Below are 57,671 nucleotides of genomic sequence, written 5' to 3' on the forward strand. Positions count from 1 at the left end.
CTATTAGAGCATTAACTAACGACATGGATTCACTGTAACAGCTTAAAACTTAACCATATTTGTATATTCATTTATTAAAAAACTTGGTTTACATCTTTATGAAGACTAATACAGTAACACCACATTTTGCTGTATCGGTTACTGACTTCAAAATTTGGTAGATGTTAACTCCAATTATTTAAATCTTTAAAAGCATATGTTTTTTGATTGATTTGAGCATTTTATTGTTCGATTTCATGACTTAAATATTTATCTGTAGAACAGATTGAATAATACAATTGGCTTAAGAATAGACCTTATCTGGACAATACCCGTTCGCAATATGACTATTGAAGGACTTAAAATTTTTATTGCGTATGAGTTTCTTTATGTATCATTTTCCTTGTAAATTATAAGCCAAATTTATTATTTTAAATCAACAAACTAGGTATTTGATATAGATGATCGTCTTGCCATATTTTAGTCATTTTTTGTTGATCAATATTGCCGCCAGATAACATCACTAATACTTTTTGTTCACTGTTTTGTGATTTAAGCCACTCAACCACACCGCCCATGCTCATCGCACAAGTGGGCTCAACATGAATTTTCAATAGATGTTGCAGCCACTGGGTCCAGTAAGCGATTTTGATTTCATCCACTTCATAAAAACCGTCTAGATCCTGCAGGTGTGGAAAAGTTTTTTCGCCAACTTGTAATGTTGCAGCACCGTCAGCCAAAGTATTCGGCTGTTCCGGTAAAGTTTGAATAACACCAGTACGCAAAGATTGTGCGGCATCATTAGCCATTAAAGGCTCAGCTCCCATCACACTTGCATTTGGATATAAAGCTCTGGTGCTAATCAGTGAGCCAGATACTAACCCGCCACCGCCAACTGGTGCAAACACACTGTCTACCTCGCCTGTTTGCTCAAGAGCTTCAAGAGTAGCCGTTCCTTGGCCGGCTATAATATCGTTATGGTTAAAAGGTGGCATCCATAAAACGCCATCTTGTTTCGCAGCCTCTGCTACCTTTTCGTCAGCTTCTTTTCGGGTCGCACTTAAATCTAAGGTTGCGCCATAATACAAAGTGGCTGCAGCTTTCACTTTTGAAACGTTGTGCGCACTAAATATAGTTGCGCTGACACCCAAAATCTTAGCTGCATATGCCACCGCTTGTGCATGATTACCTGAGCTGCTGGCTACTACGTGAGTGCCAAGGCGGCCATCCTCCTTAGCTTTTAGCAACATATTTAGTGCACCGCGAATTTTAAACGCACCCGTTTTTTGAAAACATTCTGCCTTAAACAATATCTTATGCCCTAACCAACTGTTCAATAATTGAGATTCAAGCACTGGGGTTTTATTAATAAAAGGGCTAATACGTTTTTTAGCAGATTGCACGTCAGCAAAAGTCACACTGGACATATATTTTTATCACCATCATTAGGATATTTTAGCGATATATACTCTAGCCTGTAGTTACAATTTTCGCATCAACAATTGTGCTGATTAATGACTAAAAACCTTGAAGATACAAAGTGGATCTCTTAACTCACTACTTGGTAACGCGTCTGATGTTAGTATCAGTAAAATAGCGAAACAACTAGCTTCGATTATCGGCGATACTGAGGGTCTGCATGTTATATTTATTATTGTACGGAACATGTATGCACTTACTAACAAATTCATTACCATAATCGAAAAAAAAGGTATGACTTGCCGTAAAGTTGATTACCATTCCATTCCACACCGCGCTATAACCCAATGTACAATCTAAACCGCTGGTCATTTTGATTTGAATGCAGAACTTAAAAACTGGATATCTGGGCAAAACAATCCAATCGAAAAGGAGCTGAATAAAGATAGGTGTTAGGCATTCAAAAAACCTTAGCCGACCATATATTTGCTATAAGTTAATATTAACGCATAGCATAGAGAGCAAATGCGTAAGTTTTAATAGATTGAAATTTAGAAAATTGCCGCCGGAAAGATAATTTATGCTTGTTTTAAGCTCGCAGCTCATAAATAAAAACACCCCGAAATCCCAAAAAACGCCTCAAATTGGTTGATCTTATTCATTCTAAATTTCTTATTAGCCTTTGTTCTCTTCATTAAGATAAGATGAAGTTTATTTTAAGGGCAACTCCTTTAACCGAATTGTAGGATTTTACTTACACTTATAATTGCAGGTAACACATGTTAAAAACAGCTTTGGTTTTAGGTGCTACGGGTTTAGTTGGTAAAGCTTTGGTAGAGCAACTTTGCCGAGACCGTCGCTACCAAACAGTCACTTGCTTGGTGCGTAAGCCATTATCAAATGACTTTTTTACTGAAAATGCATCGAAAGTAAGACCTATAGTGGTTAACTTCGAAAATTTACAAGATTATCAAGGTTACTTTGGTGCCCAGCATATTTTTGTTTGTCTAGGCACAACAATTAAAAAAGCGGGTAACAAAAGCGCATTCCGAAGAGTAGACTTTGAATACGTGCATGTAGCTGCCCAACTTGCCAGAGCGCAGCGCGCAATTAGTTTTGTTTGGATTTCTTCTGTTGGTGCCAATGCTAAAAGTAGTAATTTTTACTTACGAGTAAAAGGTGAATTAGAGAATGCTATTATTAACATGTCGGGGTTGGATAATGCCTGTGCTGTAAGACCCTCTTTGTTGCTAGGTAAACGGGAGGAGATGAGGCCTACCGAGAAATTAGCTACCATGTTAACTCCATTGTTATCACCATTAATGCTAGGTGGATTCAGCAAATATAAACCTGTTCAAGTAGCTGATGTGGCAGCTCAGATGATCCGTTTACAAGTTTTCTGAAGTGGGCTTTAGGTTCAAACAATTCATAATCAAGCACGATGCCTGTGCCATGAAAGTAGGTACTGACAGTATTATGTTAGGTAGTTGGGTACACCCTAAAAATGCTCAATGTATATTAGATATAGGCACCGGTAGTGGTTTATTAGGCATTATGTTGGCTCAAAAAGCGCAAAATGTTTGTACAATAGATGGTTTAGATATTGACGCAGCCGCTATTTTACAAGCTAAAGATAACGCTAAAAATTGCCCCTGGACACATCGACTGGCCTTTCATCATACTAGCCTACAACATGTTGTTTGTGGCAAAAATTATGATTTGATTGTCTGTAATCCCCCATATTTTTCAATCAATATTACTGCGAATAAAACATATGCTGCCAAAAGTCGATTCAATGCTCGGCAAACCACTGAGTTGGATCATGCAACACTTATACGAGCAGTTACAAAGCACCTATCTTCTAGCGGCCGATTTTGTTGTGTGTTACCAGTAGATGCGGCGAAGATATTCATTGTGGATGCTAAATCAGTTGGTTTGTATTGTACTCGGGAGCTTCAAGTGCAATCAAAACACAATACACACGCAATACGTCTTTTATTGGAGTTTAGGCGTACAAATCAATCAAAAATCAGTGAATTACTGAGCATTTACGACCATTTAGGTAATTATTCCAAAGAATATATTGCTCTTTGCAAAGATTACTACTTGAAGTTTTAACTGTTTTTGTACTTTTTCTTCTAGTAAGTTATATTTAAAATGCGTCAGCTGATGTAAGGGAAAATGATGAAAACATTTGAATTACCCAAGTCAATATCTTTGTTGGCTAAGGAACTACAAATAATCCAAATGGTTTGGCAAGGTGTGCCCGTTCAGATCCCTAAATTTGCAGTTTATGCCATTATTGAAAAACCGATATTTGATAAGATTGTATTTCAAAGTGGTAGAAAAATAGGCCTTTTACATCTGGCAAGATACAAAATACCTGTCTTGGACCCTTTTCGTGGGGATATTGATTTTCATCCAAATTTTGCCCTCATTATGAGTCATAGTCGTGGAAACCGTTTCGGCTTGTATGGTTATCCAGCAGATCATATTGAGTCAAACATTCAGCTTTCTTGTTCTCATGCATCGGTAAGTAGGATTGTTAAAGATTACGTTTAGAATTGACTTGACTAAATTTTAAACTTTTTGCAGATTTGCCTGTGATCATTTATCAAAACACATGTTTTAGCTAATCACACGTCCCTAACTAAGCGTCCCTAACTAAGCGTCCCTAACTAATCCTTTTTCGATACTGCGAACTAATCGTTTAGTTAATCGACTATCCTCTTTTTCATTCTGCGGCGTTTTATTTTCGTGCTGAGTCAAAGCCCATTGAATATGCTCTTTAACTAAATCTGTTGATTGGCTAAAAGCAGCCTCTAAAGTACTGACAATTTTAATTGAATAAGGTGCGTTACCTAAACCCACCGCTAAATTGCGTTGCCAACGTTCAAAGCCAATACGCCTTATCGCCGAACCTTCGGTATTTTTTAAAAAAGTTTTCTCATCCCAAGCAAATAAATCGATCAATTCTTGGCTCATCAATTTTTGCCTTGGATGGAAATCGGCTTCATCAGTAATATTGGCATAGCGATTCCACGGGCAGATAAGTTGGCAATCATCACATCCATAAACACGGTTACCAATCAACGAACGGTATTGCTCAGGGATAGAACCCTTTTGCTCTATAGTCAGATACGAAATACAACGCCTTGCATCCACAACATAGGGCTCCACTATTGCTTGGGTGGGACAAATGGTCATGCAAGCGTTGCAACTACCGCAGTTTTCTTTCACCGCTTTATCAACAGGTAAAGGAATATCAACAAACAACTCGCCTAAAAAGAACCATGAACCTGCTTCTTTGTTGATGGTAAGTGAATGTTTACCTGTCCAGCCAATACCGGCTTTTTCGGCAATGGCATGTTCAAGTACTGGAGCTGAGTCAACAAAAGGTCGGAACTTTAATTCTGAACATTCAGTCTTAATTTTTTCACCAAGCTTCTTCAATCGACTACGCATCAACTTGTGATAATCTCGGCCTAGCGCATAACGGCTAATGTAAGCTTGTTGTTTGTTTTTTAAGGTCTGGGCAAATTTTGCATTGGGAGGCAAGTAATCCATCCTAACACTGATAACTCTCATCGTACCGGGCAACAATTCTGCAGGTCTGGCTCTTTTCATACCATGCTCTGCCATATAATGCATTTCACCCGCGTAGCCTTTATCAAGCCACGCTTGCAGATGAGATTCATGCTGTTTAAGATCAACATCACAAATTCCTACTTGTTGAAAACCTAGCACTTTACCCCAGGCCTTGATATTTTCAGCCAGAGATAATAATTCAGAGGCGTTAAGAGATGACATTGACAAACCTGTTAACCGAGCAAGCGAACGCGAGTTTAGCACATAAAATAGTGAGTTCAGAACAAGTCAGAGCAATGGAACCTAAGGCAGCTCTCATAGCTGCATGTAGTATGTTTGAACTGATGCAGCGAGCTGGCAAAGCAGCGTTTCAACTGTTAATCAAAGAATGGCCCGAAACCCAAAATATTTTAGTTGTTGCTGGTAATGGAAATAATGCGGGTGATGGTTATGTATTAGCGACATTGGCTAAGCAGCAAGGTATAAATGTTGAGGTCGTGTGTGACCAACCCGTTAGAAAATTGTTTGGTGATGCACAACAAGCGCAACTGGAATGGCAAAATCTGGGTGGTAAAACATATAAATTTGGGGAGCGAGATTATACGCAATTTGATGTGATAGTGGATGCATTGTTAGGTACTGGAGTAACTGGCGAAGTCAAACTAACGTTTAAAACCGTTATTCAACAAATTAACCAAGCACTTACTCCAGTTTTGAGTCTTGATTGTCCATCTGGAATGCACGCTGATACAGGGCGAGCGCTACCTATTTGTATCAATGCTGATGTGACCATCACTTTTATTGCAATCAAACCGGGATTAATCAGCGGTATGGGTAAAGAATATTGTGGCAAGGTCATTTTTACTGATTTGGCTGTAGGCTCGGAATTTTTTAGCATCGCCCGCATTGAGGCACAATTAGTCGACATGCCTATGTTGCAACCATTTTGTGCCAGACCTATTAATGGCAATAAAGGCTCTTTTGGCAAATTGCTGTGTATAGGGGGAAATCAGGGCATGGCTGGTGCAATTCGACTCACTGCCGAATCTGCTTTACGCAGTGGAGTAGGGTTAGTAAAAGTTTATTGTCATGAAACAAGTAGCTTGACTATCTCTACTGGTCGTCCAGAAATTATGCTAACTCATAAAGAACTTGAGTTAGCGTTAGACTGGTGTAGTTGTGTAGTTATAGGACCGGGATTAGGTCAAGATGATTGGGCGCAGCAGCAGTTTTATTGTTTATTGGCATACCTAAAACGTCATCCTAAACCACTAGTCATTGATGCTGACGCTCTAAACATTCTGTCAACCATGACAATTGATGTGGACGTGCAGAACACGTTGACCCAACTACCCGCATTAGTACTGACACCTCATCCCGGGGAGGCGAGTCGATTATTAAACTGCAATATTGCAAAAATTGAAGATGATAGATATTTGGCCAGTAAAAACATGGCTCAAAAGTATGTAGCGACCTGTGTATTAAAAGGTGCTGGTACTATTATCCAAACGGATGGTTCATTCTTACAGTCACAATGCTGGATATGCAAAGGTGGTAACCCTGGTATGGCAACAGCAGGCATGGGGGATTTATTGACCGGCATCATTGGCGCTTTCTTAGCACAAGGATTTACTGCTCAAAAAGCGGCTGTATATGGGGTATGCGCTCATGCTGAAGCAGGAGACAGAGTTGCCATACAATATGGTCAACGTGGTATGATTGCTTCAGATTTATTGCAACCTTTACGAGCTATTGTTAACGGATTATGAGTATTTCTTTAATTACCCAAAAAGCTGAATTGCCGCCAATTCATTATGAATTAGCGAATGAAGAGGCCACAGTTGCTTTGGCTGGAAAATTGGCACAACATTGTCATCAAGGTATGGTGATTTATCTTGAAGGAGATTTAGGTGCAGGTAAAACTACATTTAGCCGAGGTTTCATTCAACAATTAGGACATAAAGGTAATGTTAAAAGTCCTACTTATACCTTAGTTGAACCCTATGAAATAGCTGACTGGCGAGTGTTTCACTTTGATTTATATCGTTTATCTGATCCTGAAGAATTAGAGTACATGGGCATTCGTGATTATTTTGATCCTGATTGTATTTGTCTGATTGAATGGCCAGACAAAGGTGCTAACCTCTTGGCACCAGCGGATTTACACATTACTATTGAGTTCAATCATACAGGTCGTGTTCTATCAATGCAGGCCAAGTCTGCAAAAGGCTCGAATTTGCTTAAACAATTAAACTAGAAAAATAATAATGCAAACTTCTTGGTTAAAACAACTTAATTTACTGCTAATCAGTTTTTCGCTGATGAGTTTTAGTACTGTAAGTTTTGCTAAAAATACTATCGAGGGACTGCGTATTTGGCCTTCTCCCGATACAACACGCTTAGTTTTCGACTTATCTAATACGCCCGAGTACACTTACTTTACATTAAAAAATCCACAGCGATTAGTCATTGATATAGAAAATACGCCTAATAACTTTGATTTTTCAACCATTGTAAATGAAAGTAAGTTAGTCAAAAAAGTACGTTACAGCACGGCCAAGAACTCTCAATCAGTTCGTGTAGTCGTTGAATTAAACAAAAAGCTCGAAAAAAACATATTCGCGCTACCTCCTACCGCCCCTTATGGAAACAGGCTGGTGATTGATTTAAATGATCCAGACTCTTCTGCACCACAAATAGTGTTGAATTCAAAATCCACAACAGACAGAGATATAGTCATTGTCATCGATGCTGGTCACGGTGGAGAAGACCCAGGTTCAGTTGGACCCAGTGGAAGTTATGAAAAGAATATTACTTTAGGTATAGCTAAACGGTTAGAGTCTTTGATCAACAAAGAAAAAGGTATGAAAGCAGTGATGACACGTACCGGTGATTATTATATTTCACCAAATAAGCGCCCACAGCTTGCTAGAAAACATAAGGCGGATATGTTTGTGTCAATACACGCAGATGCATTCACTACACCCCATCCTAGAGGGGCTTCTGTGTGGGTGTTATCCATGAAAAGGGCGAATACCGAATTAGGACGCTGGATGGAAAGAACCGAACGGCATTCTGAATTATTGGGTGGTGCCGCTGAAATTATCCAAGATACAGCAAATGAACGTTATCTAGCACAAGCGTTACTTGATATGTCTATGGACCATTCTTTGACCACTAGTTACGACGCAAGTCGCGATATGATTAAACACCTAAGTAAAGTCACAAAGTTACATAAAAAGACTCCGCAGGCAGCCAGCCTTGCAGTTTTAACTTCGCCAGATATACCTTCGATTTTGGTAGAAACTGGGTTTATTTCTAACCCTCAAGAAGAGAAAAATTTGAATTGGTCTCAATATAGGCAGAGATTGGCGCAATCAGTATTTAATGGGTTAAGACAACATTTTACAAGCTCACCCCCTGATGGTTCTTTATGGGCTAAATGGAAACAAGAAAAACGCACTCATAAAGTACGAAGTGGTGAATCATTATCTTTACTGGCGCAACGTTACAATGTACAAATTAGTACATTGAAAAAAGCCAATAATCTCAATACCGATGTAGTGCGTATCGGGCAGGTTTTGATGATCACCAGCACCTAACTCTTTTTTTTTCATTTTATTTTTTCATTTTATATTTAGCATTTACATCAAGGTCATTGTTTTGCCGATTCAAATCCTCCCTGCAAGATTAGCCAACCAAATAGCCGCCGGAGAAGTGGTCGAACGTCCGGCTTCTGTAGTCAAGGAAATAGTAGAAAATAGCCTAGACTCAGGGGCTACGTCGATTGAAATTGATATAGAAAAGGGCGGTCATAAACGTATCTTAATCCGCGATAATGGTAGTGGCATTCCCAATGAAGAACTTGCATTAGCTTTGAGCCGCCATGCCACAAGTAAAATAACCAAGTTAGATGATTTAGAGGCTATATGTAGTTTGGGTTTTCGTGGTGAAGCTTTAGCCAGTATTAGCTCAGTTTCACGCTTAAGTTTAAGTTCTAAACCTAGAGAACAGAGCCAAGCCTGGCAAGCACATTGCGAAGGGCGTGATATGCAAGTACAAATAAATCCAGTTGCTCACCCTGATGGTACCAGTGTTGATGTAGTTGATTTATTTTTCAATACTCCCGCGAGGAGAAAGTTTTTACGTACTGAAAAAACTGAATTTACACATATTGATGAAGTAGTCAGACGTATAGCACTTAGTCGATTTGATGTAAGTTTTAGCCTAAAGCATAATGGTAAGCTGCTGCGAAGATACCCAGCAGTAAAAGCCCAAAGCACTGAACAAAAGCGCCTAGGTACGATTTGTGGTAAAGAATTCGCCGAGCAAAGCATTGCACTTAATAGCCAATATCAACAATTCGAATTAAAAGGTTGGTTAGCTCAACCAGAACAAGCCAAAAGCCAAGGTGACTTTCAGTATTTTTATGTCAATGGTCGCATGATGCGCGATAAGTTAATCAATCATGCAGTTCGTCAAGCGTTTGAAGGCCTCATTGGTGCCGATTTACATCCAGCCTACGTGTTGTTCTTGACCCTTGAACCGAACCAAGTCGATGTGAATGTGCACCCAGCCAAACATGAGGTGAGATTTCATCAAGCCCGTTTGGTGCATGATTTTATATACAGAGCACTAACAGATTCGCTCAATCAATATTTTGAAAAAGGTCAACAAGAGCCAAGTCTTGAGGTAAACGTATTGCCGCAAATGAAGCCTAATCATGACTACATACAGCCTTTGCAAAGACCAACATCCGAAATCAGTGTTGATGAGCGTTCACCTAGTTATTCTGGCGATGGCAACAAGTCATATGATTCTTCAAGCACTCTGGCAAATAAAGGCAAAGCTGAGCATTTAGTCAACTCTTCACAAGTGATCAAACAATCTTCTAAAAACTATCAACAATTGATGGCATCTTCGCAACCAGTAACATCAAGTGAACAATCGGTCGCAATGCCAGGGCAATGGTTGCAAGTTTCAGATAAAAAGATACTACTTAACGTTGGACAAAACTTTTATTTACTCGAAACTATGGCTCTTCATCTTAGTGTGATGTCTAAACTTTATTTGGATGCGATGCCAGTGAGCCAACCTTTGTTGATGCCTATTTCTATAAAAGCTAATGCAGATTTACTGGCACGAGCAAAATCACTCTATCAGCCTCTTTTAGAAAACAGTATAGAAATAGGCTGGACATCCAATAAAGTCATTTTACGTAAAGTACCTGCAGGATTAAGGCAATTTCGATGGGTAGGATGCTTAGAAGATATTTTGGGATGTTTAGAAAAAGAAACAAAGAAAGTACGAAAGCACTTGTTAACCTGCATAGTTTCAAATGAAGAGATGACGCTTGTTCAGACACAAGAATTGTGGCAACAGTTTGTACATTCGTCGGCGAACTTAGAACATGATATTGCTCAAATAGGCCAATCAGTAAATTTAGACGATTGGTTGAATACATATGAGTGAAAGCATAGGCAAAGCACCAAAATTGTTACCACCCGCATTATTTTTAATGGGACCTACAGCATCGGGGAAAACAGACCTTGCAATTAAGATTTGTGAAAATCTACCGTGTGAAATAATAAGTGTTGATTCTGCATTGATTTATCGGAGCATGGACATCGGTACGGCGAAACCCACCGCTGAAGAATTGAAAAAAACCCCTCACAAATTAATAGATATCTTAGATCCTGCACAAAGTTACTCCGTGGCTGAGTTTCGTAAAGATGCCCTATCCAGCATGCAAGATATAACAGCAAGAGGCAATATACCTTTGTTAGTTGGTGGCACTATGATGTATTACAAAGCTTTAATTGACGGGCTTTCACCATTACCAGAATCAGACCAAAATGTGAGAAAAATCATAGAGAAAAAAGCTGAAGAATTAGGATGGGATACATTACATCAACAACTAGCCCAAATAGATCCTGTTTCTGCTAAGCGTATTCATCCCAATGATCCTCAACGTTTAATGAGAGCCTTAGAAGTGCATCAACTCACTAATTGTTCAATGACGGACTTGATGGCAACTAGGTCTGACCCCATACCTTATAACATAAAGCAATTTTCTATCAACCCGGGGGATCGTAAAATACTACATCAACGCATTGCTCAACGTTTTGAGCTGATGATTGATTCAGGCTTTCAGGCTGAAGTAGAAAAATTAAGGGTTAGAGGTGATCTACATTTGAACTTACCCTCTATTAGATGTGTCGGTTATAGACAAATGTGGCAGTATTTAGATGGTGATTTCGATTTTAATACGATGCGTGAGAAGTCTGTAGCTGCAACGCGACAGTTAGCCAAAAGACAGTTGACTTGGTTAAGGGGTTGGGAAAATATTCATTTGTTAGATACATTTTCGTCAGACAATATGTCGAAAGTCATTGAACATAGTCAGTTTCAATCATAAGGCAGTCTATACAGCTATTTTTTTTTCTGTATAATTGCTTTAGGGTAAAATTTCATAATAAAAAGGATTGATCATGGCAAAAGGGCAATCATTACAAGACCCATTTTTAAATGCGCTTCGTAAAGAGCGTATTCCTGTATCCATTTATTTAGTTAACGGGATTAAATTACAGGGGCAAGTTGAATCATTTGATCAATTTGTGATTTTACTTAAAAATACCGTAAGCCAAATGGTTTACAAACATGCAATTTCTACCGTTGTTCCTTCACGCGCAATTCCAATGCCTACTGCGGGTCAAACGGAAGAAGACGAAAGCTGAATATTGTTTTAGGAGAGCGGATTGTTTGACCGTTATGAAGCAGGTGAACAAGCTGTTTTAGTGCATGTTGATTTTGCTGATGAAAATAGTAAAGAAGATTTATTAGAATTACAACTTCTTGTTTCTTCTGCTGGTGTAAAAGCTATAGATGTAGTAACAGGTTCTAGGCAAGCACCACAGGTTCGTTATTTTGTGGGTAGTGGTAAAGCCGAAGAAATTGCTAATGCCGTCAGAGCGCACCAAGCAGACGTGGTAATTTTTAATCACAGTTTATCCCCATCTCAAGAAAGAAATCTAGAAGCGTTATGCAAATGCAGAGTACTAGACCGTACAGGTTTGATACTGGATATTTTTGCTCAGCGTGCTCGAACTCATGAGGGCAAATTACAGGTAGAACTAGCACAACTTCGCCACATGAGCACTCGGTTGATCCGCGGCTGGACCCACCTAGACAAACAAAAAGGCGGAATTGGTCTACGCGGACCAGGTGAAAGTCAACTTGAAACTGACAGAAGGCTATTGAGGGCAAGAATCAAGGCAATTTTGCGTCGCTTGGATAAAGTACAGAAACAACGTGAGCAAGGTCGACGTTCGAGAGTTCGAGCAGAAATTCCAACTATATCACTTGTAGGTTATACCAACGCAGGTAAGTCAACGTTGTTTAACTCTATGACACAGTCTGGGGTTTATGTTGCAGATCAGCTTTTTGCCACACTTGACCCGACACTTAGAAAGATTCAATTACAGGATGTGGGTTCAGCGATTCTTGCTGATACGGTTGGTTTTATCCGTCACCTACCCCATGATCTAATTGCTGCTTTTAAAGCTACCTTGCAAGAGACACAACAAGCCAATCTTTTATTGCATGTTGTGGATTATTCTGATGACCAGTTTCAAGAAAATACTGGACAAGTAAATGAAGTGCTTGAAGAAATAAAAGCTGAGGATATTCAGCAGCTGATGGTGTGTAACAAAATTGATAGAATGGACGGCGTAAACCCGAAGATTGATCGTGATGAATCAGGCATGCCTATCCGTGTTTGGTTATCTGCACAGCAAGGTTTAGGCATCGATTTGTTGCTCAGTGCTATTACTGAGTGCTTATCAAAAAACATGGTACAGCATAGGTTATTGATACCCCCAAGTAAAAGTAACTTGCGTGGTGTGTTTTTTGAGATGAATTGCATTGCTGCACAAGACTATGCAGATAATGGCGATTGGCAGGTTGATGTGCGAATGGAGCAAAGAGATTGGAACAGACTAATTAAACGTACTGACGTTGATTTAGAGTCCTGTATAGTTGAACATTAATTACAGATAACAGATCAAAAATATTAAAAAACTCGTAATGGTCACATGACCTATTTATTGAATTAACTAGCTGGAGAGACATGATGGCTTGGAATGAGCCCGGTGGTAACAATAATGATCCTTGGAAAAACAAGGGCGGTCGAGACCAAGGCCCGCCTGATTTAGACGAGGTATTTAAAAACTTGATGAATAAGTTTGGCAAGTTTGGTGGAGGTGGCTCTAATGGTTCGTCAGGCGGTAAAGGCCTCGGTGGAATCGGTGCTGCTGTAATTGTTGGCATACTTGTCATTGGCTGGGTGTTTAGTGGTTTTTACACTATTCGTGAAGCTGAACGAGGAGTTGTGTTACGTTTCGGTGAATTTAGCAATTTTGTTGACCCAGGTTTGCAGTGGAAGCCGACCTTTATAGATGAAATTATACCAGTAGATGTTAAAACTATCCGCTCATTACCGTCTTCCGGTTCAATGTTAACGGAAGATGAAAACGTGGTCCGGGTTGAGATGGAAGTTCAATACCGTATCCTTGAACCATATAAATATAGTTTTGCAGTGACTAGCCCTGAAGAAAGTCTGAGTCAGGCGTTTGATAGTGCTATTCGTTACGTGGTAGGACATTCAAAAATGGATGCCGTACTAACAGCTGGTCGTGAAGCAACGAGACAAAGCGTTAGTGATGAATTGACGGGCATTATCGAATCATATGATATGGGCATATCTGTAGTCGATATGAACTTTAAAGACGCAAGACCTCCAGAGGAAGTAAAAGAAGCTTTTGATGATGCAATTGCAGCACAAGAAGATGAACAACGTTTCATAAATGAAGCAGAAGCTTATTCTCGTGAAATAGAACCCCGAGCTCGTGGGCAAGTGAACCGTTTGGCACAAGAAGCTCAAGCTTACAAAGAACGTGTCACATTGGAAGCGCAAGGTGCAGTCGCACGTTTTGAAGAGTTACTTCCTCAATACACAGCTGCGCCAGAAGTCACACGTAGTCGTATTTATCTTGAGTCGATGGAAGAAGTGTATGGCAATACCAGTAAAATATTGGTGGATACTGAAGGCACTGGCAACATGATGTATTTACCGCTAGACAAAATACTTGGAAATCAATCTGGACCAACCGTCCCGGCTAACATCCGCAGCACATTAGAAGGTTTGCGTAATCAAGATGAAGACACTCAACCGTTAAACGGCAACTCCATAAACAACCGCAACAACGGTTTACGTAGTGGGAGAAACTAGGCTATGAAAAATTTTATCGCATTAATAATTGTAGCCTTAGGGTTACTTATATTTGGTTCGTTATTTGTTGTAGAAGAGGGCAACAAGGCAATTGTTATCCAGTTTGGTAAAGTGCAAAGAGATAGCGAGACGGGTGACACCACAGTTTTCGAACCAGGTTTACACTTAAAGTTACCTTTCTTTGACCGTATAGTAACCCTCGACGCACGTATTCAGACCTTGGACGAACAGCCAGATCGTTTTGTGACTGCTGAGAAAAAAGATTTGATCGTCGACTTGTATGTTAAGTGGAAGATTGAGGATTTTGCTAAGTACTATTTAGCCACTGGTGGTATTAAATCTAGTGCTGAAATATTACTACAACAGAAAGTTAATAATGGACTTCGTTCTGAGTTTGGTACCCGTACTATTCAACAAATTGTTTCAGGTGAGCGTTCAGAATTGATGGATGAAGCAATGGCTCAAGCATCCAGTAGCTCTGACGAACTAGGCATAAAGATCATTGATGTGCGTGTAAAACAAATTAACTTACCTTTGGAAGTAAGGAACTTTATTTTCCAACGTATGCGAAGTGAGCGTGAAGCCGTAGCCAGAGAACATCGTTCTGAAGGTAAAGAAAAAGCTGAATTTATTAAAGCTGATATCGATGCCAAAATCACTGTCATGTTGGCTGATGCAGAACGTAACTTGCGTAAACTTCGTGGTGAAGGTGAAGCCCAAGCGGCACAAATTTATGCTGAGACATACACAAAAGATCCAGAATTCTACAGTTTTTTACGTAGTATGGATGCTTACAAGAAAAGCTTTAGTAGCAAACAAGACGTATTGGTTGTAGAACCAGACAGCGACTTCTTTCGTTACATGAAAGACCCAAGCGGAAAACAGCAGTAATAGTACATGCATAATTTAGAGCGCCGCAAGGCGCTTTTTTTTGTGACGAGTTTATCCAATAATAAAACTATCTATTAACTAAGACATTAGTATTAACACCAATCCTTGCAACTCAAGACAAATTATCACACTATAATTAATTACATCTGATCCAAAGTAGTCAAGGTATTATCTATGAAGTTTTTTGCTGGTTTTATGACCTTTTTAGTCGCTCTTTTACATATAGGAATTATGGTGCTAGAAATGTTTTACTGGAATCATCCTGTTGGACAAAAAATATTTTCAATGACGGCAGAGGTGGCAAAATCTTCAGAAATATTAGCGATGAATCAAGGGCTATACAATAGCTTTTTGGGCTTCGGGTTACTATGGGCTCTCATGAGCGGTAACCAAAGTTTAAAAATATTTCTACTTATATGTGTCACTATTGCCGGCATATTTGGTGGGCTTAATGTCAACTCTAATATTCTATACATACAAGCACTGCCCGGGTTTATTACAATTTTGCTAGTATTAAAAGCCAAGAGACGTCAAGCAGGGGAAGCACGACTGTTCTCTTAACTGCGATTAAAGTAGACCGTTAATATTATTTAAAATTGATAAGTGTGGCTGATGTCATCATACTTAGTTGACTGTTTAGGTCGTTAACGGTATTGATTGCAAGTAGGCCCTTAAAAATTCTACATGCATACGCTTGCAAGCATTTTGATTTAACTTGTTACCACGCACAGATACCTTACGTATCAATGCTGATAATTAGCTTGGCTTATCCTTCACTCACAATTTCCTTTTACATACCTAGCCTTATTGTCTCTTATGGGTTCATCTATCTCTCACACTCGCAATATCCTTGTGCCTATTATTAAAATAATGGGTACGGCTATTTTGAAGTGGTCTCAATACTAACCTCACCAGAGCTGTTCAGGTATCGAATCATGACGCCTTGTTATGCCCTATTCTAAAGAACAGCATTAATCTAACTGAATATTGGAAACCATATTATTTTGAGCAACTACGAACAAATACTGCCCAAATAGGTATTGCTTAGTCTTAAATCTAAATTTCTACGTTTTCCCCTCACCACTTCACACTGATAGTTATCAACACATTTGCCTTTCAAATTATTTTCTTCTGAGCTAGGGTGACTTCAAAGCATTTAAGTGCTCGGTTTTGCCGACTTTACTGGGCAAACAAAAAAGGCCACAAATGTGGCCTTTAAGTCATTGCTCTGTTTCTAATATTTAGCTATTTAACCTGAGCCTAAAGATAGGAGGATGGCTAAAAATATATTAGTCAATACTGTAATCAGATTTCAGCTTCGCCACTCTGATAATAGATATATCTTGTTTCATCTCGCGCTGATTAAGTTTGCGGTTGGCTAAAAAGGTTTCTTCGGCTAAAAATAATACTTCAACATAATTAAGGTAAATCTCTTCATCTTGCATGGCATCGTTTATTGCTCTACTGTAAAGGTTTAATGCTTCTTCATAGTCTTTTTCTGCAACATGTATTTGCGCTAGTGTGTCTAAAGCCGCAGAATTATCGGGTTTTAGTTTGACAGCTTTTTCTCCATAGCCTTTAGCCTTATCAATTTCCCCTTTTTGTAAATACAAATACGCTAAGTTATTGTTAGCAACATAATTTTTGGGGTTTTGACGTAAAGCCTCTTCGTAGGTCACAATAGCGCCGGACAAATCACCACCAATTTGTCTTTCTGCTAACAACATTTTTGCGGTTAAATCTGTAGGTTGTTGCTCAATATGCTGGTTAAGTAATTCCATTGTTTGATTTAGCTGATTCAATTTCTCGTAGGTAAATACCAGTAATATCAGGTTTCTACTATTGGGCGCCGCATTGTAAGCAATAAGCGCATTTTCCAGCGCTAACTCTGGTTGTTCATTTTGTATCTGAAAGCGAGATAGGAAACCTTTAACTAAAGGTAGGCCAAGTACGTCATCTGGCAATGAATCATATATTATTTGTGCGGCTGGATAATCCCCCTGCATTAACAGAAAATGTGTGTTTAACAACTGCATTTGTATATCGTCACGATTCTTAAGATAGCCTTGGGTTAATTCCGATGCTTCTACAAATTTATTTTGACTGTCCAATAACAACAACTTACCTATAATAGCGTCTTTATCATTAGGTTCTTCTGTTAACCACGCATCGTAATGCTGAGTTGCCGGACGAAGTTGGTTGCTTTTAATAAAGCTCTGGCCTAAAGTTTTCCAATAAGCCTTTGGCAAATCTTTTTGATCCTTTACTTCAGTCAACAGCTCAATAGCGTCTTGATAGTTAGTTTCGACAACCTGAGCCCGTGCTAACAATAACCTTACAGCAAAATTTGAAGGTTCGCGGTCAAAAGCAGACTGGATCTTTTCAATCCCTGCTGCTTGTTTGTTGCCTTGCTTGCTGACCAAATAATAAGTCGCTAAAGCAGGTACGTTATCTGGGTATTCGGTAAGTAATTGCTTTAATAGTAATTCAGCCTGTTGCATGTCTTTTTGTGTTACGGCTAAATTAACCATTGCTAACTTTGGCGAAACACTGATGGTGTCAATTTCTGATGCTTTTTCAAATTCTACTTTTGCTTTTTCGAATTTCTGTTGCCTTACATAAACATCGCCAGCTAACAGGTATGGTTTTGAATCATCTGGCTTTATATCTTTCCAGTTACTTGCCAGTTCTAGAGCTTTTTCATATTGCTTAGTGACGACATACGCTTTTGCTAGAGTAGTTTGTGCGCTCACTAATTCAGGCGACTTACTAACTGCCTCTTCTAAATTGACTATTCCATCAAGATTATTTAATGAAAGTTGTAATAGTCCTAACCGTGTTAGATCTTCGGCAGTACGACTAATATTCGAAGACTTTTCAATTAACACTTTGGCTTCTTTTTCAAAGCCATCACGGAGTAATTCATAGCTTGCTTTGGAAAATAGAGGCGCATCTTTATCTGTCAGTTGGTCAAGTCTAGCTAAAACATCTCCGACTTCAGAGGTCAATCCTAATTGAAGTTGGCTAGCAGCAAGTAATTTAAGTCCAGGATGATTGTCTGGTAATAAATTCGCGATATACGTTAGATGCCGATTGGCACTTGAGAAGTCTTGAATTTGATAGGCTGAATATCCTGCGACCAACCTTAATGAAGCAGCATCAATACCACCAAGAATGGCAATTTCTGCTCGTTTAAGAGCATTTGCATAATCATTTTTTTGTGCATACGTTGCAGATTTCAATTGATTTAACAAAGGGTTTTGATCATTAAGTAAAAGAAGCTCGTCTATGTAAGGATCAGCCGCTTCTAAATCACCGACATCCACCAATAATTTAGCCAAAACAAAAATTGTTTGTGTATCCTCAGGATAAAACTGAACATATTCTTTGAATATATCAGCGGCTTCATCTGGTGCGCCAAGAGATAATTTCAGCTGAGCTAATAACTTCAATACTTCTGCATTTTGCGGAGCTTGTTCACGTAGCAATGTTACCGCGTTAGTAGCAGTGTCATAATCTTTATCTAAGACCGACATATAAGCTGCCGTAAGGCCCTTAAAAACAGAGCTAGTTTCAATTTCACTCAATTCTTCAATTAATAAGCGAGCTTCTACTATCTTGTTTAATCGAGTCAGTGCAACCACTTTAAAATAACCAATTTCAGAGCGCTCGACAGATGTTAAACCATTTTGTTCATGTTCTAATTTACTGATGGCTGAATAGGCGCCAGTGTTCTGATAAGCTAGCGCTAGAATTGGCAATACTTTTGATGCTTCATAACCATATTCTAAGGCTCTGTTAAGCTCTTTTTCGGCACTTTCAAACTGTTTTTGCTCGATATAAAGCTGACCAAGTTCGAATCTGGCCTGAGCTGAATTTGGCTCAATCTGTACCGCATTTTTCAAAGCGACAATCGCCGCTTTAGGATCGTTATCTGCAATATATTGTTTAGCTTCTTTTATATACTCGTCACTAGTCTGTTTACCGCAGCCCAGTAACACTCCTAATGCAATAACCGCTAATGCATATTTTAATTGTGTCGGATTAAAACTTTTCATGATGATTTTCCCTTGTATACACACTAATAAATCTATAATGACATGTGTTTTTATTATATGCGACCAGCACTCTTTGTTTTATTAACATACGAATAAATTTTCCAACAATTATGTGTTAAAAAGTGAATTAACATAAAACATTCAACCATGATACAGAAGTTGAGATATTTCAACCTTAAATACAGCGAAAATGTTCAGCTTCTTTAAGAAAGTTTAAACGTTCGAGCATGGTATTCAGCGCTTTTTGATCTTAATCCTAAAACCGCTATCTAATGAAATTCTGGCATATATGAAAACCTTCCCTAAGATGTTAAATAACTAACACATTTTTCAAACAAGCTTGCAACAAAATTGACAATAAACTACAAAATTTGTATCACAACATCACATTCTTGAAATTTATTGCAATTAAACAAAGCATTGCATGGAGTAAATGGTAAATATCGAATATAATTTGACCTTTGAAACCGTGCCGGCTTCGCCTTAAATAATTGTTTTACCGATTTTCGAAATTGTATTACCGATTCAAATAAAGCAGTGCCTGCCTGTACCCTGGGAAACTTGATGACCACCACATCTGAAATTACATTTAGAGATTTAAACTTACCTGAAGAACTACTGCAAGCACTAGACAAAGTCGGCTATGAAAAACCTACACCTATTCAAGCAGAATGTATTCCACTTATTATTGCAGGACACGATGTATTAGGAACAGCGCAAACAGGTACCGGTAAAACCGCTGCTTTTGCCCTTCCTATGTTAGCCAACATTGATCCTGATGACAAAAACACCCAATTATTAGTGTTAACCCCTACTAGAGAACTAGCGATTCAGGTTGCAGAAGCCTTTCAGGTTTATGCCAGTTTTTCTAAGAAAATTAACGTTTTGCCTATTTATGGTGGTTCATCTTATGATAACCAGATTCGTCAACTAAAACGTGGCACTCAAGTTGTAGTAGGTACACCAGGGCGCGTAATAGACCATATTAAAAAAGGTACTCTTAAACTTGATAAATTAAAGTTTTTAGTACTTGATGAAGCTGATGAAATGTTACGCATGGGTTTCATCGATGACGTTGAATGGATCTTAGGCCATGCTCCAGCAGAACGTCAAACTGCGTTATTTTCAGCGACTATGCCGGATCCTATACGTAAAATAACAAAACGTTATTTAAATGACCCTAAATCAGTCAAAATTGAATCTAAAGTGGCAACTGCTAGCACTATACGACAGCGTTACTGCCAAGTAGCTGGACACCACAAATTAGAAGCACTAACCCGCATATTAGAGGTGGAAAGCTTTGATGGGGTGATCATTTTCGTGAGAACTAAAACCGCTACTATGGAGTTGGCTGAAAAGCTTTCTGCACGAGGTTACGCGGTTGAACCACTTAATGGTGACATTCCACAAAATTCACGAGAACGTACTGTTGACCGTTTGAAGAAAGGCAAAATCGATATTTTAGTTGCTACCGATGTAGTAGCTCGAGGACTTGATGTTGAACGTGTTAGTCACGTAATCAACTTTGACGTACCTTACGATACAGAATCGTATGTTCACCGTATCGGTCGAACAGGACGAGCAGGCCGTGAGGGTGATGCAATATTGTTTATCTCGCATCGTGAAAAACGTATGTTATTTTCTATTGAGCGCGCCACTAGACAAACAATTGCCCCCATGACTATCCCGTCTATCTCACAATTAAACGAAACGCGTTTGTCTCGTTTCAAAAGCAGTGTGATTGAAGCGATAGGTGATGCTTCAATTGAGACTTTGATCCCCATTGTTGAGTCAATTCAAGCTGAAACCGAAGCTGCACCTGAAGTCATTATGGCTGCGTTAGCCAAGATAGCTCAAGGTGACGAACCACTTATCCTCAAGGATAGTGACCGTCCTGATTTAAATGCTAATCCCCCAAGAAATGACCGCAACGACAGAAATGATCGCGCACCAAGAGACCGTGGTGCACGTCCTGAACGTGGTGGCGAACGTGGTGGCGGTGAGCGTGTTAAGCGCGAACGTAAATCTGGTCCGCCTAGTGAAGGTATGCAGCGTTATCGTATCGAAGTGGGTCACACCCATGGTGCTAAGCCAGGTAATATCGTAGGTGCTATCGCCAACGAAGCAGATATTAGCAGTAAAAATATTGGTTCTATTGAAATTTATGATAATTTCAGCACAGTAGACTTACCTAAAGACATGCCTCAGGCGACACAGGACACGTTACAAAAGACGCGTGTTGCAGGTCGAAGTCTTGGACTACGTGAATGGTCAGAGCAGCCACCCAAGAAGCGTGGCAATCCAGCAAATCGTGACTAAGTATTAACTTATAATGATAAATAAAGGAGCCTAATGGCTCCTTTATTTTTGCAAAAAATACTAGATCATGGTTTTTTAATAACCTAATGGAATATAAACTTAGTTTTAATTGGTTTGCACTTTTGCCTTGAAAGGGCACACTTGTTGTATTATTCCAACAAGTACTGATAAATGAAATATTTCCCAATATTTTTAGATACCACAGATCTAACCTGTTTAGTGGTAGGTGCCGGAGAAGTAGCCGCTCGTAAAGTTGAATTACTGTTAAAAACGTCTGCACATATTACCGTCGTAGCACCTTGGGTATGTGATACGGTGCAACGATTTGCTAAGGAAGAAAAAATTCAGCTCATCGTTAGACCTTATATTGTTTCAGATATGAACGACAAACAAATAGTCTTTGTAGCCACAGATAATAGTGAATTAAACGAACAAATTCATGACCAAGCTCGGAAACAAAAGATTTTAGTCAACGTGGTGGATAACACCCCACTTTGCCAATTTATTACTCCATCCATCGTAGACCGTTCTCCCATCATTATTGCTATGAGTAGCGGTGGCGTAGCGCCAGTATTGCTCAGATATTTAAGACAAAAACTTGAATCGGTTATCCCACAAAAAGTGAGTTTATTAGGGTTATTCTCAGAAAAATTTAGGGAGTCAGTGAAAAAACGTTTTCAATCAGTCACTGAAAGACGTTATTTTTGGGAGGATGTATTAGATGGCGACATAGCCGAGAATGTGTTGCAAGGCAACGAAAAAGTCGCTGAACAGAAGTTTTTAGAAAAATTAAATGCACCAGATGCTAGCAAAACGGTGGGCGAAGTATACTTAGTAGGCGCAGGACCCGGCGATCCAGATTTATTAACATTTAGAGCATTACGTTTGATGCAGAAAGCTGATGTTGTGGTCTATGACCGTTTGGTTTCTCCTCAAATACTCGAGCTAGTAAGGCGTGATGCCGAAAAAATCTATGTGGGTAAAGCCAAAAGCAACCACACTCTGCCACAAGACGAAATCAACGAATTATTAACCAAACAAGCTTTAGCAGGCAACAGAGTCGTAAGGCTAAAAGGTGGAGACCCTTTCATTTTTGGTAGGGGTGGTGAAGAACTTGAAACCTTAATCGAGCATGGGATCAGTTTTCAGGTCGTTCCGGGAATTACCGCAGCAAGTGGAGCGGCCAGTTATGCCGGTATTCCATTAACACACAGAGATCATGCTAAATCAGTAGTTTTTGCCACAGGTCACTTACGAGACAATAGCATCAACTTAAACTGGCAAGGGTTAGCTCAAGCAGACCAAACCATAGTGTTTTATATGGGATTAACTGGCTTACCCATTATTTGTGAACAGTTAATTAAACATGGACTGGCTTCTTCTACACCTGTTGCCATGGTGCAATCTGCCACCACAGCACAGCAAAAAGTAGTGATTGGTACTTTAGAAGATATTCAGCGAAAAGCAGAGGCGGCAAAGATAAAACCACCAGCTTTAATCATCGTGGGGTCGGTAGTGAATTTACATAATAAATTGAATTGGTTTAGACAGGGGAGTTAGACTTTAGACAAGAAACCATAACAGCCGCTATGTTCTAGTACCAAACATTTGATTCACTATAGTTTTCAAAAATTACAGCAGTTAATTTTTGCAGAAAATTCAAAAACAGCCCTAATTTTAATCCTATTGAACGACAACTAGATGCAAATTGTCGTCATTAAGGTTCACAGCAACAAAACAAACGTGAACAGGTTGTGGACCTAATAAAGTTTGCAAAACTCCGTTGAAATCACAATTGATGGCATCAGTAAATATTAGACAGAATGTTACCAACAAATCACTCACGGAATCTAAAATGTATATATTTCAATGCTTAATTATTTTTACACTTGAAAAAAGCATTAGATTCTAATGTCATCACTGGCATACCATGTTGATTTACAATCTCATAATTCACACATATTAAACCCACGCCAGGTTTACTCTCAGATAATCGGCAATGACTCACACAACTTTTTACACTTAGAATATACCCTGGATATACAGGTTTTAACCACTTGAGATTATTAATACCAGGTGATCCAAGTGAGCCATGTTCTTCTGGTAAATTATCAATCAGCATACGCATAAACATTGAAGCGGTATGCCAACCACTTGCACATAACCCTCCAAACAATGACTGTTTCGCCGCCTCATCATCTAAATGAAAAAACTGGGGGTCATATTTACTAGCAAATTCTTTTATCTCACTTTCAGTTACCTTATAAGCACCAAACTGAGATACTTGGCCAGGTTGATAATCTTCAAAATACATACGTTGCCCTATAATTTGATGCGTTAATACTCAATCAATATTTATTATCGATACACCTAAAATAAATATCTCAAAACTAGAATTGAATGAAAATTTCAAATATAGTCACTTGATTATGCAAGATCTAAAATATAAACAATCAGCTATACCCGATTTATTGGTGTCTCAAAACTAATTTATTAACAAATGCAGTTTATAAATCCCAAAATAAAAATTCACTCTTAAAGTTCCAGTTGCTTGCACTTACAAAAGTTATTAAGCATGTGGATAGATTCTACTTTTATACAACTGGAATACGTCGTTAAGCTGTGTCTTATGTAAAAGGCAACACACATACAATAGGCTATTTACCATATTTTGTATGCGTGACTCTATTATGAGTTAAGACTGTAATAGTGATTCAAATCAACACATATTTCGATGGGATCAGCGAACCTTTTCTGTCTCTCCATTATCAACTGAATCTGATGCATCCGTTGACTCAGCAGCAGTTTTACTCGCTACAAGGGTAGCTAAAGTATCGCCAGAAACAAGTTCTTCAAGGGAGCCGCCAAGACCTAACTCGTTTAGCAAAGCAGTGACAACAGGAGCTTGGGCTTTATAACCTAATGCAGCGTTTGTCAGCTGCGACATAGGATCACTGCCCGACGCCGAGCCTCCCGTTACATTTGAGGTACCAGAAGGCACTCCACCATAACCTTGAAGTATTTTAATACCTTCAATATTTTTAAGAGGTTCAACGGCTTGAGCAACCACCCGTGGTAATGTTTCAAGTGTGGCGAGTATTCGACGAAGTTCAACTTGTTGTTCACTCAAAGCATTATCAGCTTCATTGAGCATACGGCGACCTTCAGCATCAACAGCATATTGCCTCTCATCTGCTTCAGCTTTCATTATGATTGCATCCGCATCAGCTCTAGCAACGATCAACTTGGCATCAGCATCATCTTGAGCTGCTTTTTTAGTGGCTTCAGCAGCAACAGTGATACCTACGGCTTCACGCTCAGCCACCTTGCGTGCGTCAATAACTTCAATTTGTTTCTGGCGCTCGGCTTTAGCAACCTCACCGGCGGTGATTACGCCTTCTTCTTTGATCACTCTATCCTGTTCTGCTTCTGCGGCCTTAGCACGCGCAGCAGATTCTGCTTCTGACTTTTCAGCAATAATAATTTGACGTTCCTGCTCAGCAACTTCAAGGTCACGCTGTTGATTGATTTTCATTTTATCAATCGCTAATTTCTTTTCAATTTCTGCCGCTTCAATAGTACGACTTTTCTCAATTTCAGCTGCTTCAATAGCACGGTTCTTTCCAATTTCAGCTTCACGCTCTTTCTGCTCTTGCTCTTCACGCTTAGCAGCTATTAAAGCTTTCTGCTCAGCTTCTTTAACTTGTATTTCCTGCTCTTGGGCAATTTCAGCTTCACGTTTTTGTTGCTCAATGGCGAGTGAATCTTTTTCAGCTTCAAGGTTACGTTGCTCAATAGCAATGCGATTCTCTTGCTCAACTTCATTAGTACGCTGTTTACGGCCTTCAATAGTCTCTGCAAGTTTTGCCCGGCCCTGAGCATCAAATGCGTTATTTTCATCGAAATACTCAAGTTTAGTCTGATCAAAACTAGTGAGTGAAACTGACTCAAGCTCAAGACCGTTTTGTGCCAACTCGTCAGCAATTGCATTTTGCACAGCAAGGATAAAATCAGGTCGATTTTTATGTAACTCATCCATTGACATCGAAGCAGCTGCTGAGCGAAGTGCGCCAACAAACTTAGATTCCATTAGTTCTTTCACTTTATCAGGATCATCTAAGCGATCACCAAGCGCTTGGGCGGCTTTAGCAATGGAGTCAGTATCACTAGCTACACGTACATAAAAATCAGCGCCGACATCGACACGCATACAATCTTCTGTGATGAGTGCTTCGCCTTCTCTTTTTTCAACACGAATACGCAGGGTACGCATATTGACTCTCATTAGCTCTTGAAAGCCAGGTATCAACATTACGCCACCTGTTGTGATGACTCTTTCACCACCCAATCCAGTTTTCACTAAAGCCGAGTCCTTGGTCGACTTTTTATACATCCTCGATAATAAAAATCCAACAATGAAAAGTACAAGTAATAAGATACCTGCGGCTATTGCGTAACCAATAATGTTACTTAATTCCATTTATAATACCCCGTAGTAGATTGTTTGAATGTGTAAAGTTTTGAACGTTTACAATAAAATTATGCAAAATACGGCCTAGTTTTCATATGGGATAGCGAGCCAAATTGCGCTACCTTTTATTTGTTCAACCAAAATAACTTGGTCGCTCTGATTGAGGACAACACCATCGTCCATCGCTTGTACTCGAACATTGTGAGAGGTGTGATACTCATCAAGTACCACACCCATGGCAAATTTTGTGAACGTTGCATTACCAATTGTTATCTTGGCAACCCTTCCTGAAAAAGTGTCAGTACTAACAGCTGTTGTTTCGAATCGAGGAAAGGCTTTGGCAAACGCTTTGCACAGCGCCCCATTTATTATAAAAGACACAATAGCCACAGGTGCGATGCTTAACCAAATTGGTATTAACCCTGTTATAGAATTAGATATTGCGTTGGCGGCGTATCCGAGTGTTGAGAACAAGCCAAAAAAGAATGTTAACCAGATAATCAACGGCACTTTACCCAAACCTAAAAGGCTAAGGTGACCACCGACATCGGTATCTACATCAAAATCAATTAAGCTGTCGAAGGAATGACTTAGACTCATACCTATTAGCAATCCCAACACTTCAAAGACAAAAAGTATTACCAAAAAAGAAAGTGCAAAAAAATATGGAGCATTAGCTTCGTGAGTCAAAAATTCGAATACCATACTGTGTCCTTACAAGCTTTGATTTAATTATCATAAACGATGCAGATTTTCTATTCAACTTACTCAGTCTTAGGTTATGTAAGTTGATGTTTATGTCATATAGAACAGAATTAGGGAGTAACATTACGCGCAAGTTACATTAAGTAAATTAACAAAATCCCCCTTAAAAAATAGTTTTAATACAAACCTCCATTCGAGAATGTAAAAACAACATAGCCTGTATAATTAGCAATTGCTCAGCACTTTAATCACTCACGACATTAGGATATTTTCCGCAAATATTTTTAATTTTTCATCTGCAAAAAACTTAGCTTTTCTGAAGGCCAAGCTCATGGGTGTAACATTAAATTTAAAACAACCATGCTTTGGTCGCAAGTAACACTCGCAACTAACACTCGCAACTACTTTTAATCTACCAATACCGTTCCAAAGATATTTGCCCAGGTGAACGTCTAAGATGTTTAGATAAACCCAACTCAATTAGGGTTTGAGTCGCCTCTTCAATCATAGCTGGATTACCACACAACATTACTTGGCTATGGTCTGCATGAATATCCAGACCTACTTGTTGTTGAATAAGTGATGTTTTAAGTAATAACGGGATACGCCCGTGTAATCTATCAGCCATACTTTCACGGCTTACGATTGGCACAAAGTGGAACTTATCTGGGTATTGTTTAGACCAAGTGGCAATCAACTCTTTATAAGCTAGATCATCTTCATAACGAGCGCCGTAGACCAAAACTATATTTTCATAATTATGCCAAACTTGTTCTGTGGCTAAAATAGACAAAAAAGGTCCCACTCCGGTACCTGTTGCCATTAACCATAAATCACGACTCTTCGGCACTTCGTCAAGGATAAGAAATCCTGTTGCTGGTGACATGATTTTTAAAGGCTCACCGATTTGTAGCTTGTGTAACTTAGGAGATAAAGAACCATCTTCAACAGGTACAGCAATAATCTCTAACCCATTTTCGTCAGGTCCGCTGACAAGTGAATAAGGGCGAGATATTATTTTACCATCGTGTTCAATGCCTATCTTGGTAAATTGTCCGGCCTTAAACTGAGGAAACTCAGTGCAAGAGAACCGTAAACTAAATAAATGGTCATTCCAATCGGTTCTATTCACCACTGTTGTATCTAACCACTGTGCCATGTGACTCTCCAATTTGTAAATTATCTAAAATATCATAAGCGAATCTTAACAAAATTGGCTATTATTCCCTCCAATTAAGGATATGCTTGTAGCCGAATTCCAAGATGGAAAAACAACTCTTTATTAATTGGATGTTAAATCCTGCTCACAGAATGACATTAACTTATGTGATTTCACTAACAATTATTGCCGCTTTGTCTATCTTTGTGCATTTTACATTGGATAAAATAATTATTGAGCAAATTGTATCTGGTAAACTTATTAATGTAAGTGGGCAACAACGGATGTTGTCACAACGCACCGTTTTGTATACAAATGAATATATCGCAAGAGGTGTTGTTACCGACAAAAAAAAAGCACTATTTGCCCTCAACAAAATGAACAAAAACTATCATTATCTGCTCAAAGAACATTTTGAAAAATTGAAACAAAATCAGGTATCTCCGCTTTCAGAACCTATGTCTGCACTATATTTTTCTGAACCTCATAATATTGCTCGAAAAATGACTGAATTTTCATCATTAATCAATCAAATACTAGATCGCCCAAGAAGCTCTATAGATACTCAAAGCAATCTTGAAGGTTCAATCTTTTTATTCATGGCCAAGGAGCAAATACTAAATAGTTTCAACATTACGGTGAAACTATATGAAGTAGAGAGTAACCAGCAAATTCATGAATTGCGCACTACCCAGCAACTGTTACTAATTATCATCATACTGACCATTCTTATTGAATGTTTATTTTTTATTACCCCACTATCTATTAAATCTAATCGATATTCTAAAAGTTTATATGAGGAAGCCAACCACGATTATTTAACGAATTTACTTAATCGCCGCTCTTTTGCAGTTTTAGCCAAGCAGTTCGTTGCTATTAGCAAACGTTATCACTCTGACTTGTCTGTCATAAGTTTTGATATAGACCTATTTAAATCCATTAACGATAAATATGGTCACGATCTGGGCGATAAAGTTATTCAAAATGTTGCCGGCACTATCCAAGAAAACTGCCGAGACTCTGACTCCGTGTTTCGTTTTGGCGGTGAAGAATTTTTGATATTGTTACCTAAGACATCAATGTCAGAAGCAATCAAACTGGCCGAAAAAATTCGTAGCACTATTACCAACTCACCCACTTTAGCGGATAAATTGATTATTGAAGTTACTGCTAGTGCAGGGGTATCACAATGGGACAGTGAAGAAAAAAATATAGAAAGTGCCCTGAAGCGGGCAGATGATGCTTTATACCAAGCAAAGAAACAGGGCCGCGATCGAGTCGTAGCAGGCTAACCTGGCTTCTCAGTTAGCCGATCATAAGATGTGCCGAGTACCAAAAAAGCTATAACAATTTCAAGTTCCTTTTCATATTCCGTAAACTTACATTACCAGAGCCGTCATATTTTCATTTAAAATCAGTGGCATCGTTAAGACTGATATTAGCAGACATGTTTTTTGCGTATATATCGCCTGAATAATTATCAATATTTAAGCCACCCACTAGACCTTTTAGATTGATCCCACCACAGCGATCATCAATGCAAACGTCACCACGTAAATCTTCGACCACAACATCGCCAGAAAGATCTTCAATTTTCACACGACCTTCAATGTGACTCAAATCGATATCACCCGAGCGGTCATTTAAGGTAAGTCCATTACTAATGGCTTCAATTAAGATACCACCACACCTATCATCTATTAACAGGGCCAAAGTAGATGGCATGCGGATCCACAGGTTAATTACTGCATTGTTGTATTTGTTGTCATTAAATTGAGCAATAAGTCGCACTTTTCAGCTTCTTTTTGAAGGCTAAGAACATAATCATCATTCAATTTTTCACCAAACGCCAAAGCAATCCCTTGGCTGAAAAGTCTTACTAACAATACTAAATAAACAATCGTTGATCTTTTTTATAATGAGAACATTTCTACTTTTATTTAAGGGGGGGGCTATTTTTTATCTCGCCAAAAATGTCAAAAGGGTTTAAATAACTATTTGTTTAAGTTTTTCAGCATAAAGATATATAAATTAGTTAGTACAGTAATTGTCATTCTCAATTTTTCAGCAAAATCTTTGGAACTAGGGAAAACAAAATTAGCATCAGTGCTTGATTGATTTTCCCATTATTCATAAAAATATGCATAAAATATTTTCAGGATCTTGATACACAGCATGGCTTATACAACCTGTTTCCTTGAACAAGTGAGCAACATGTTTTTGACAGATCTGCATAGCTTGATGCATGCTGACATCCTTGTTTCACAAATTCCCTGTAATAATGACATTTACAGCTGACTTTATAGTCTTCTATCTAAGTTAATAGATTAAATAATAAGGTCTGGCATAATCGTAATTAAGGTACCCAACTGCATATCTAATGACTAAAGACTTCTGCACAAATTATAAAAATTGGCAATTTTGGATTGATCGCGGTGGCACTTTCACAGATATTGTTGCACGACATCCAGATGGCACACTGCTATGCAAAAAATACCTGTCTGAAAATCCAGAAGCCTATGATGATGCGGCTGTATTTGGTATTAAATCAATTCTGGATATCCACCAATCTGATCCCGTGCCTGATGGACTAATCGACAAAATCAAAATGGGTACTACAGTTGCGACTAACGCTTTACTAGAACGTAAAGGTGACAGTGTGCTACTAGCGATCACAAAAGGTTTTAAAGATGCACTTGAAATTGGGTATCAAGCACGCCCTGATACCTTTGCCTTAAGGATTGAAAAACCAGATATTCTGTACACTCAGGTCGTGGAAATAAATGAAAGAGTCACTGCTAAGGGTGAAGTCTTACAAGCACTGGATATTGAATTAACTAAAAAAGCGTTGGAAAGTGCTTTTAACCAAGGTCTAACGAGCATAGCAATAGTCCTAATGCATGGTTACCAATACAGCCAGCATGAAAAACAGCTGATGCAGTTGGCCAAAGAGATTGGCTATAAACAAATTTCAGCCAGCCATGAAGTCAGTCCTCTACAAAAGCTAATTTCCAGAGGTGAAACCACTTTAGTGGATGCTTATCTCACCCCTATACTATTAAGATACATACAAAATATTAGTAAAGGGCTAAATCAAAAAACGCCAGCACAATTGTTATTTATGCAGTCATCTGGCGGCCTTACTAGCGCAGACACGTTCCGCGGGCGAGATGCGATTTTATCTGGCCCTGCAGGCGGCATAGTGGGTGCAGTGCACACCGCTAAACTAGCAGGGTTTGATAAAATCATTGGATTTGATATGGGTGGTACCTCTACCGATGTATCTCACTATGCTGGCGAGTTTGAGAAAGCCTACGAAACACAAGTCGCGGGTGTGAGTATGCGTGTACCTATGTTACACATCCATACTGTAGCTGCCGGTGGTGGTTCAGTCTTACGTTACGAGGATGGACGTTTTCGGGTCGGCCCTGAGTCTGCAGGCGCCGTTCCAGGACCAGTATGTTATCGACGTAATGGCAAACTTGCAGTGACCGACATTAACCTGTGTTTAGGAAAAATTCAGGCTGATTTTTTCCCTAATATTTTTGGCCCAGAACAAAACCAGCCTTTAGATAAGACAAGTTCAGTACAAGCTTTTGCAGACATCGCGAAAATCATTGACGATGGACGTTGCGCTGAAGACGTAGCGGAAGGTTTTCTAGCGATTGCTATTCAACACATGGCGCAAGCCATCAAAAAAATATCCATTGCCCGTGGTTATGACGTGTCCAATTATGTGCTGAACTGTTTTGGTGGTGCAGGTGGACAACATGCTTGTTTGGTGGCTGAAAAGTTAGGCATTAAAACTATATTTTTACATAGTTATTCTGGCATATTATCAGCTTACGGTATGGGATTAGCCGATATACAAGTAGAGCGCCAGAAGGTAGCAAGCCCACTGATTCAAAGTGGTGACATGCAGGCCATTGATATGGCTGTTGAGCAACTTAAACTAGCTAATATGCAAGACTTAAACAGACAAGGCTTAAACAATAACCACATCACTCATCACTGTACTGCTTTACTCAAATACCTCAATACCGACACCAGCCTTAACATCCCCATAGATACTTTTGCAGCCATGCAACAAAACTTTAAAGAACAGCATGAACAACAGTTTGGCTTTAGTGGGACCGCTCTCAGTGGATCTGCCGGCAGTGCGCCTAGTAAAGCCATAGTGATTGATACTTTGATTGTTGAATCTTTTGGTGGCGCCGAAAAAATTTCAGAAGCCAAACAAACGATAACCAGCGACGTGCCCATAAAAATACAAAACGTTAGGCAAATTTATAGCCAGGGTGAATGGTTAGAGACCCCTGTCATAAAGCTATCCTCACTTAAATTTGGTCATGAAGTAACTGGCCCAGCTATTATTGTTGAGTCTACAGGCACCATTATTGTTGAAAAAAACTGGCGAGTGAAAGTCAATGTTAATGGCCATTTGGTGCTTCACTTTGAGAAAGTAAAAACGACATTAGACTCAGTCTCATCTTTATCTTTATCCTTACAACAAAACACGCTAGGTAAGGCAGACCCAGTCACACTAGAGCTATTTAACAGTGCTTTTATGAGCATAGCGCAGCAAATGGGCATAGTGCTGCGTAATACGTCACAGTCAGTTAATGTTAAAGAACGTTTAGACTTTTCCTGTGCCATTTTTGATGCCACTGGGAACTTGATTGCCAACGCACCGCATGTGCCGGTGCATTTAGGCTCAATGGATGCCAGTGTCAAAGTGATTATTAATGGTACTCAATCCATCAATGCAGGCGACGTATTTGTACAAAATAACCCCTACAACGGTGGCTCTCACCTACCCGACATTACAGTTATTACCCCAGTATTTGACTCGGCTAACGCTAATATTTTATTTTATGTCGCCAGCCGTGCCCACCATGAAGACGTAGGAGGTATTGCACCGGGTTCCATGTCTTCGCTGGCCACAGATATCCACCAAGAAGGCATATTACTAGACGGCGTAAAACTAATTGAACAAGGGCATTTTCAAACTGAGCGTATTGAAAAGCTTTTTTCTTCAGGTGATTATCCAGCTAGAAATATTGCCCAAAATATGGCTGATTTAATGGCGCAAACCGCTGCTAATAAAACAGGTGTAAATGAATTACTGAAGCTGGTCGAGCAGCATAGTCTTAAAACCGTTTATGCTTATATGCAACATATCCAAGACAGCGCCAAAACCTCAGTACAAAAAGTGCTGGCTAGATTACAAGATGGTGAGTTTAGTTACCCGTTAGAATCGGGTGCCACCATTGTTGTTAAAATCATTATTGATAAAACCAAATTAAAGGCATGTATTGATTTTACAGGCACAAGTGAGCAACAAAACAATAATTTGAATGCCCCAAAAGCCATAACTCAAGCTGCTGTGATGTATGTATTTAGATGTTTGGTTAACGATGATATCCCGCTTAACGCAGGCTGCATGCAAGCGCTAGATATTATTGTGCCTGAAGGCTCGTTACTTAATCCATATTTCCCGGCGGCGGTAGTAGCAGGTAATGTTGAAACTAGCCAAGCGGTGACCAATGCGCTATTTGCTGCCTTAGGTGTATTAGGTTCAAGCCAAGGCACTATGAATAACCTCACCTTTGGAAATGAACGTTATCAGTATTACGAAACAATTTGTTCCGGCAGTCCTGCGGGAGTTATGCCTTCAGGGGAAGGTTTTAATGGTGTAGCCGCAGTGCATACCCATATGACAAATACCCGTATGACCGACCCCGAAATACTAGAGCAACGTTACCCGGTGATCCTCAAAGAATTCAGAATTGACCGCAATTCAGGTGGCAAAGGTAAATACAATGCAGGAGACGGTATTACTCGCACCATTACCTTTTTAGAAGATATGCAGTGCTCGATTTTATCAGGACACCGAATAACCCCACCCTTCGGTCTTAACGGCGGTGAAGCGGGACGGATTGGACGCAACTGGTTAACAAAACCCAACGGCGAGCATCAATATTTAGCAGGATGTGAGCATACTACGGTTAACGCTGGGGACAGTATATCTATTCAATCACCCACTGGTGGAGGGTTTGGAAAAGCCGATGGGTGATGTACCCGCCTATCTCATAATAAGAAACAAGTAAGTTAAAACCTATGTTAAAACGTATTAAAAACATCGGCCCAGGTGCCTTAATTGCGGCTGCGTTTATTGGCCCAGGAACCGTTACTGCTTGCACATTGGCAGGAGCAAATTACGGCTACACCCTGCTGTGGGCTCTACTGTTTGCTACTGTCGCCACCATTATTTTGCAAGAAATGTCTGCTCGATTGGGGTTAGTCACCCAACAAGGTTTAGGCGAAACACTGCGAATTATGCTGAATCAGTCTGTCTGGAAATGGCCACTATTTAGTTTGATTATGGTGGCTTTGTATCTGGGTAACGCAGCTTACGAAGCCGGCAATTTATCAGGCGCAGCATTAGGCATTCAAGCACTAACAGATGAAAGACGGTCGCTTTACCGCATTTCTGTTATCGTAATTTCGCTGTTAGCGGGTATTTTATTGTGGCGCGGTTCATATAAACAGATTGAACGTATGTTACTTGTGTTAGTGGCGATTATGGCACTAGCATTTATTGCCACTTTTATCTCAGTAGGACCAGACTTAACGGCGCTTTTTAAAGGACTTACCACACCCAACATTCCAGACGGTAGCCTATTAACCGTTATCGCTCTTATTGGTACAACAGTCGTGCCCTACAACTTGTTTTTACATGCCTCTGCGGTAAAAGCTAAGTGGTCATCGATTAACGATTTAAAACATGCTCGTGCAGATACTGCTACCGCCATTGGACTAGGTGGTTTGATTACAATATTGATAGCTTCCACCGCCGCAGCCAGCATCTTTGGCAGCGGTTTGAACATATCAGGGGCCGGCGATATGGCGACACAATTGGAGCCACTATTCGGTTCACTTTCAAAAACCATGTTAGGCATGGGCTTTTTTGCAGCGGGTTTAAGCAGTTCAATCACTGCCCCTTTAGCTACCGCCTATGCAGTGACAGAAATATTAGGGATCAAAGGCGGCACTTCGTCGCGAGTCTTCAAACTAATTGCCCTAAGTGTAATTTTTAGTGGTGCATCCTTTGCGTTAACCGGCATCAAACCCATAAGTATTATACTGACCGCACAATTTGCTAACGGATTATTATTGCCTATTATTGCCATGTTTTTGCTGGTTGTGATGAACCAGAAAAAACAGTTAGGGCAATACGTGAATAAATGGTTAGGCAATACGTTGGGTGCAATAGTCGTGATAGTGACTGCAGGGTTAGGTATCCGGTTGATAATGAGCGCTACTGGGGTGCTTTGACCTGTAACGTCAATATTGCTTGAAAGAGCAGAATTAATCGAAAACTAATCTGAGTCAAAAGCAATGTTGAACTGCCTTAATGGGAGTGGGAGTGGGATTGGGAGTGGAAGTGGGAATGGGAATGAGAATGGGAATGGGAATGAGACTATGGCCTTAAGGTGATAATTACTTAACTTACATAACACTCAAAATCGATCTTTACAAAGACACCCAAAATAATACGTTACCCAATCACAGCATGATCAACAATCACAAAGTAGTGGGTAGCTTTTCATTTAACGTTTTAAAGTGAGGAGTTTGAGATTGTTTAGAATTTGACAAAATGATTTGAATTAAATGGGTCGTCCAGCTGCAAAATGCAGGCAATATGGATGAGCACACGTCGTACGAAATTTATCAAACACCTCATCTTATAAACTTAAATAAAAATCTTAAAATACTAAGTTGATTTTTAGTTCATAAGTGGCTTTATGAAGCAGGTCGAAAGTTTTTATTCATTTGTATGAGTCAATGGATATTAACTATAAATTGACTTGTCCGTTGAATTCAAACAAAGCGTAACAACGTTTTAGCTACCATAACTTGAATATGCTGATGACCTGTGTGTTCTTTAAAATGGTTCATCGATTGCTTTGTTCTTTCGGCATAACAAAATGGTTTTTCAAACTCGGTAGTGAGGGTGAGCCCTGTTCGTCTGATTCGCCTAAATTTTTCAGAATGGGTTGTTGTTGATCGATATGTTCTGCTTTGTCATTTCTGATTATCTTGCCAGTATGTCGACTATCTCAGAGTAATCTTTGAGGGGAAATATGATACTTTTAGGCATATTTTGTTTTATCGACTTTAATCGCTTTTTAATGCCGGTGTGATTTGAAGTTTCTAGGGTCCTCGCCATTTTGGTTCGAATAGGATTAAGGTCAACATAAGCCATACAGGACAGTAATGCAGCTTCATCTAACAACGCTTGAGATTTAAACCTTCCTTCCCAGAACCTGCCCTACATTCATCCTCTTTGTTGGCTTGCCGGGCAATGTACTCATTTAGATTTCGCATCAGCCAGCTAATGTCATGAAACGTCTGCGATATTCGGTAATGGTGTCATCTAAGGTGAGCTGCTGGCCTTGGCTTATGGGAACTCATCTGGCAAACATTTGGTTGAGTTATGTGCCTTTGTGTAGGCGATGCCAACGCTAAACAACGTCATAGTCTGACCACTCTTGGGTTTACTTCACATCCTCATGCAACACAACATGTACGTGATTAACCATCACCGCATAGGCACCCTAATCTATGGCGAACACGGAAGATAAAAATAACAATCATTTTTAACCAGGCCGCAGCGGTGTTAATAGCTATATCCAGAATAATTATCTACACCCCACAAAAAAAGCGCCTTACGCAACGGGAAACGCGAGATAATTAGGAAGATCCAATCAACTAATTTGACAACTACGAGGTTGGGGCACAACGTCAATCCTTTGATTTGTTTCCTCATCAAAGCCTAGCCTAGCTTATCTTGATAAATAGACAGACTGTTATGGGTGGCTTGGTAATTATGTTCAGTGGACAGGCCGTGAAACAATTCGCTCGTTTGCACTTAAAAATATTGGAGAGTTCGCTACTATGTTGTCATTTTAGTCCGACAACAGAATGGCGGCATTTATCGCACAAGTCATAAGCGACAATAAATTTTGAACATGTTTTTCAGTCGTTTCGTATTGATTTTTGTTAGTTACAATCTCAACTAGAACGCAACTTAGTCAAATTGACTCTGAACCTTTAATTGGCTCAGACCTTTTATTTCTATTTTTATTTTTATTTTTATTTTTATTTTTATTTTTATTTTTATTTTTATTTTTATTTAGAAATAAATACTACCATTTACGGTCTAGTTACTTATAAGTTACAAAAAGAGGCGCCTTATGAACCGAAGAAAATTTATCACGTCAACTATTGCAGTGACCGCAAGCCTAGGATTAGGTAGCACCATGTTTTCGGCTTTTGCTGAGCCCGCGTTCAAAAAAACCAAAACTGCGCTCGCAGTACAGCAGGAATGGCGCGAGTTGCTTCCTAAAGGTTACAACGACAGCTTAGTGTTAACGCCTATTGAATTGAGTGAGCAAGAATGGCAACAGCGTCTTAGTTCAGCTGCCTTTAAAGTGCTGCGAGATGAGCAAACAGAGCGGCCTGGTTCCTCTGCCTTAAATGAACAGCATAGTGAGGGCGTGTATGCCTGTGAAGGGTGTGATTTGCCGTTATTTACGTCAGCAATGAAGTTTGAAAGTGGTACAGGGTGGCCTAGTTTTATCACACATATACCTGGGCATTTGGCGACTAAAAGGGATTATAAAATGATTTGGCCACGAACCGAATATCATTGTATACGCTGTGGTGGACATCAGGGCCATGTGTTCGATGATGGCCCTAAACCCACTGGTCAACGCTGGTGCAATAACGGTGTGGCACTGAAGTTTATAGCGATGAACCCCAGCTAAGTATAATTGATTGACCAAAAAGTAGGTTTTAACCAGCTAACACCATGGAAAATGCTGACCTTGCAAACCCTACCAGAACGTTACTAAAATAAATGTAGTCGGTAAATGAACACTTCAAACATGACAAAATTGATGTCGGGTTCATTGACATTTTACCGACATAAAAACCAGTCATTCGATTAATCAAACGATACTGACTGGTCATCGTTAAACGGAATAGTTAAACGGAATAGTTAAACATCATAAATCAACAAGACACACTTCGTAACAGTAATGCCGTCTCTTTTGCTCGAAGGTGGCTGTCAGAGTCGAACATACCAAAATAACGTCTTGCCCTACCACACTGATGGGGAGACCTATATTTGAGTCACCATAATCTGATATCAAAAATTAGCATGCGCTAATCTGAGAGTGTTCCCTAACTGTGCTTTAGTTAATGTTAGAATAGCCGTTCGCGCATCAGCACTAATATCAATAAAACGCAGGGCAACGGTAACCGACAAGATACTTAAAACAACAATCACAATAATAAGTTCAATTGGAGTAAACCCCCTTCTTATTATTTCCGAAAATCTTATAGTGACCCAAAACTCCAACCTCAACCCTCAACCCTCCAAAGCACTTTAGCAAGAAAACACATAACTACCTCATATTAATGATAATAGAAATAAATAAAGAGTCTAAAAATAGTAAAATAGCGCCCTGTTCTTTTCAAAAAATCTACGTTGACAGCGTTCATCAACATGACGTCCATTTTGATAACCGTATAAATTTTTGTCCGAACTATCAATCATCATGAAGCCACGATTTAATTGAATATTATTTAAGAGAAGTGTTTTATTTTCATATTTTTTTAGAAATATTATGAGGAGGGTAAAACAGAGCTGCTGAAATCTGTTTCTTTCCTCGATGTGAAGTTAATGCCATCCCATATCAATAGGATGGCATTAATAAGTATTGTTAGTTACAAATAATCAGCTACTTAATTTTAGTATTTGGTTATTAACAATTTACCACCCACACTGACGGTCAGCATTTTGCTCATCTAACCAAACTTTCAGAGGTGCAAAATACGCCTCAATAGTGGATGCATCCATATCTCGGCCACCCGTCATTGTTTGCAAAGCCTCTTGCCAAGGCTGACTCTTACCCATTTCAAGCATGTCATTTAAAGCTGTTCCAGCATCTTTACTGCCAACAATTGAACAGCGATGCAATGGCTCTTCACTGCCAGCAATATCGCACAATGCTTTATGAAATTGGAATTGTAAAATATGTGCTAAGAAATAGCGTGTGTAAGACACGTTGGCAGGCACATGATATTTAGCACCTGGGTCAAAAGCATCAGCATCTCTGCTTACAGGAGCAGATACGCCTTGGTATTTTTCACGCAGTTCCCACCACAACTCGTTGTATTTATCTGGCGTGATGTCCCCTGCTAAGACCTGCCAGCGCCATTGATCAACCATTAAGCCAAAAGGAATAAACGCGATTTTATCAAGCGCTACTTTTAATAACATACCTATGTCGTTTGAAGTGTCAGGAATGTCATCGATTAATCCGAGGCCTTTTAAATACTTGGGAGTAATCGACAAAGCAATAGTGTCACCAATTGCTTCGTGGAAACCGCTATTAGCAGAACCACGATAAAGAATGGGAAGGTCTTTATATGCACGTTGATAATAATTGTGACCTAACTCGTGGTGAATAACGTTAAATTCTTCACCGGTTATTTGAATACACATCTTAATACGCAGATCTTCTTTACTGTCTATGTTCCAAGCAGATGCATGACATTGCACATCACGTCCAGGTGGCTTTTGAAACATTGAACGTTCCCAGAACGTTTCGGGCAATTGTGCAAAACCCAAGGATGAGAAAAACGCTTCCGCTTCTTTGACCATTCTAATTTCATCGTAGCCTTGGTCAGCCATTGCTTTTGTGACATCAGGGACGTTCATTTCTTGTTCTGGTTTCACAATGTCGTAAATGTTACCCCAGCTTTGCGCCCACATATTTCCTAAAAGATGTGCCGGAATAGGCTGGTCTAGCGGCACAGTCTCTTCACCATAATGCTCAGATAACTCGGCTCGTACATGGCATTGCAAGGCTTCATAAAAAGGCTTTACTTGGCCCCAAAGTCGGTCTAATTCTTTTGGGAATTCAGCGGCTGGCATGTCATATTTAGCACGCCATAATTCAGAAGTATTTGCAAAACCTAGCTCTTTAGCACCTTCATTAGCAATCACCACTTGCTCCGCATAAATACCTTTCATGGGTTTTGAAATTTCGCGCCAACCTTGCCAATATTCTTGAAGTAATTCAGGATCACGGCTTGTGGCCATTTCAGCGCTCATTTGCACTAAAGACAAACAAATACCATCATCTCTACAGTACTCACCAGCCCCATAAATGCTGGTCATTTCAGAACCAATTGCTGCAAGTCGTTCAGCCTTTACAGGGTCTGCAGGTGGTGCTATTTCAAGTGCAGCTTTTAGGAGTTCTAATTGGCGTCTAGTATCCGCGTCAACTTCTACATCGTTAAATTTGGCTGCTGCAACGGCATACTGAGCGCTCAATACCGATGTTTGCTCTTTAAAATATGCGTTGACTTTGCCAGTATCGAAATTGATATGGGTTGCATAAGCCCATGAAGCGTGGGCTGCAGGCGTTTCTATCTTTTCCATTTCACTGGCATATTGTCCTAAAAATTCATTTGCGTCTGCAGCCGTTAAGGTCACAGCGCTGATAACTGTTTCAGGCTTGCTTGTGGGAGCGCAAGCAACGCAAGCAGCCAAAACGGCGACTGATATTAGGGTTTGTTGTATTATTCGCATTATTTTCCCTGTCGTTTTTTATAGTAATTAGACATTAAAAAAAGCAGAAAGGACAATCAATGAAACCTGACTTGGTAAGCGTCGCACTGATGATTTCTGTTACTAGTAAATTACAGTCATTGTTGAACAAAGACTGCAAATGGGTCAAGTCATTTGATCATTAAAACTATTCAAAAAATGTTAAAGATCTTGATGTGTTTTGAATTTAAAAGAATGGCATTAAAGGGATCGTTGTCAATTTAAATAACAGTTTTCTCGCCAACTTGTGGGGTGTTAAGAGAGGTTGAAAATTGATATTGCTCAAATCAGATATTAAGCAGTACACAACGTTAACCAGGCATCTGACGGGTTAACGGAAACGCCGGGTGCATTGAGCTCGTTATAAAACACTTGCCCATGACTTGGTTTATCTAAACCGATCAGCGCTCTTAACTCAGCGCTCTTAACAATGATGTCTTTCCAGCTTACGTCCGGCCTAACTTCATATTGAACGGGCCAGCGTTAAACCTGAGTGTAATGTCTTACAGATAACTGTGCTCTTCCACCATCAAGCTAACATCTTTTAATTCTAGCACCAACTGACACTGCGCCACTTTTATTTAGTAAACAAAAACATAACAGAATCAATATTGTAGCAAGTTGCTTTATATTGATATGTATTCATAAACCTCAACACATTTCTATAAATGCATCGACAAAACGTTGCGGAGACTCAGCGTCCATATTGAAATATAGCGATGGCTCGATTAGCTCAATTTCTATGACCGCAAACTCACTTTTATGTCGTACTAAATCTATGCGTGCGTACAATACATCTGCGGGTAAAGCTGCTAAACAGTGTCTTGCAGTAGTCAACATCTCTTCGCATGGTTGAATTGATTTGAGTTGTCCTCCATGCTCTTCTTGTACTCTGAAGTCACCTAGTCCAGGCTGTTTTAAAATACTATGACTATATTGCCCAGCAAAATAAAAAAGTGAGTATTCACCTTCTTCAATTATACCATTTAAAAAAGGCTGCAACATAAACTCACGTTCAGAAAAAACAGTTTTCAATAGGTCTGATTGTTCTTCAAGAACTTCTGCTGTCATCCTGTATGTATGATCTGCGTTAGCACTAACTAAAGGTTTTAAGACTATTTCTGATGTATTAAAATGACTAAAACCAAGTTGCAATTCAGCTAATGAAAAAGAGTCGAACCAGAGTGTAGGTACAATATTAATACCTTGATTTTGTAAATCTTTTAAGTAGCTTTTACTGATGTTCCACTCAACAATTTTTAAGCTGTTTTGTAATTTAGCGGATGAGGCCTCAATACGTTGCAAACACGCCATAAAATCTTCAACATCATCCTGATAATCCCAGGCCGTACGGATTACCACTACATCATAAACATTCCAATCAACATCAGTTTTTCGCCAAGATACCTCCTCAACTAACCAACCAGCCACTTTTAATGGTTCATATAACATTTGGTCGTGATGAAAGAAATCTTCGAGACTGTCCATAGATAAAAATGCACAATGTTTCATAAGTGTCTTCCCCATTATATTTTTGATGGACGTTATCATAATAAACCCAACCGTTTTTTTCACTATAGATCGTAAATTTTATATAACAATAAGCTAACAATAACTATTCAGAGATCATATATTTTTACAAATGAGCTTATGTATCTTGCTTCGTGTAAGTTAGTATGAGCCTATCAGATTTGGTAATAGAGAAAAGCAGTATGAAAAATAAGTGGCTTAAAGGAATATTACCCTTAGTAATACTGGTGATTGGTTTTGCCGCAATGGCGACTATAGAGGCCTCTGGCGAAAAAGATGAAGATAATGAGCCAGTAGATATTCGCCCCACGGTAAAAATAGAAACCGCTATAGCTGAAGATTATCAAGTTAGAATAACCAGCTACGGAGAAGTGCGCCCATTAGAAAGTACAATGGTGTCGGCACAAGTATCAGGCGAGGTGCTTACTTGGCACCCTAATTTTGTGCCTGGTGGTTTAGTTTTTCGTGGTGATACCCTATTTACTATCGAGTTGGACACGTATGAGGCGGCATTGTTACAAGCCGAGGCTGACCTTAGCTTAGCCAGAGCAAACTTAATTGAAGAACAAGCCAAAGCTGAAGTAGCTGAACGAGAAGCAAAAGGCAGCAAAGTATCTGACCTGTATTTACGTAAGCCGCAAATGCTTAGTGCTCAAGCGTCTATAAAATCAGCACAAGCAAGATTTAAAATAGCTCAACGGGACTTAGATAATTGTGCCATTAAAGCTCCTTATGATGCCTTAGTCGTTAGCCGTGATCTTGGGGTTGGGCAATACGTTAATCAAGGTTCTCAAGTAGGGGAGCTTTATAATATCGAATCTGCAGAAGTATCGATTCCTATTGCAGGTTTTGATAAAGAGTTTTTACCCAGTGACATTACTCAACACAAAGCGACTATTAGTACTAAGGGTTACAATGCTATTACTCGTGAAGGAAAAGTTGCACGTGATTTAGGTATTATCGATCAAAGCACACGCATGAGTCAGCTGGTAGTGAGAATCGAAGATCCTTACGGCTTAAAATCGTCTGTACCACCATTAAAATTTGGACATTATGTAGAGGTTAGTTTTGCTGGAAAAACGCTAAATCAAGTTTATCGTTTACCTCAAGAATTGGTGACTAACCGTATTATATGGTTGTTAGACGAAGAACAACAAATGCAGCCTCAACGGGTTGAAGTTTTGCGTGAAGAAGGTACCTATTTTCTGATTAGTGAGGGTCTGCAAGACCAAGACATACTAGTTACCACCTTACCTGAATACCCTCAGAAAGGTATGAAAGTCAAAATTGCCGAGCCAAAAGAAGACTTAGTCGTTCAGAAATTATTATAAGGGCAACACCATGTCTACTGAAAATACAGGCAATTTACCTACCGAACCACACACTCCTGAACCAAAACAAACAGGCCTGATTGCATTTTTTGCGAATAACTCTGTTGCCGCCAACTTAATGATGATGTTCATTATTATTATGGGAATTTTTAGTTATTTCACTATTCAGCGGCAAATGTTCCCTAATTTTGAAATTAATTATATCAATATTAGCGCCGTCTATCGGGGTGCTTCACCTCAAGAGATTGAACAAAGCATTTTAATTAAAATGGAAGAAGTGCTCAAAGATATTACTGAAATAAAACAAAGCACATCTCGTGCTCGTCGCGGTAGTGGCTCAATTTCTTTGGAAATAGATGCAGACGAAGAGTTGTCTGAAGTGTTAGATAAGGTGAAAGCTAGGATAGATAGTATTGCTACTTTTCCTGCTGAAATGGAGCCGCCCAACATATCCCAAATTGAATTCCGCCAAGACGTAATCGAAATGGCACTTGTGGGTGATCTGCCCATACGTGATTTAAAACCCATTGCCAAACAAGTCGAAGATGAGCTGATGGCATTACAAAACGTATCATTGGTTCAATTAGAGGCTCCCGAAGATGAAATAGCCATAGAAATTAAACCAGAAACATTACGTAAATATAATTTGTCTATTGCTGATGTTACCCAAGCAATTAGACGCTTTTCTACCGATATATCCGCCGGACAGTTGCGCACTGATTCAGGTGTGGTAGCAATAAGAGTAGAGAATCAACTTTACACGGGTGATGAATTCAGAAAAATACCAGTCAAAATTGGCGACAACGGTGCCAAAGTATTACTTGAAGATGTAGCACAAATTAAAGATGGGTTCATTGAAGGTGAACGATATTTCAAATACTCTGGCGTAAATGCGATGTCTTTCAATGTTAAGGCCACTAAGGACCAGAGCTCTGTGCCTATAGCTGAATCAGTACAAGCCTACGTAGAAGCGCGCAACAAAACATTACCTCAAGGATTAGAACTAAAAATCTTAGTGGACATGACCTTTTATTTGAATGCACGTCTTGACATGATGCTCAAAAATTTATTTCAAGGCGCGCTTTTAGTGGCCTTAATGTTGACAATATTTTTGCGTTTTAGATTAGCATTTTGGGTAATGTTAGGCCTACCTGTTTGTTTCTTGGGTGCCATAATGATGATGCCAGTTTTTGGTGTGACTATTAATGTTCTATCTTTGTTCGCCTTTATTATGGTGTTGGGAATAGTGGTGGACGACGCGATTGTGATAGGTGAAGCCGCATACACTGAGATTGAAGAAAAGGGAGGCGGTGTAGAAAGTGTTGTTCGAGGCGCAAAAAAAGTCGCCAAACCTGCTACCTTTGGGGTGTTAACTACCATAGCTGTATTTGCACCCTCATTGTTTTCAAGTGGCCCAGAGGCTGCGTTTTTCACAAACATTTCAATGGTGGTGATTTTATGTTTAGTATTTAGTTTAATTGAGTCTAAATTGATCCTACCAGCACATTTGGCCAATATGAAATTTACGCCAATCAAACCAGATAGTTGGCGAGCACGATTTAACAAACGATTCTTTAATTTTGTAAACGGTCCGTACAAAAACTTTATCACACGTTGCATTGAATGGCGCTGGTTCGTATTTGCAACCTTCATCGCCATTTTGGTGATGAGTTGGGGCCTGATACAAGGTGATTACGTTAGAACGGTTATGTCGCCCAAAGTCGCCCATGATTTTCCGGGCATTAATATTCAAATGAATGAAAATGTTTCAGACCAAACAACAATTGATACGCTCAAAACAATAGAATCGATGGTCTTTGAGGTAGATAAGAAAATTGTGGAAGAATACGGCAGCACAATGATGAAAGATATCATGGTGTTTAATCAAGGTCGGACAGCTGGCAGGATTTTAGTACCTTTAGTGGATGAAGATGAACGTCATTTTGACGCTTTTGAATTAACCAGAAGATGGCGTGATGCGATGCCAATCATCCCGGGTATGAAGTCTATTACTATTCAAGATAATCTTGTTGGTGGCCCTAGCAGTGATGGTGAATTTGGCTTTATGTTGTTTGGTGCAGATATTGATTTACTGAATGCCGCAGGTCGTGAATTCATCTCCATGTTGCAACAACAAGAGGGATTATTTGACATCAGCTCAAGTATAGATCCAGCCAGTAAAGAGATCCAAATTGATTTATTACCTGTTGCTTACGATTTGGGTTTAGACTTAGCTAATATCGCCAACCAAGTGGGTGCCAGCTTTTTTGGTGGTGAAGCACAAAGAGTGATTCGTGACGGAGAAGAAGTTCGAGTTATGGTGCGTTATCCTAAACTCACTCGTGAACGCTTTTCTGAACTTAAATATGCGATGATTACCACCCCATCGGGGCAAAAAGTGATGTTAGGTGATGTAGTCACTCTCACAGAAACACCCGGAATTAACTTTATACGCCGAGAACAGGGTTATAGAAGTGTCTATGTATATGGGTCCATTGACGAAGAAGTCGTAGAGCCAAATACTGTAATTGAACAAGTTGAAGAAAAGTTGTTGCCACAACTAAAATCTAACTTCCCTGGGGTAAAGTCTGAGTTGGGTGGTTCCATTGAAGAGCAGCAGGCTCAAGAAAGCGAACAGTACACATTCTTTATTATAGGCATGTTAATGATATTTATATTACTGGCCATACCGTTAAAAAGTTACGGTCAACCATTGATTATTATGTCAGTTATACCATTCAGCTTGACCGGTGCAATATGGGGACATTTTATCTTTGGCCTAGACCTAAGCATGTTGTCAGTATTTGGATTAATTGCAGCGGCAGGAGTAGTGATTAACGATAGCTTGGTAATGACGGATTTTGTTAATCAAAGACGAAAACAGGGATATGCTTTATTAACTGCGGTAACAGAAGCTGGTTGTGCTCGTTTTAGAGCGATCACTTTGACTTCAATTACTACCTTTGTGGGTGTTTTGCCTATCATGTTTGAAACCAGTACTCAGGCAAAAATTGTTATACCTATGGCGGTAGGACTTGGCTTTGCAGTGCTCTACGCCACACTAGTAACCTTAATATTGGTACCTTGTTTATATATGATCTTAGAAGATCTTAAAGCAGGGTTTATATGGTTATTCCGCATGGCATCGCGTCTAGTTAATCGTATAAAAAGCTCTAAGGAAAACGCCACACCATCAGAGGTTTAGTTGCTCACATAAGACAAAAAACATCATATAGATGTTTTTTGTCTTAAATCCTGACTATTCAAGCGAGATTAAAGAGTATATGGATATAACTGTAATATCACAAAGCGAAGCGCAAAAACGCGTTGAACAAATTCACGCATTTACACGCGAACTAGCGCAACTAAAACAACAAGATGTTGTCTCATTAACCCCTCAACAATCAGCCAAGATCGCTACTTATCATTTGCAGCTCACATCAGACTTATCCAATACTTTTGATATTGATACCAATGTGCAATCCCAACAGTTATCGTTAGGTATGAAAATTGCCTCACTGGCTGGTGCCTTGGCAATGGCGAGTAGTTTATTCTTTCTTTTTTATCAATTTTGGGGACATCTAACAACTATCACTCAAGCCAGTGTTTTAGTGATTTCGCCACTCTTACTTTTTATTCTGACCTTAACGCTGGCAGATAAAGAAAAACATGCATACTTTTCAAAAATGTCCGCACTAGTATGTTTCGCTAGTTTTGTGCTTAATATTTCTATGCTCGGGCAAATTTTTAATATCACACCTTCTCCCAATGCCTTTGTCACATTTTCTGCTTTTGCATTTCTTCTGGCTTATACCTGTAATACAAGATTAATGTTGATATTCGCCATAGGCTGCGCATGCAGTTTTATAGCTATGCGACTAGGAACTTGGAGTGGCATATACTGGCTAAACTTTGGTGAGAGGCCAGAAAACTTTTTTATACCCGGTATTTTACTGTTTGTTATTGGGTACTTTGGTAGGCATAAACAATTTAACGACTTTAGCAGCACATACAGAATAACGGCACTAATGATTATATTTTCACCCATATTAGTACTCGCGAACTGGGCTCAAATCAGTTACCTCACATTTCCAAATGAGATAATTGAAGGGGCATATCAAACACTAGGCTTTACTCTGTCTGCAGCACTTATCTGGTTGGGAATTAAACAACAAAAGAGTGACGTAACCAATACTGCTAACGTTTTTTTATTATTGTTCATCTACACTAAATTCTTTGATTGGTGGTGGGATTTGGTGCCCAAATATGTATTTTTCTTTTTAGTAGGATTATCTGCTTTACTCGCACTTTTGGTGTTTAAACGTATTCGCAACATCTATTTATCTGTGGAGACACATATATGAAACGCTATCTCACACTAGGTTTATTGATCCTCATTTTAACTAACATCATGTTATTTGTAGGCGTTTGGATTAACCGCACAGGTCTAGCAACATCTGAATTGGTCTTAACGGAACGAGAGCTCAGTCTTCCTTACCTGAATGTTTCTCAGCAAGAAGACTCAGGATTAGCATTGCAGATAAAATGGCGAATCCCAATCCAAGGAACTGATCCAAGCCATCGCTATAATTATCAACGTTATATTGATATTACTGAGACTGAGCTGGTATCCCTTGGTTTTGAGCCTAAACGATCAATTCAAAGATCGAATGTATTAAAGAAAGAATTGTATTGGGCACTAGAGTTTGATGGCGAGTTATATCAAAAACAATTGAGTATTATTGAAGATCATTATCAGATTTTTTTAGCAACTTTTACTAAAGATTCAGATAAAGAACAACATCGCCTAAAAATACGGCTAGAAGAAAGACTTGATGAAGAAAAGATACAATCCAGCCGTTTATTTCTCTTAGAAACAGCACAAAATTCAGAAGAATTGATAGAAAAATATATTAATCAAAAAAATATTTTGATTGTAAAAGGCCAAGCAAGACCTACTTATGACCAAAAAACCAATGCTTTTAGATTACATCTACATACTTTGTCGAACCCAGACATAATGCTTACGCGGGAGCAAATGTTGCTGCTTAAAGAGCTGAAACCAGTGGACACTAACGTTGTTAACAAACCTCGTTATACAGTCGATGTAAAATGGGGAAGTCGATTTGAACCTTGGGTGACCAGCTTAAAAAACTTAGCTGACTAACACACCTGAGCTAATCTATTTTTTTCGAGAGAATATATGAAAATTGCAGCTGATTTTAGTCAACGAGAAATAGTACACAGTGCCAATATGCAGTGGATAAACTCTCCTATGACAGGCGTCACAAGAAAACCATTAGACCGAGTGGGAAATGAAGTTGCACGAGCTACTTCAGTAGTACGTTATGCATCTGGTAGCCATTTTTCGCCCCACATACATGCAGGTGGAGAAGAGTTTGTAGTGCTTGAAGGTGTGTTTCAAGACGAATACGGTGACTATCCAGCAGGCTCATATATTCGCAATCCACCCCAGTCTAGCCATACTCCAAGCTCAGAAGAGGGCTGTGTAATCTTTGTTAAATTATGGCAATTCCAACCTGAAGATAGAACACTGGTGCGGTTAAATATAAATGAGTTAACGCCTGTACCACACTCAAGTGTGAAAGGTGTATCTGCCGTCTCGTTGTATACAGATAAACACGAACAAGTGTCTATTATTAATATCCAGCCAAATACACATCTAGAATTTACACCCGAGGGCGGAGCAGAATTATTTATTTTACAAGGCAGCGTAACAGAACAACAAGATACACTGTTACAACATAGTTGGTTGCGCGCTCCTATCGGTTGTTTGTTGTCTCTAAAAACAACTCAAATGGGTGCACAAATTTGGTTCAAAACAGGCCACTTAATAGATGTGGATCCTCAAGTACAAAGGGTAATGCAAGCTATTAAGTAATAATTTAGTAGGTTGGAAGATTACAGTCAAGATGATCGCTTGAGCGATCTCAAAATCTCTGCACAATGTCACCTGTCGAATAGGTATGGCAGGTGGCTTATTCTTTTTACTAATAAAATATCGGGCAACATAAATGTACTCGATGCACCTGCTTTCTAAATGTAAAGTGTTAAGTCTAGAACCGAAGCTGAAATTAGCGGCCAAATCAAAACTAAGAAGTGACCTATGCCAAAAATCGAACTAAAACCACTTGGCGAGATGGATGTTCAACTGAGCGAACGTCGGAGCTGGCTAAAAGTGCATCGTGTGGTCATCGACGTGTTATCGGTCAAGCTGACGGGTGATAAAATCAATCCAGAGTTGACAAGAAACGACGGGGCAGACTGGCTTACCGACAGCGATAACTTAACTCTAGGCGCACTTCACATTCGACTGACGTTGAAAACAGATGTCAGTGCACTATCTATGTCAAATACTGCGGCCAAATGAATATAGTCTCATGTATCATAGCCGTGACGACCAACATTTCTAGACAAGTGCACCTCACTCAATATAGCTGGATAAACCGAATACAGGCTGTTGCCGCAGGAGCAGTTGATTTTGAGACACGCAAGTTAACGTATACCCTTTACGAGCAATACTGAGTAAAGAGTTCTGGTTTAGTGTCCCCCATTTTAATGGCCTATTTACTACCGCCCTTCGGTCTTAAGACTACTTTTTATTTTGAAAAATGAGGGAATAACTATATTGATTTCGCTCCAATAGATATTTCTTATGAGTGCTCGGGCTCCACGAGTCATCACCGCCGACCCCCATATGTTGATGGTCTATGTGCACATGAATCACATCATCGGTCACTAACTCATGAGTGTGTTTAGCTGCGGCAAGCTGGTTTTGTGAATAGAAGCTTACTGCAAATAAAAACTCTCCCCGTACTTGTAACCCAGCTATTTCGAGCAGCCGGCAGTCGCTACGTAAGCCGTTATCAGTTGGAAAGATATAAGGAGTATGTAGCTCGTCTAAGCTCAAATTATATTCACCAAAACGTGCTGCTGATTTACGATCTGGGTAGTTTTCAAATGGTCCTAAACCTAACCATTTAACTTGAATATTGTCTTGTTTGGCTATCGCCAAACTGACACCAACACGGGGAAGCGGCGGCAGCACCTCATTTAAAAGTACGTCAATATCAATTTTCACTGCACCGCTTTCGTTGATGGTATAAGTCCATTGGGTTTGTGCACATAATTCATCTTCATATTCATAATCGAAGACACAGGTAATACGTATGTCTTCACTAGAAGATATCCCGTTAATTTTTTGACAGGTGCGTTGCCATTTACCTATGCCTGCATCCAACCAGCGAGCTTCCCATGCATTGGGATCGAGGTTATCCACTTCGCTTACACCAATATCGTTATCAAGGGGGGCTCGATAAAAATTATCAACCAGTGGACTGGCTATTACTGCTTTATTGTCTTGCTGCCAGCTTTTAATTAGGCCTGTTTGGCGATCGAATATCAGATTCAACCCTGTCCCTTGAATAACAATAGTTTCATTATTTTCATTTAAGCTGACATTTTTTTGAGTGTTTGACTGGGCACCTTGCTTAGCAAAATGAGTACTGATTAAACTTTGTCTATTGGCTAAAACAAACTGTTCAGTTGCCATTATATGACCTGCTTCTGCAAAACTGCAGTCGTTCGCAAGTTCTACGTCTAAGTTAAGATGATATTGAGCACCCTTTTCAAATGGTGTAATAGGTTTAATAATGGTGTTGAGTGTACTTTGCGGCGCGATGTTCAGCAGAAAACTGTCTTGTTCAACCACGACACCATTTTGCATTAGTCGCCAAACGAGCTTTTCGTTATCTGTGGCTCTAAACACATAATCACTGAAAATAGAAAGCGCATATTCGTTTTGAACTAAGGATGTTATCGCTTTCTTTTTCGTGATAGGCGCCAACATGAAACGAACATGTTGTTGGCTATATTTAGCTTCAAACAAACTAGGGTGGGCAGAACGGTCAGGAAATAGTAGCCCGTTAATACAAAACTGCCGATCATTCACTGTATCGCCAAAGTCCCCACCATATGCCCAATAATGCACGCCGTTTTTATCTATTTTTGATAACCCTTGGTCAACCCAGTCCCAGATAAAGCCACCTTGCAAACGTGGATATTCTTTAAAAGCTTGCCAATAGTCATTAAAACTACCTAAGCTATTGCCCATCGCATGAGCGTACTCACATAAAATAAGGGGCCGTGTTTCGCCAGGTAAACTGAGCCATTTTTTAATTGAATATTTAGGTACAGCCTCGTCTTCAAGATCATAATCAACACGCGCATACATAGGGCAGATAATGTCTGTTGCAGGTGTGTTAGCGCCACCGCCTTCATATTGCACAGGCCGTGATGGGTCGAAGTTTTTTGACCAGCCGTACATGGCATCATGATTTGCACCATAACCGCATTCATTACCTAGTGACCAGATAATAATAGAGACATGGTTTTTATCCCGCTCTACCATTTGTGCGTAACGCGACATAAACGCACCAGCCCATTGTGGATCAGCAGCTAATCTGCCCATAGGATACATACCGTGAGTTTCTATGTTGGCTTCATCCACTACATAAAGCCCTAATTCGTCACATAATTCATACCAACGAGGATGGTTCGGATAGTGGGCAGTACGCACTGCATTAAAATTGTTTTGTTTCATCAGCTTGATGTCAGTAATCATGTCTGATTCGGCTACCACATGGCCGCTTTCTGGATGATGCTCGTGGCGATTAACACCGCGTATTAGCAGTGGCTTGCCGTTTACACATAATTGCCCATCAATCATTTCGACTTTTCTAAAGCCAATATCGTAACTCTCTGCGTCAACAGTATTACCTTGAATATCTTGTAAGCTCACCACACAGCGATACAAATTTGGCGTTTCAGCAGTCCACTTTCGAGGATTTTCAAACGAAATACTTTGAAATACCACATCATCCCAACCACCTTTCTCATCGACTCGTTTGTTCTGAGTGGTTTGGGTATGAGGTCGACATATGGCTGTCTCACCATCAAATACTTGTACACTAACGGTATAATTATTCGGTGCATTAATGGACGTTTTGATAGCTAAAGTAGCATCGCGATAACAAGCGTCTAAATCAGGCGTGATGAATACATCCCGAATTTGTTGTTGTGGCTTGGTAAGTAATAGCACATCACGAAAAATACCACTTAACCACCACATATCTTGGTCTTCAAGATAACTACCGTCACTCCAACGTATCACCATTACGGCTATCTGATTTTTACCTGCTAGTAAAAACGGTTGCAAATCAAACTCGCTAGGTAAGCGGCTATCTTGAGAATAACCCACCCACTGACCATTGCACCACAAGTGGAACGCCGAGTTTACACCTTCAAAAATAATATGGTTTCGCTGGGCCAATTGCTCTTGGGTCACTCCGAATTCAGTCCGGTAACAGCCAGTTGGATTATCACTTGGGACAAAAGGCGGATTAACCGCAAAAGGATACTTTACATTGCAATAAATAGGCTTATCAAAGCCCTGAAGTTGCCAATTTGAAGGTACAGGTATTTTTTGCCAGCTATCGTTTATTTTTTCACTAATAAATGACTTATCCACCGCTTCAGGTTTATCAAATAGCTTAAATTCCCACTGACCATTTAATAATTGTCTTTGAGGGTTTTGTTTTTTACGAGCATCAACAAGAGTTTTATAGCCGCTAAGAGGACTATGCGCGTTAACTGTGTTTATGTGAGTGGATAATGGCGTTTCCCAATCTCGGCGCTGAATAATGTGATCTAATGACGTCATAGTGCTTCCCGTAGGCATATTAAATGCTTAATTTAGCATTTTGCTTATGTTGTCTAATGTAGCGAAAATACTTTGTTTATATTATGCTTAAAACTCGCAAAATTTTATCTAAAGCTATCATTTAATTTTATGAAAAATCACATTAAAGACGTACTCGATATTGGTCAAGATTGTTATGAACGCTTCATAGATTCAGATGTTCTGGCTGAAATGAAACATTTAGATATTACCTTAGCCGGATGTTCTAATTTATCAGGAAAATATTGCGTTTCACGCTCAGCTCCCCTTGAACACACGCTGTTTTATACGCTGAAAGGCCAAGGTAAACTGACCACTATTGACAATGAATATGCACTGGTTGCCAATACGTTAGCTATTTTACCCCCCAAACAGAGTTTTGAGGTAAGCATAGCAGCAGAAAAATGGGATGTGATTTGGCTAAACCTATCAAGTACAAAACGTTGGCAACATATCGCTTTAGATCGAGCCGTGGTCATTATCGAGCAAAAACTGAAACCATTACATTTTGCCATGGAGCTTTTGTATAGCGAACCAGATGCGACCTTACGCAAAGGTGTTATGCCGATATTAAGTTATTACCTCAATGCCACTCTGCAAGGTGACAATCAGAACAAAACAAACAATCGACTACACAATTTATTTCAAGAGATTGAAAAACGCCTTCAGTATGACTGGACGATAGCAGCAATGTGTGAACAATTGCATTATTCACCCCCCCATTTACACCGTTTGTGCCAAACACAATTCGGTAAGAGCCCGATACAAAAACTGATTCATCTGCGTATAGAGCGTGCAAAAAGTTTGTTACTTAATACCCGCTGGTCTATTCAACATATCGCTAGCTACGTCGGGTATACCAATATTTTTAATTTTTCAAAAAGTTTTAAAAAATTAGTCGGTGTTTCACCCAGTTTATTTCGACAAAGCAATCATTAGGCATAAGTGTTGAAGAGTTTTTAGCTGAAATTGAAGAGCAAATCGAAATTTTCTATTGGCTGTGTATCTCTTTATTACTAGGGATCTAAAATTAGCATACCAATAAATTGCAAAAGTTTAAGTTAGTTGCTCATACACACATATTCAATCGATGCTAATAGTAGGTGGCTATGAGTAACGTTTAATAAACAACTTGTTTTATGCTGCTCCATACTTTTATAAAGGTGACATACCTAAATTGAGTAACCTATCAAAGTTGAGTTGAGCGTACTTAATTTTACGAAGAGGTAACAACGGACGTTTAACAACCACACCGTCAGGTTCGAAAGTAAACATCACTCCGGGCGAGTCTAAGAAGATAATAGACGACTTATTTATGCTGAATGACTTTCCAGTAAGTGTTAGAAAATCACGAAATCTAATAAAACATTGATTTTTCAAACCGTATTCCTTATTTGTTTATTTGTTTATTAAAATTCAACGTTTTAAACGAAGCTTTGACCAAAATTTTTTGGGTGTAAAATCTAAAATTCACTTCAAAATAAGAATTTCGAAACTTATGACACCAATTTTAGCATTTGGTTTTTTGATTAATTGAAATAGATGCTATCTATTTCAATTGATCGCTAATTTACCCACGTGGAACTAAGACTACTCATATCGAAGAAAAATAACCTGAAAGTGTAGACTTAGACTCAATCTTACTTAACTTGATGTTCATCACCGAGCAGAAATAATGACAACCATTTATAACAATCACTTATAACAATCACTTATAACAATCATTTATGACAACCGTATTGAAGTTGATAAAATGCAGTAGAACTATCTTTCAAAAGCAGTTTATTATCTGCTGAATAGGCGATTCTGGGGTTATAACGGGTTTGTTAAAAGTAATCTGCAACCAGATTATTATTTGAACTAAGTGGAGGCTACCTCTTTGCTCCAACAATATTTGAAGTTAGTATTAAATACTAATCGGGTTGCTTGTATCGTTCTCAGAGCCTTAAGTATTAATCGTTCTCAGCGCCTTCAGTAATAACTGTACAGTAAAAGTTAAACAAAATATTGGTATTGGTCATTGACTAATTCTCATATCTACATAGGGTTAGTGGCACCGTAAATAGTGCGAGACACAGATAAACCCTTAGTTTTAAGACGTCACTGAACATGATAGAGGCATAAATGCAGCGTTATTTTGCAGAAAATTTGTTTGATGGAAAAACCATTAAAACCAATCAATTGATTAGCGTTGAAGACGGCAAAATACACTCAATTGAATCAGCAAAATTTCAAGATGATGCGATTCAATTTTCTGGCTTAGTCGTTCCTGGATTTGTAGATGTGCAAGTTAACGGTGGTGGCGGTGTATTGTTCAATAATCAACCCACTTTGCATACTCTGATGACGATGAGTCATGCCCATCAACAATTTGGTAGCACCTCTATTTTACCTACTCTTATCACAGATGATTTAACCACTATGCAATTGGCAGCTAATGCCATGGCCTCAGCCATCAAGCAAAATCTAAAAGGCATAGTTGGTATTCATTTTGAAGGTCCCCATTTAAGTCAGCCTAAAAAGGGTATTCACCCCTCTCAGCATATTCGACAACTTGGCCCTGAAGAAATGGCGGTATTTAAACGTACTGATTTAGGTTTAGTATGTGTCACCCTGGCTCCAGAAAACGTATCAGTCGAGATTATTAAGGAGTTGGTACAAGCTAAGGTAAAGGTGTGTTTAGGACACTCCAATGGAAGTGCCTCTCAGGCATTTGCAGCCTTAAAAGCAGGCGCACAAGGCTTCACCCATTTATTTAATGCCATGTCACCTTTGCAAAGTAGACAAGCAGGTATGGTTGGAGCGGCATTGTTAGACTCAACTAGTTATTGCGGTTTGATTGTTGATAACGAACATGTGGATACTACCAGTTGCCAATTAGCCATTAAATGTAAAACACCTGAGCGCATTATGCTGGTTACCGATGCGATGTCTCACGTAGGTAGCGAGCAAATTGAATTACAATTCGCCGGCATGACAATCAATCGACAGGGCAACAAATTAACTATTGAAGGTGGTAGATTAGCGGGCTCGACCCTAGATATGGCTAGTGCTTTTCGTAACAGTGTGCTGACGTTAGGCTGTTCTATTCAAAACGCCGCCAAGATGGCCTCCACTTCTCCAGCGACATTTCTAGGCCTACAGCAAAAAAAGGGACATTTAGCCGCAGGATTCGATGCAGACTGGGTTGTATTAACCGACCAATATTTTGTGAGTGCTACTTATATAGCAGGTGAGCAAGTATCCAGTTAAAACCAGACTTGACTTTATCGTTCTGGTTTATATAGTTTAACCTCTTTTGATGTCGAGCATGGCTAGTGTTAGCCACCTTTGGCCGCGACACTTGACGACTTCTTATGGTTTATCAACAAAACGTTTTGACAGTCAGTCGGCCTACTTAATGATGCCTTCAAGTTGCAGTAGTATTTTACTGTATGCACTGAAAAAACATCAAACTTAGAAGCGCACACCATTTTTTCACAAATATTTTACTTTTATGGGCAGAATATACGGCTAATTAAGCACACAGTGGTAATTATATGATAATACTATCAATAATCTTTTTTACTGGAAGTAGCCATGTCTGAAATACTTTATCCTGTGCTAGAACAAGCCAAGCAAAATTCTTTTTTAGATGTCGAAAAATATCAGACAATGTATCAACAATCGATTGAGTCTCCCAACGAATTTTGGCAACAACAATCAGCTATTGTGGACTGGTATAAAGCTCCCACTATCATTAAAAACACTAACTTTACTAAAGACAATTTACAAATTAAATGGTTTGAAGACGGTCAATTAAATGTCAGCTACAACTGTATCGATAGACACTTAGCTAAACAGGCACAGCAAACAGCTATTATATGGGAAGGTGACAGCCCTAACTCTGATCAAAATATTAGCTATCAAGAATTACATGATGAGGTGTGCCGTCTAGCTAATGGTTTAAAAAAATTGGGGGTGACTAAAGGAGATCGTGTGGCTATTTATATGCCAATGGTACCCGAAGCCGCTTATGCTATGTTGGCTTGCACTAGAATTGGAGCAATACACTCTATTGTTTTCGCTGGATTTTCACCTAACGCCATAGCCGACCGTATCAATGATTGCGATGCAAAAGTGGTTATCACCGCCGATGAAGGTCGTCGTGGTGGTAAAACCGTTCCCTTAAAAGTTAATGTCGATGAAGCCTTAAAAGATAATCGCTGTAACAGTATTGAACACAGCATAGTGTTTCAAAATACAGGTGCACAGGTACAGTTTAATGAACACGATGTTTGGTGGCATGAATTGGTCGTAGATTGTGCAAAAGATTGTCCTCCTACTGTCATGAACGCTGAAGACCCTTTATTTATCCTTTATACATCTGGTTCTACAGGCACTCCTAAAGGTGTCGTGCACACCACTGGTGGTTATCTGGTATACACAGCGCTGACCCATAAATATGTATTTGACTATCATCCTGGCGAAATATATTGGTGTGC

The 57,671-nt window shown here is 39.4% G+C and carries 41 protein-coding genes and 2 pseudogenes (1 of these 43 running past the window's edge); 29 read left to right on the top strand and 14 right to left on the bottom strand.

The window, feature by feature from the left end; translation table 11 throughout:
- Positions 1-410: 410 nt before the first annotated feature.
- Positions 411-1,406, bottom strand: coding sequence for a serine/threonine dehydratase (locus QZ562_RS01645; RefSeq protein ID WP_293756092.1), 996 nt, complete (start codon positions 1,404-1,406; stop codon positions 411-413).
- 100 nt (positions 1,407-1,506) lie between these two features.
- Between QZ562_RS01645 and QZ562_RS01650 the strand changes: the two are divergent.
- The 4 genes and pseudogenes from QZ562_RS01650 (at position 1,507) to QZ562_RS01665 (ending at position 3,960) form a co-directional block, all read left to right on the top strand.
- A pseudogene (locus QZ562_RS01650) lies at positions 1,507-1,854 on the top strand (PH domain-containing protein).
- Positions 1,855-2,177: 323 nt separating this feature from the next.
- A complete protein-coding gene (locus QZ562_RS01655; protein WP_293756096.1) occupies positions 2,178-2,801 on the top strand; it encodes an NAD(P)H-binding protein in 624 nt (207 codons plus the stop codon).
- A 49-nt stretch (positions 2,802-2,850) separates the two neighbouring features.
- Entirely contained in the window at positions 2,851-3,516 is a 666-nt protein-coding gene (locus QZ562_RS01660; protein ID WP_293756098.1) for a methyltransferase, read from the top strand.
- Between the two features lie 66 nt (positions 3,517-3,582).
- Complete coding sequence (locus tag QZ562_RS01665) at positions 3,583-3,960, top strand: hypothetical protein (RefSeq protein ID WP_293756100.1); 378 nt, start codon at positions 3,583-3,585, stop codon at positions 3,958-3,960.
- 102 nt (positions 3,961-4,062) lie between these two features.
- Here the strand turns inward: QZ562_RS01665 and queG are convergent, their stop codons facing one another.
- Positions 4,063-5,208, bottom strand: coding sequence for a tRNA epoxyqueuosine(34) reductase QueG (gene queG, locus QZ562_RS01670; RefSeq protein WP_293756102.1), 1,146 nt, complete (start codon positions 5,206-5,208; stop codon positions 4,063-4,065).
- Here queG and QZ562_RS01675 point away from each other — a divergent pair.
- From QZ562_RS01675 to QZ562_RS01720, 10 genes are all read left to right on the top strand, one after another.
- Positions 5,202-6,755, top strand: a complete 1,554-nt coding sequence (locus tag QZ562_RS01675; RefSeq protein ID WP_293756104.1) for an NAD(P)H-hydrate dehydratase — start codon at positions 5,202-5,204, stop codon at positions 6,753-6,755. The genes queG and QZ562_RS01675 overlap by 7 nt on opposite strands.
- Positions 6,752-7,243, top strand: coding sequence for a tRNA (adenosine(37)-N6)-threonylcarbamoyltransferase complex ATPase subunit type 1 TsaE (gene tsaE / locus QZ562_RS01680; protein ID WP_293756106.1), 492 nt, complete (start codon positions 6,752-6,754; stop codon positions 7,241-7,243). Before QZ562_RS01675 ends, tsaE begins: the two co-directional genes overlap by 4 nt.
- A gap of 10 nt (positions 7,244-7,253) precedes the next feature.
- A complete protein-coding gene (locus QZ562_RS01685) occupies positions 7,254-8,588 on the top strand; it encodes an N-acetylmuramoyl-L-alanine amidase (RefSeq protein WP_293756108.1) in 1,335 nt (444 codons plus the stop codon).
- A 61-nt stretch (positions 8,589-8,649) separates the two neighbouring features.
- Positions 8,650-10,458 carry a DNA mismatch repair endonuclease MutL gene (mutL, locus tag QZ562_RS01690; RefSeq protein WP_293756109.1) on the top strand — a complete coding sequence of 603 codons (1,809 nt, stop codon included), beginning with the start codon at positions 8,650-8,652 and terminating at the stop codon, positions 10,456-10,458.
- Positions 10,451-11,404 (top strand): tRNA (adenosine(37)-N6)-dimethylallyltransferase MiaA, encoded by a 954-nt coding sequence (gene miaA, locus QZ562_RS01695; RefSeq protein WP_293756111.1) that lies wholly within the window; start codon positions 10,451-10,453, stop codon positions 11,402-11,404. The genes mutL and miaA overlap by 8 nt, the downstream gene beginning before the upstream one ends.
- A gap of 73 nt (positions 11,405-11,477) precedes the next feature.
- The gene (gene hfq / locus QZ562_RS01700; RefSeq protein WP_293756113.1) at positions 11,478-11,723 is read left to right on the top strand and encodes an RNA chaperone Hfq; all 246 of its coding nucleotides are present in this window, start codon (positions 11,478-11,480) and stop codon (positions 11,721-11,723) included.
- Positions 11,724-11,744: 21 nt separating this feature from the next.
- Positions 11,745-13,034, top strand: coding sequence for a ribosome rescue GTPase HflX (gene hflX, locus QZ562_RS01705; protein WP_293756114.1), 1,290 nt, complete (start codon positions 11,745-11,747; stop codon positions 13,032-13,034).
- An 83-nt stretch (positions 13,035-13,117) separates the two neighbouring features.
- Positions 13,118-14,275 carry an FtsH protease activity modulator HflK gene (gene hflK, locus QZ562_RS01710; protein ID WP_293756180.1) on the top strand — a complete coding sequence of 386 codons (1,158 nt, stop codon included), beginning with the start codon at positions 13,118-13,120 and terminating at the stop codon, positions 14,273-14,275.
- A gap of 3 nt (positions 14,276-14,278) precedes the next feature.
- Positions 14,279-15,166 carry a protease modulator HflC gene (gene hflC / locus QZ562_RS01715; RefSeq protein ID WP_293756116.1) on the top strand — a complete coding sequence of 296 codons (888 nt, stop codon included), beginning with the start codon at positions 14,279-14,281 and terminating at the stop codon, positions 15,164-15,166.
- Positions 15,167-15,340: 174 nt separating this feature from the next.
- On the top strand, positions 15,341-15,727 hold the full coding sequence (locus tag QZ562_RS01720; protein WP_293756118.1) for a DUF1304 domain-containing protein: 387 nt from the start codon (positions 15,341-15,343) through the stop codon (positions 15,725-15,727).
- A 728-nt stretch (positions 15,728-16,455) separates the two neighbouring features.
- Here QZ562_RS01720 and prsT read toward each other — a convergent pair.
- Positions 16,456-19,224, bottom strand: a complete 2,769-nt coding sequence (prsT, locus tag QZ562_RS01725; protein WP_293756120.1) for an XrtA/PEP-CTERM system TPR-repeat protein PrsT — start codon at positions 19,222-19,224, stop codon at positions 16,456-16,458.
- A gap of 564 nt (positions 19,225-19,788) precedes the next feature.
- Between prsT and QZ562_RS01730 the strand changes: the two genes are divergently transcribed.
- A complete protein-coding gene (locus tag QZ562_RS01730; RefSeq protein ID WP_293756122.1) occupies positions 19,789-21,543 on the top strand; it encodes a DEAD/DEAH box helicase in 1,755 nt (584 codons plus the stop codon).
- A 171-nt stretch (positions 21,544-21,714) separates the two neighbouring features.
- Positions 21,715-23,103 (top strand): siroheme synthase CysG, encoded by a 1,389-nt coding sequence (gene cysG, locus QZ562_RS01735; protein WP_293756124.1) that lies wholly within the window; start codon positions 21,715-21,717, stop codon positions 23,101-23,103.
- Positions 23,104-23,416: 313 nt separating this feature from the next.
- On the opposite strand, the gene QZ562_RS01740 is transcribed toward cysG, so the two are convergent.
- The 4 genes from QZ562_RS01740 to QZ562_RS01755 all read right to left on the bottom strand — a co-directional run bounded on the left by QZ562_RS01740 (position 23,417) and on the right by QZ562_RS01755 (position 27,878).
- Complete coding sequence (locus QZ562_RS01740; protein ID WP_293756126.1) at positions 23,417-23,857, bottom strand: MaoC family dehydratase; 441 nt, start codon at positions 23,855-23,857, stop codon at positions 23,417-23,419.
- 426 nt (positions 23,858-24,283) lie between these two features.
- Complete coding sequence (locus QZ562_RS01745; RefSeq protein ID WP_293756128.1) at positions 24,284-26,023, bottom strand: flotillin domain-containing protein; 1,740 nt, start codon at positions 26,021-26,023, stop codon at positions 24,284-24,286.
- A 75-nt stretch (positions 26,024-26,098) separates the two neighbouring features.
- On the bottom strand, positions 26,099-26,719 hold the full coding sequence (locus QZ562_RS01750) for an OB-fold-containig protein (protein WP_293756130.1): 621 nt from the start codon (positions 26,717-26,719) through the stop codon (positions 26,099-26,101).
- A gap of 412 nt (positions 26,720-27,131) precedes the next feature.
- Positions 27,132-27,878, bottom strand: a complete 747-nt coding sequence (locus QZ562_RS01755) for a ferredoxin--NADP reductase (RefSeq protein ID WP_293756132.1) — start codon at positions 27,876-27,878, stop codon at positions 27,132-27,134.
- A 104-nt stretch (positions 27,879-27,982) separates the two neighbouring features.
- On the opposite strand from QZ562_RS01755, the gene QZ562_RS01760 reads away from it, so the two are divergent.
- Positions 27,983-29,170 carry a diguanylate cyclase gene (locus QZ562_RS01760; RefSeq protein WP_293756134.1) on the top strand — a complete coding sequence of 396 codons (1,188 nt, stop codon included), beginning with the start codon at positions 27,983-27,985 and terminating at the stop codon, positions 29,168-29,170.
- A gap of 112 nt (positions 29,171-29,282) precedes the next feature.
- On the opposite strand, the gene QZ562_RS01765 is transcribed toward QZ562_RS01760, so the two are convergent.
- Positions 29,283-29,669 carry a hypothetical protein gene (locus QZ562_RS01765; protein ID WP_293756136.1) on the bottom strand — a complete coding sequence of 129 codons (387 nt, stop codon included), beginning with the start codon at positions 29,667-29,669 and terminating at the stop codon, positions 29,283-29,285.
- A gap of 589 nt (positions 29,670-30,258) precedes the next feature.
- On the opposite strand from QZ562_RS01765, the gene QZ562_RS01770 reads away from it, so the two are divergent.
- The gene (locus QZ562_RS01770) at positions 30,259-33,954 is read left to right on the top strand and encodes a hydantoinase B/oxoprolinase family protein (RefSeq protein WP_293756138.1); all 3,696 of its coding nucleotides are present in this window, start codon (positions 30,259-30,261) and stop codon (positions 33,952-33,954) included.
- Positions 33,955-33,998: 44 nt separating this feature from the next.
- Positions 33,999-35,216, top strand: coding sequence for an Nramp family divalent metal transporter (locus tag QZ562_RS01775; protein WP_293756140.1), 1,218 nt, complete (start codon positions 33,999-34,001; stop codon positions 35,214-35,216).
- A 546-nt stretch (positions 35,217-35,762) separates the two neighbouring features.
- Here the strand turns inward: QZ562_RS01775 and QZ562_RS01780 are convergent.
- Positions 35,763-36,649 (bottom strand): annotated as a pseudogene (locus QZ562_RS01780) (transposase).
- A 489-nt stretch (positions 36,650-37,138) separates the two neighbouring features.
- Between QZ562_RS01780 and msrB the strand changes: the two are divergent.
- Entirely contained in the window at positions 37,139-37,711 is a 573-nt protein-coding gene (gene msrB / locus QZ562_RS01785; RefSeq protein ID WP_293756142.1) for a peptide-methionine (R)-S-oxide reductase MsrB, read from the top strand.
- Positions 37,712-38,094: 383 nt separating this feature from the next.
- Here msrB and QZ562_RS21205 read toward each other — a convergent pair whose 3' ends face one another.
- From QZ562_RS21205 to QZ562_RS01795, 3 genes are all read right to left on the bottom strand, one after another.
- A complete protein-coding gene (locus tag QZ562_RS21205; RefSeq protein ID WP_363315311.1) occupies positions 38,095-38,313 on the bottom strand; it encodes a prepilin-type N-terminal cleavage/methylation domain-containing protein in 219 nt (72 codons plus the stop codon).
- A gap of 408 nt (positions 38,314-38,721) precedes the next feature.
- A complete protein-coding gene (locus QZ562_RS01790) occupies positions 38,722-40,548 on the bottom strand; it encodes a M2 family metallopeptidase (protein WP_293756144.1) in 1,827 nt (608 codons plus the stop codon).
- Positions 40,549-41,217: 669 nt separating this feature from the next.
- Positions 41,218-42,078 (bottom strand): hypothetical protein, encoded by an 861-nt coding sequence (locus tag QZ562_RS01795; RefSeq protein WP_293756146.1) that lies wholly within the window; start codon positions 42,076-42,078, stop codon positions 41,218-41,220.
- 200 nt (positions 42,079-42,278) lie between these two features.
- On the opposite strand from QZ562_RS01795, the gene QZ562_RS01800 reads away from it, so the two are divergent.
- The 6 genes from QZ562_RS01800 to QZ562_RS01825 all read left to right on the top strand — a co-directional run bounded on the left by QZ562_RS01800 (position 42,279) and on the right by QZ562_RS01825 (position 49,818).
- Positions 42,279-43,427, top strand: a complete 1,149-nt coding sequence (locus QZ562_RS01800; protein ID WP_293756148.1) for an efflux RND transporter periplasmic adaptor subunit — start codon at positions 42,279-42,281, stop codon at positions 43,425-43,427.
- Between the two features lie 10 nt (positions 43,428-43,437).
- Positions 43,438-46,632, top strand: a complete 3,195-nt coding sequence (locus QZ562_RS01805) for an efflux RND transporter permease subunit (RefSeq protein ID WP_293756150.1) — start codon at positions 43,438-43,440, stop codon at positions 46,630-46,632.
- Between the two features lie 79 nt (positions 46,633-46,711).
- Positions 46,712-47,791 (top strand): DUF2157 domain-containing protein, encoded by a 1,080-nt coding sequence (locus QZ562_RS01810; protein ID WP_293756152.1) that lies wholly within the window; start codon positions 46,712-46,714, stop codon positions 47,789-47,791.
- On the top strand, positions 47,788-48,594 hold the full coding sequence (locus QZ562_RS01815) for a DUF4824 family protein (protein ID WP_293756154.1): 807 nt from the start codon (positions 47,788-47,790) through the stop codon (positions 48,592-48,594). The genes QZ562_RS01810 and QZ562_RS01815 overlap by 4 nt, the downstream gene beginning before the upstream one ends.
- Positions 48,595-48,630: 36 nt before the next feature.
- Entirely contained in the window at positions 48,631-49,329 is a 699-nt protein-coding gene (locus QZ562_RS01820) for a cupin domain-containing protein (RefSeq protein ID WP_293756156.1), read from the top strand.
- Between the two features lie 225 nt (positions 49,330-49,554).
- On the top strand, positions 49,555-49,818 hold the full coding sequence (locus tag QZ562_RS01825; RefSeq protein ID WP_293756158.1) for a hypothetical protein: 264 nt from the start codon (positions 49,555-49,557) through the stop codon (positions 49,816-49,818).
- Between the two features lie 222 nt (positions 49,819-50,040).
- Here QZ562_RS01825 and QZ562_RS01830 read toward each other — a convergent pair whose 3' ends face one another.
- Positions 50,041-53,169, bottom strand: a complete 3,129-nt coding sequence (locus QZ562_RS01830) for a beta-galactosidase (RefSeq protein WP_293756160.1) — start codon at positions 53,167-53,169, stop codon at positions 50,041-50,043.
- A 129-nt stretch (positions 53,170-53,298) separates the two neighbouring features.
- On the opposite strand from QZ562_RS01830, the gene QZ562_RS01835 reads away from it, so the two are divergent.
- On the top strand, positions 53,299-54,126 hold the full coding sequence (locus QZ562_RS01835) for an AraC family transcriptional regulator (RefSeq protein ID WP_293756162.1): 828 nt from the start codon (positions 53,299-53,301) through the stop codon (positions 54,124-54,126).
- A gap of 216 nt (positions 54,127-54,342) precedes the next feature.
- On the opposite strand, the gene QZ562_RS01840 is transcribed toward QZ562_RS01835, so the two are convergent.
- A complete protein-coding gene (locus QZ562_RS01840; protein ID WP_293756164.1) occupies positions 54,343-54,567 on the bottom strand; it encodes a hypothetical protein in 225 nt (74 codons plus the stop codon).
- Positions 54,568-55,311: 744 nt separating this feature from the next.
- Here QZ562_RS01840 and nagA point away from each other — a divergent pair.
- Together nagA and acs are read left to right on the top strand one after the other, a co-directional pair.
- On the top strand, positions 55,312-56,439 hold the full coding sequence (nagA, locus tag QZ562_RS01845; RefSeq protein ID WP_293756166.1) for an N-acetylglucosamine-6-phosphate deacetylase: 1,128 nt from the start codon (positions 55,312-55,314) through the stop codon (positions 56,437-56,439).
- Positions 56,440-56,766: 327 nt separating this feature from the next.
- On the top strand, positions 56,767-57,671 hold the start of the coding sequence (gene acs / locus QZ562_RS01850; protein ID WP_293756168.1) for an acetate--CoA ligase. The gene runs 1,036 nt beyond the window's last position; 905 of the gene's 1,941 nt are visible here — the first part of the coding sequence; the start codon lies at positions 56,767-56,769; its stop codon lies beyond the right edge, outside the window.

It is taken from the genome of uncultured Paraglaciecola sp. (genome assembly GCF_913058035.1).
In the GTDB taxonomy this organism is placed as follows: Bacteria; Pseudomonadota; Gammaproteobacteria; order Enterobacterales; family Alteromonadaceae; genus Paraglaciecola.

Excerpts from the sequence above, each read along its gene's own strand:
- hflC (WP_293756116.1), top strand. The coding sequence starts at position 14,279 with ATGAAAAATTTTATCGCATTAATAATTGTAGCCTTAGGGTTACTTATA.
- QZ562_RS01740 (WP_293756126.1), bottom strand. The coding sequence starts at position 23,857 with ATGTATTTTGAAGATTATCAACCTGGCCAAGTATCTCAGTTTGGTGCT.
- QZ562_RS01805 (WP_293756150.1), top strand. The coding sequence starts at position 43,438 with ATGTCTACTGAAAATACAGGCAATTTACCTACCGAACCACACACTCCT.
- QZ562_RS01730 (WP_293756122.1), top strand. The coding sequence starts at position 19,789 with ATGACCACCACATCTGAAATTACATTTAGAGATTTAAACTTACCTGAA.
- hfq (WP_293756113.1), top strand. The coding sequence starts at position 11,478 with ATGGCAAAAGGGCAATCATTACAAGACCCATTTTTAAATGCGCTTCGT.
- QZ562_RS01795 (WP_293756146.1), bottom strand. The coding sequence starts at position 42,078 with ATGAAACATTGTGCATTTTTATCTATGGACAGTCTCGAAGATTTCTTT.
- cysG (WP_293756124.1), top strand. The coding sequence starts at position 21,715 with ATGAAATATTTCCCAATATTTTTAGATACCACAGATCTAACCTGTTTA.
- tsaE (WP_293756106.1), top strand. The coding sequence starts at position 6,752 with ATGAGTATTTCTTTAATTACCCAAAAAGCTGAATTGCCGCCAATTCAT.
- miaA (WP_293756111.1), top strand. The coding sequence starts at position 10,451 with ATGAGTGAAAGCATAGGCAAAGCACCAAAATTGTTACCACCCGCATTA.
- QZ562_RS01750 (WP_293756130.1), bottom strand. The coding sequence starts at position 26,719 with ATGGTATTCGAATTTTTGACTCACGAAGCTAATGCTCCATATTTTTTT.
- QZ562_RS01745 (WP_293756128.1), bottom strand. The coding sequence starts at position 26,023 with ATGGAATTAAGTAACATTATTGGTTACGCAATAGCCGCAGGTATCTTA.
- QZ562_RS01790 (WP_293756144.1), bottom strand. The coding sequence starts at position 40,548 with ATGCGAATAATACAACAAACCCTAATATCAGTCGCCGTTTTGGCTGCT.
- QZ562_RS01815 (WP_293756154.1), top strand. The coding sequence starts at position 47,788 with ATGAAACGCTATCTCACACTAGGTTTATTGATCCTCATTTTAACTAAC.
- nagA (WP_293756166.1), top strand. The coding sequence starts at position 55,312 with ATGCAGCGTTATTTTGCAGAAAATTTGTTTGATGGAAAAACCATTAAA.
- hflK (WP_293756180.1), top strand. The coding sequence starts at position 13,118 with ATGGCTTGGAATGAGCCCGGTGGTAACAATAATGATCCTTGGAAAAAC.
- prsT (WP_293756120.1), bottom strand. The coding sequence starts at position 19,224 with ATGAAAAGTTTTAATCCGACACAATTAAAATATGCATTAGCGGTTATT.
- QZ562_RS01660 (WP_293756098.1), top strand. The coding sequence starts at position 2,851 with ATGAAAGTAGGTACTGACAGTATTATGTTAGGTAGTTGGGTACACCCT.
- QZ562_RS01825 (WP_293756158.1), top strand. The coding sequence starts at position 49,555 with ATGCCAAAAATCGAACTAAAACCACTTGGCGAGATGGATGTTCAACTG.
- QZ562_RS01775 (WP_293756140.1), top strand. The coding sequence starts at position 33,999 with ATGTTAAAACGTATTAAAAACATCGGCCCAGGTGCCTTAATTGCGGCT.
- QZ562_RS01820 (WP_293756156.1), top strand. The coding sequence starts at position 48,631 with ATGAAAATTGCAGCTGATTTTAGTCAACGAGAAATAGTACACAGTGCC.
- QZ562_RS01760 (WP_293756134.1), top strand. The coding sequence starts at position 27,983 with ATGGAAAAACAACTCTTTATTAATTGGATGTTAAATCCTGCTCACAGA.
- QZ562_RS01655 (WP_293756096.1), top strand. The coding sequence starts at position 2,178 with ATGTTAAAAACAGCTTTGGTTTTAGGTGCTACGGGTTTAGTTGGTAAA.
- queG (WP_293756102.1), bottom strand. The coding sequence starts at position 5,208 with ATGTCATCTCTTAACGCCTCTGAATTATTATCTCTGGCTGAAAATATC.
- QZ562_RS01685 (WP_293756108.1), top strand. The coding sequence starts at position 7,254 with ATGCAAACTTCTTGGTTAAAACAACTTAATTTACTGCTAATCAGTTTT.
- msrB (WP_293756142.1), top strand. The coding sequence starts at position 37,139 with ATGAACCGAAGAAAATTTATCACGTCAACTATTGCAGTGACCGCAAGC.
- QZ562_RS01675 (WP_293756104.1), top strand. The coding sequence starts at position 5,202 with ATGACATTGACAAACCTGTTAACCGAGCAAGCGAACGCGAGTTTAGCA.
- QZ562_RS01645 (WP_293756092.1), bottom strand. The coding sequence starts at position 1,406 with ATGTCCAGTGTGACTTTTGCTGACGTGCAATCTGCTAAAAAACGTATT.
- QZ562_RS01800 (WP_293756148.1), top strand. The coding sequence starts at position 42,279 with ATGAAAAATAAGTGGCTTAAAGGAATATTACCCTTAGTAATACTGGTG.
- QZ562_RS01665 (WP_293756100.1), top strand. The coding sequence starts at position 3,583 with ATGAAAACATTTGAATTACCCAAGTCAATATCTTTGTTGGCTAAGGAA.
- QZ562_RS01770 (WP_293756138.1), top strand. The coding sequence starts at position 30,259 with ATGACTAAAGACTTCTGCACAAATTATAAAAATTGGCAATTTTGGATT.
- QZ562_RS01720 (WP_293756118.1), top strand. The coding sequence starts at position 15,341 with ATGAAGTTTTTTGCTGGTTTTATGACCTTTTTAGTCGCTCTTTTACAT.
- QZ562_RS01830 (WP_293756160.1), bottom strand. The coding sequence starts at position 53,169 with ATGACGTCATTAGATCACATTATTCAGCGCCGAGATTGGGAAACGCCA.
- QZ562_RS01810 (WP_293756152.1), top strand. The coding sequence starts at position 46,712 with ATGGATATAACTGTAATATCACAAAGCGAAGCGCAAAAACGCGTTGAA.
- QZ562_RS01755 (WP_293756132.1), bottom strand. The coding sequence starts at position 27,878 with ATGGCACAGTGGTTAGATACAACAGTGGTGAATAGAACCGATTGGAAT.
- QZ562_RS01835 (WP_293756162.1), top strand. The coding sequence starts at position 53,299 with ATGAAAAATCACATTAAAGACGTACTCGATATTGGTCAAGATTGTTAT.